Annotated in this window: 46 protein-coding genes, 3 tRNA genes and 1 other RNA gene (2 of these 50 only partly in view); 6 read left to right on the top strand and 44 right to left on the bottom strand. The window is 58.6% G+C overall.

Annotated elements, in window-relative coordinates; all coding sequences use genetic code 11:
* Positions 1-561, bottom strand: the 5' end (the start) of a protein-coding gene (locus HMPREF7545_RS05590) for a ShlB/FhaC/HecB family hemolysin secretion/activation protein (protein ID WP_006694717.1). 1,101 nt of this gene lie to the left of the window's left edge; only the first 561 of its 1,662 coding nucleotides appear in the window; the start codon lies at positions 559-561; its stop codon lies beyond the left edge, outside the window.
* 199 nt (positions 562-760) lie between these two features.
* On the opposite strand from HMPREF7545_RS05590, the gene HMPREF7545_RS05595 reads away from it, so the two are divergent.
* Together HMPREF7545_RS05595 and HMPREF7545_RS05600 are read left to right on the top strand one after the other, a co-directional pair.
* On the top strand, positions 761-1,219 hold the full coding sequence (locus tag HMPREF7545_RS05595) for a low molecular weight protein-tyrosine-phosphatase (RefSeq protein WP_006694718.1): 459 nt from the start codon (positions 761-763) through the stop codon (positions 1,217-1,219).
* Positions 1,220-1,244: 25 nt separating this feature from the next.
* Positions 1,245-1,742, top strand: a complete 498-nt coding sequence (locus HMPREF7545_RS05600) for a pyridoxamine 5'-phosphate oxidase family protein (protein WP_006694719.1) — start codon at positions 1,245-1,247, stop codon at positions 1,740-1,742.
* A gap of 80 nt (positions 1,743-1,822) precedes the next feature.
* Here HMPREF7545_RS05600 and HMPREF7545_RS05605 read toward each other — a convergent pair whose 3' ends face one another.
* The 13 genes from HMPREF7545_RS05605 to HMPREF7545_RS05665 form a co-directional block, all read right to left on the bottom strand.
* Positions 1,823-10,039 carry a YDG domain-containing protein gene (locus HMPREF7545_RS05605; RefSeq protein WP_040571230.1) on the bottom strand — a complete coding sequence of 2,739 codons (8,217 nt, stop codon included), beginning with the start codon at positions 10,037-10,039 and terminating at the stop codon, positions 1,823-1,825.
* A 132-nt stretch (positions 10,040-10,171) separates the two neighbouring features.
* Positions 10,172-11,557: a flagellin N-terminal helical domain-containing protein gene (locus tag HMPREF7545_RS05610; RefSeq protein WP_006694721.1), complete on the bottom strand. Its 1,386-nt coding sequence runs from the start codon at positions 11,555-11,557 to the stop codon at positions 10,172-10,174.
* A gap of 227 nt (positions 11,558-11,784) precedes the next feature.
* The gene (locus HMPREF7545_RS05615; protein ID WP_006694723.1) at positions 11,785-15,561 is read right to left on the bottom strand and encodes a PolC-type DNA polymerase III; all 3,777 of its coding nucleotides are present in this window, start codon (positions 15,559-15,561) and stop codon (positions 11,785-11,787) included.
* Positions 15,558-16,133, bottom strand: a complete 576-nt coding sequence (locus tag HMPREF7545_RS05620; protein WP_006695846.1) for a lytic transglycosylase domain-containing protein — start codon at positions 16,131-16,133, stop codon at positions 15,558-15,560. Before HMPREF7545_RS05620 ends, HMPREF7545_RS05615 begins: the two co-directional genes overlap by 4 nt.
* Positions 16,120-16,725 carry a dephospho-CoA kinase gene (gene coaE, locus HMPREF7545_RS05625; RefSeq protein ID WP_006694725.1) on the bottom strand — a complete coding sequence of 202 codons (606 nt, stop codon included), beginning with the start codon at positions 16,723-16,725 and terminating at the stop codon, positions 16,120-16,122. Before coaE ends, HMPREF7545_RS05620 begins: the two co-directional genes overlap by 14 nt.
* Positions 16,726-16,728: 3 nt before the next feature.
* A complete protein-coding gene (gene polA / locus HMPREF7545_RS05630) occupies positions 16,729-19,359 on the bottom strand; it encodes a DNA polymerase I (protein ID WP_006694726.1) in 2,631 nt (876 codons plus the stop codon).
* Positions 19,356-19,865, bottom strand: coding sequence for a cob(I)yrinic acid a,c-diamide adenosyltransferase (locus tag HMPREF7545_RS05635; RefSeq protein ID WP_006694727.1), 510 nt, complete (start codon positions 19,863-19,865; stop codon positions 19,356-19,358). The genes polA and HMPREF7545_RS05635 overlap by 4 nt, the downstream gene beginning before the upstream one ends.
* 76 nt (positions 19,866-19,941) lie before the next feature.
* On the bottom strand, positions 19,942-20,355 hold the full coding sequence (ndk, locus tag HMPREF7545_RS05640) for a nucleoside-diphosphate kinase (protein ID WP_006694728.1): 414 nt from the start codon (positions 20,353-20,355) through the stop codon (positions 19,942-19,944).
* Positions 20,355-20,885 (bottom strand): gamma carbonic anhydrase family protein, encoded by a 531-nt coding sequence (locus tag HMPREF7545_RS05645; RefSeq protein WP_006694729.1) that lies wholly within the window; start codon positions 20,883-20,885, stop codon positions 20,355-20,357. Before HMPREF7545_RS05645 ends, ndk begins: the two co-directional genes overlap by 1 nt.
* A gap of 56 nt (positions 20,886-20,941) precedes the next feature.
* On the bottom strand, positions 20,942-22,174 hold the full coding sequence (locus tag HMPREF7545_RS05650; protein ID WP_006694730.1) for a tRNA nucleotidyltransferase/poly(A) polymerase-related protein: 1,233 nt from the start codon (positions 22,172-22,174) through the stop codon (positions 20,942-20,944).
* A gap of 61 nt (positions 22,175-22,235) precedes the next feature.
* Positions 22,236-22,312 (bottom strand) — tRNA-Ile (locus HMPREF7545_RS05655).
* Positions 22,313-22,385: 73 nt separating this feature from the next.
* Positions 22,386-22,460 (bottom strand) — tRNA-Gly (locus HMPREF7545_RS05660).
* A gap of 4 nt (positions 22,461-22,464) precedes the next feature.
* Positions 22,465-22,539, bottom strand: a tRNA-Gly gene (locus HMPREF7545_RS05665).
* A gap of 265 nt (positions 22,540-22,804) precedes the next feature.
* Between HMPREF7545_RS05665 and HMPREF7545_RS05670 the strand changes: the two genes are divergently transcribed.
* On the top strand, positions 22,805-23,134 hold the full coding sequence (locus HMPREF7545_RS05670; RefSeq protein ID WP_006695849.1) for a hypothetical protein: 330 nt from the start codon (positions 22,805-22,807) through the stop codon (positions 23,132-23,134).
* Positions 23,135-23,467: 333 nt separating this feature from the next.
* Here HMPREF7545_RS05670 and lptB read toward each other — a convergent pair whose 3' ends face one another.
* The 15 genes from lptB to lpxC all read right to left on the bottom strand — a co-directional run bounded on the left by lptB (position 23,468) and on the right by lpxC (position 38,094).
* Complete coding sequence (gene lptB, locus HMPREF7545_RS05675) at positions 23,468-24,187, bottom strand: LPS export ABC transporter ATP-binding protein (protein ID WP_006694733.1); 720 nt, start codon at positions 24,185-24,187, stop codon at positions 23,468-23,470.
* Between the two features lie 12 nt (positions 24,188-24,199).
* Entirely contained in the window at positions 24,200-24,895 is a 696-nt protein-coding gene (locus HMPREF7545_RS05680; protein ID WP_006694734.1) for an LptA/OstA family protein, read from the bottom strand.
* Entirely contained in the window at positions 24,892-25,434 is a 543-nt protein-coding gene (gene lptC / locus HMPREF7545_RS05685; protein WP_006694735.1) for an LPS export ABC transporter periplasmic protein LptC, read from the bottom strand. The genes HMPREF7545_RS05680 and lptC overlap by 4 nt, the downstream gene beginning before the upstream one ends.
* Positions 25,434-26,348 carry a lysophospholipid acyltransferase family protein gene (locus HMPREF7545_RS05690; protein WP_006695850.1) on the bottom strand — a complete coding sequence of 305 codons (915 nt, stop codon included), beginning with the start codon at positions 26,346-26,348 and terminating at the stop codon, positions 25,434-25,436. The genes lptC and HMPREF7545_RS05690 overlap by 1 nt, the downstream gene beginning before the upstream one ends.
* Before the next feature lie 36 nt (positions 26,349-26,384).
* Positions 26,385-26,942, bottom strand: a complete 558-nt coding sequence (locus HMPREF7545_RS05695; protein WP_006694737.1) for a KdsC family phosphatase — start codon at positions 26,940-26,942, stop codon at positions 26,385-26,387.
* Positions 26,942-27,922: a KpsF/GutQ family sugar-phosphate isomerase gene (locus HMPREF7545_RS05700; protein ID WP_006694738.1), complete on the bottom strand. Its 981-nt coding sequence runs from the start codon at positions 27,920-27,922 to the stop codon at positions 26,942-26,944. The genes HMPREF7545_RS05695 and HMPREF7545_RS05700 overlap by 1 nt, the downstream gene beginning before the upstream one ends.
* Before the next feature lie 9 nt (positions 27,923-27,931).
* Positions 27,932-28,759, bottom strand: coding sequence for a 3-deoxy-8-phosphooctulonate synthase (kdsA, locus tag HMPREF7545_RS05705; RefSeq protein WP_006695851.1), 828 nt, complete (start codon positions 28,757-28,759; stop codon positions 27,932-27,934).
* Positions 28,760-28,842: 83 nt separating this feature from the next.
* On the bottom strand, positions 28,843-29,577 hold the full coding sequence (kdsB, locus tag HMPREF7545_RS05710) for a 3-deoxy-manno-octulosonate cytidylyltransferase (protein ID WP_006695852.1): 735 nt from the start codon (positions 29,575-29,577) through the stop codon (positions 28,843-28,845).
* Between the two features lie 15 nt (positions 29,578-29,592).
* Positions 29,593-32,133: a tetraacyldisaccharide 4'-kinase gene (gene lpxK / locus HMPREF7545_RS05715; protein ID WP_006694741.1), complete on the bottom strand. Its 2,541-nt coding sequence runs from the start codon at positions 32,131-32,133 to the stop codon at positions 29,593-29,595.
* A gap of 3 nt (positions 32,134-32,136) precedes the next feature.
* The gene (gene msbA, locus HMPREF7545_RS05720; RefSeq protein WP_006694742.1) at positions 32,137-33,861 is read right to left on the bottom strand and encodes a lipid A export permease/ATP-binding protein MsbA; all 1,725 of its coding nucleotides are present in this window, start codon (positions 33,859-33,861) and stop codon (positions 32,137-32,139) included.
* Positions 33,862-33,885: 24 nt separating this feature from the next.
* Complete coding sequence (lpxB, locus tag HMPREF7545_RS05725; protein WP_040571231.1) at positions 33,886-35,019, bottom strand: lipid-A-disaccharide synthase; 1,134 nt, start codon at positions 35,017-35,019, stop codon at positions 33,886-33,888.
* Positions 35,020-35,031: 12 nt separating this feature from the next.
* The gene (locus HMPREF7545_RS05730; protein ID WP_006694744.1) at positions 35,032-35,835 is read right to left on the bottom strand and encodes an LpxI family protein; all 804 of its coding nucleotides are present in this window, start codon (positions 35,833-35,835) and stop codon (positions 35,032-35,034) included.
* 11 nt (positions 35,836-35,846) lie between these two features.
* Entirely contained in the window at positions 35,847-36,659 is an 813-nt protein-coding gene (gene lpxA, locus HMPREF7545_RS05735; protein WP_040571232.1) for an acyl-ACP--UDP-N-acetylglucosamine O-acyltransferase, read from the bottom strand.
* A 167-nt stretch (positions 36,660-36,826) separates the two neighbouring features.
* Positions 36,827-37,267 (bottom strand): 3-hydroxyacyl-ACP dehydratase FabZ, encoded by a 441-nt coding sequence (gene fabZ / locus HMPREF7545_RS05740; protein ID WP_006694746.1) that lies wholly within the window; start codon positions 37,265-37,267, stop codon positions 36,827-36,829.
* A gap of 2 nt (positions 37,268-37,269) precedes the next feature.
* Positions 37,270-38,094 carry a UDP-3-O-acyl-N-acetylglucosamine deacetylase gene (gene lpxC, locus HMPREF7545_RS05745; protein ID WP_040571233.1) on the bottom strand — a complete coding sequence of 275 codons (825 nt, stop codon included), beginning with the start codon at positions 38,092-38,094 and terminating at the stop codon, positions 37,270-37,272.
* A 155-nt stretch (positions 38,095-38,249) separates the two neighbouring features.
* On the opposite strand from lpxC, the gene ssrA reads away from it, so the two are divergent.
* Positions 38,250-38,601: a transfer-messenger RNA gene (ssrA, locus tag HMPREF7545_RS10035) on the top strand.
* A 78-nt stretch (positions 38,602-38,679) separates the two neighbouring features.
* On the opposite strand, the gene HMPREF7545_RS05750 is transcribed toward ssrA, so the two are convergent.
* Entirely contained in the window at positions 38,680-39,339 is a 660-nt protein-coding gene (locus HMPREF7545_RS05750; RefSeq protein WP_006694749.1) for a 3'-5' exonuclease, read from the bottom strand.
* A gap of 245 nt (positions 39,340-39,584) precedes the next feature.
* On the opposite strand from HMPREF7545_RS05750, the gene HMPREF7545_RS05755 reads away from it, so the two are divergent.
* Positions 39,585-40,781, top strand: coding sequence for an MFS transporter (locus HMPREF7545_RS05755; RefSeq protein ID WP_040571234.1), 1,197 nt, complete (start codon positions 39,585-39,587; stop codon positions 40,779-40,781).
* Positions 40,782-41,015: 234 nt separating this feature from the next.
* Here the strand turns inward: HMPREF7545_RS05755 and leuB are convergent, their stop codons facing one another.
* From leuB to HMPREF7545_RS05805, 10 genes are all read right to left on the bottom strand, one after another.
* Entirely contained in the window at positions 41,016-42,089 is a 1,074-nt protein-coding gene (gene leuB / locus HMPREF7545_RS05760) for a 3-isopropylmalate dehydrogenase (protein ID WP_006694753.1), read from the bottom strand.
* Positions 42,079-42,582 (bottom strand): 3-isopropylmalate dehydratase small subunit, encoded by a 504-nt coding sequence (locus HMPREF7545_RS05765; RefSeq protein ID WP_006694754.1) that lies wholly within the window; start codon positions 42,580-42,582, stop codon positions 42,079-42,081. Before HMPREF7545_RS05765 ends, leuB begins: the two co-directional genes overlap by 11 nt.
* Positions 42,582-43,844, bottom strand: a complete 1,263-nt coding sequence (gene leuC, locus HMPREF7545_RS05770; protein ID WP_006694755.1) for a 3-isopropylmalate dehydratase large subunit — start codon at positions 43,842-43,844, stop codon at positions 42,582-42,584. Before leuC ends, HMPREF7545_RS05765 begins: the two co-directional genes overlap by 1 nt.
* Before the next feature lie 84 nt (positions 43,845-43,928).
* Positions 43,929-44,945: a ketol-acid reductoisomerase gene (gene ilvC, locus HMPREF7545_RS05775; RefSeq protein WP_006694756.1), complete on the bottom strand. Its 1,017-nt coding sequence runs from the start codon at positions 44,943-44,945 to the stop codon at positions 43,929-43,931.
* Positions 44,926-45,456 (bottom strand): acetolactate synthase small subunit, encoded by a 531-nt coding sequence (gene ilvN, locus HMPREF7545_RS05780; protein ID WP_006694757.1) that lies wholly within the window; start codon positions 45,454-45,456, stop codon positions 44,926-44,928. Before ilvN ends, ilvC begins: the two co-directional genes overlap by 20 nt.
* A 118-nt stretch (positions 45,457-45,574) precedes the next feature.
* A complete protein-coding gene (locus HMPREF7545_RS05785; protein WP_006694758.1) occupies positions 45,575-46,474 on the bottom strand; it encodes a hypothetical protein in 900 nt (299 codons plus the stop codon).
* A 121-nt stretch (positions 46,475-46,595) separates the two neighbouring features.
* On the bottom strand, positions 46,596-47,222 hold the full coding sequence (locus HMPREF7545_RS05790) for a class I SAM-dependent methyltransferase (protein WP_006694759.1): 627 nt from the start codon (positions 47,220-47,222) through the stop codon (positions 46,596-46,598).
* Positions 47,223-47,312: 90 nt separating this feature from the next.
* Positions 47,313-48,293 (bottom strand): diaminopimelate dehydrogenase, encoded by a 981-nt coding sequence (locus HMPREF7545_RS05795; protein ID WP_040571235.1) that lies wholly within the window; start codon positions 48,291-48,293, stop codon positions 47,313-47,315.
* 69 nt (positions 48,294-48,362) lie between these two features.
* Positions 48,363-48,677 carry a hypothetical protein gene (locus HMPREF7545_RS05800; protein WP_006694761.1) on the bottom strand — a complete coding sequence of 105 codons (315 nt, stop codon included), beginning with the start codon at positions 48,675-48,677 and terminating at the stop codon, positions 48,363-48,365.
* A gap of 146 nt (positions 48,678-48,823) precedes the next feature.
* Positions 48,824-53,917: an autotransporter outer membrane beta-barrel domain-containing protein gene (locus HMPREF7545_RS05805; protein WP_006694762.1), complete on the bottom strand. Its 5,094-nt coding sequence runs from the start codon at positions 53,915-53,917 to the stop codon at positions 48,824-48,826.
* 315 nt (positions 53,918-54,232) lie between these two features.
* On the opposite strand from HMPREF7545_RS05805, the gene HMPREF7545_RS05810 reads away from it, so the two are divergent.
* Entirely contained in the window at positions 54,233-54,631 is a 399-nt protein-coding gene (locus HMPREF7545_RS05810; protein WP_006694764.1) for a thioesterase family protein, read from the top strand.
* 89 nt (positions 54,632-54,720) lie between these two features.
* On the opposite strand, the gene HMPREF7545_RS05815 is transcribed toward HMPREF7545_RS05810, so the two are convergent.
* The 4 genes in view from HMPREF7545_RS05815 to HMPREF7545_RS05830 are tightly spaced (at most 28 nt apart) and all read right to left on the bottom strand, a layout consistent with a single transcriptional unit that may run on beyond the window.
* Positions 54,721-55,467 carry a tRNA1(Val) (adenine(37)-N6)-methyltransferase gene (locus HMPREF7545_RS05815; RefSeq protein WP_006694765.1) on the bottom strand — a complete coding sequence of 249 codons (747 nt, stop codon included), beginning with the start codon at positions 55,465-55,467 and terminating at the stop codon, positions 54,721-54,723.
* Positions 55,460-56,503 (bottom strand): PSP1 domain-containing protein, encoded by a 1,044-nt coding sequence (locus HMPREF7545_RS05820; protein WP_040571236.1) that lies wholly within the window; start codon positions 56,501-56,503, stop codon positions 55,460-55,462. Before HMPREF7545_RS05820 ends, HMPREF7545_RS05815 begins: the two co-directional genes overlap by 8 nt.
* Before the next feature lie 28 nt (positions 56,504-56,531).
* The gene (gene holB / locus HMPREF7545_RS05825) at positions 56,532-57,584 is read right to left on the bottom strand and encodes a DNA polymerase III subunit delta' (protein WP_006694767.1); all 1,053 of its coding nucleotides are present in this window, start codon (positions 57,582-57,584) and stop codon (positions 56,532-56,534) included.
* Positions 57,584-57,671, bottom strand: the end of a protein-coding gene (locus tag HMPREF7545_RS05830) for a YaaR family protein (protein WP_006694768.1). Its footprint extends 368 nt past the window's final position; 88 of the gene's 456 nt are visible here — the last part of the coding sequence; its start codon lies beyond the right edge, outside the window; the stop codon is at positions 57,584-57,586. The genes holB and HMPREF7545_RS05830 overlap by 1 nt, the downstream gene beginning before the upstream one ends.

A 57,671-nucleotide genomic window follows, 5' to 3' on the forward strand; every position in this document is an offset into this window, starting at 1 on the left:
CACCGAGTAGAGTGCCGTCTCCAGCTTTGACGTCGTGATGATGTCGCCCTCTTTTAGGCCTGCAATAATACGCTTTGCCACAGGTGTCTTCAGTCGGCTGTTATTCTCGATCGCGATTTCCCCGTAATGCCCCGGCAGAATGCGCAGCACAACAACACCGTCCGCGCTCTCCTGCGGCGGCAGATAGGCAGCGGCCGCAGGATAGCCGTGCGTACGGCAATAGGTCGTCAGTGCATCCACCGTGCGCCGCAGATCACCAATCGTCTTTCCGTCGCCCATCCCCGCCTCGAGAATCGCGGAGAGTGCTTCCTTATCGAGGGTCAAATCAGGCGCCTCGAGAATAAAATTGGTCACAGAGAACTGCGCATCGTATCCGTCCTGCTGATACGACGGCGTTCGATCCTCGATGCCAATCTCCGACGCCGGCGTCTGCCCGGCAATATCCGCGCCGGGACGTGCGAGCGACGGCGCAGCAAAGGCAGCAGCTCCCGTACACGCAAGGGCTGCACACACAGCCGCCGCCAGCCCCCTGCGCGCAGCAATATGCCTCATATAATACATTTCTTTACGCACGATCGAACCAACTCCCACTAATCCGTTTAGGGCGCCCCTGCTGAGCAGCGCCCGTTCTCTCCATCACGCATAAGAACCCAGTTGTATTCTAACATCTTCATCGGAACATTTCAACTTCCACGCGCGCAGAGTTGCGGCCGCACGATTTTTCCTGTAAACTTGGAGCAAATAGGGAGGATCTTAATCCATGAAGAAAATTTTATTCGTCTGTCACGGGAACATCTGCCGCTCCCCCATGGCGGAGTTCGTCATGAAAGAGCTGGTGCGCGAGGCGGGACGCTCCGACGAGATCCGCGTCGCCTCCAAGGCGCTGCATACCGATGCCCTCGGCGGCGATATGCACTGCGGCACGCGCGCGGTGCTGCGTGCACACGGCATTCCCTTTGCGCGCCGGAGTGCCGCGCTCATGACCCGTGCGGACTACGCCGCCTACGACTGCATCGTCGGCATGGATCGTGAGAACATGCGCGACCTCGGCCGCCTTACCGACGGCGATCCGCGCGGCAAAGCATGCAAGCTCCTGTCATTCACAGGAACAAACCGCGACGTCGCCGACCCGTGGTACACAGGTGACTTCGATACTGCCTACCGCGATGTGGATGCAGGATGCCGCGCCCTTCTCCGTCATCTGACCGAAACAGAATAAGATTTCAAAGAAAAGGAGATTTTCCATGGACTACAACCGCGCCGCCTCATTTTGGACGGAACATGACAAAAGCGCCGCCCGCATGCCTGAACACGAACTCCGCGCCGCAATCGAGGACTTCATTCATGCACATTCGACCTGTGCCCTCGCCGCTGCAAGCGGCGACTTTGTCCGCTGCACCCCCCTCACCTACAAATACCGTGCTGGGAAATTCGCCGTCTTCTCCGAGGGCGGGCTGAAATTCCGCGCACTCAGGGAAAACAAACACGTGGCGCTCGCTGTCTGTGACGAATACAGGGGACCGGGCACGGCAAAGGGGCTGCAGGTCACCGGCACGGCTGCAGTATTCGGCACCGACGACGCAGACTATGCAGTGCAGCTTGAGGCGCTCGGCATCAACGCAGTGCACATGCAGAAGCTGGGGCTCATCCTCATCCTGATCACTCCGCAGGAATTCGACTACCTCGACGGCACTTTGAAGGACAAAGGATACAGTCCGCGCCAGCACCTCGACCTCTCCTAAATGCGATCAAAGAAAATACGCCCCGTCAGCCGCTCAATCCGGTGACGGGGCGTTTCCTTTTACAATTTATTTTTCAATACTCAGCCGAATACCTCGCTGACGATGGCGAATACCGCACGATCCGTCACAAGGATATCCGACTTGCTGAGATCCATGCCGTCCATCGTCATATTGACGGAGGGCGTCCGATAGGCGACCTCTGCCTCGGCGTCGCGGCCGAAGTGTCCGCTTTGATCCATCGAAGCATTCTCGTAGGCGTACTCATTCGGGATCATCCTGCTGGTCTGCGTGAGTTCCTTATAGTACTCCGCATCAGGCGTATAGTAGGCGGGACGCGGCGAACGAATCTCTCCGAGTCCCTTTGCCGCAGATGCAAGGGTATAGTTTCCGGCATCTGCGCCATTGAGCGTGAGATTCGAATAATTGATCCAGTTCTTCTGCGGGGTGCCGTTAATAACAGCCGTTGTCCCGTCGCCGTCGATCTCCGGACTCTGGAACGACTCTGTGTGGGTTGCAAGCGTGAGGTCATCGCCTGCAGCGACAGCCCCAAACTCAAATCCGACTGCGGCAGGATCAACATCCGTCGTGCCGTCGTAGACCTTCGTAATCTTCCGGAACGAACCCGAAAGATCCTTCGGCGTGATCTTGCCCGCCGCCGAAAGTGTGAGTCCATCCTCCGCATTCACGGTCACAGCTCCGTTCTTAAGGGAATAGTTGCGCGCATTGCCGCCCATGATGCCGATCTCATAGCGAATAGCCTTGTCGATCACGTTGTTGAAAGGATCGCGCCGAACATTTTTATCTGCCCTCGCATTCCCATCGTCGAGGTAGTTCGACTTGATATCGAAACGCGTCCCATCCGTGGTGACGAGCTTCTTGTCTGCTGTCGAGCCGTCCGCGTACTTAACGTTGCCGTTTGCGTCAATATCCGTCAGTGCATTCCAGTTCTTTGCACCGTCTTTGAGCGCAGCCCCACCATCATAGACCTTGTCAATGCCGGAGCTCTGCACGAGGTCCAGTTCCAGTGTGCGGCGCTTAATCTTCCCCAGCCCTGTTGCCGATCCTCCGTCTTCGAGATTCATCCCATTCAGCGTATAGTTTCGGAGCAAATTCCTATGCCCCGCATCCGTCGTTGCCGTAAGATCATATGCGACGCGCTCGGCCTCAAAGGCATTGGCCGTCTCCGTCTTCCCGTCTGCCTTTGTGAACCTTGCTCCCTTCCCCGGACGTGTATCCAGGGCAAAATGAATATGAGGCGCATCTGCACCGACAAGTTCTCCGGCACCTGGGGAAATTGCCCCAAAGGGGATATTGTCATACTTGCTCGTTCCGTCGTAAATCTTCTCTGCGATGCCGCCGCTGATGTTGAACGTCCCTGGATTGATCGCCTTGCGGCCGATCGTCCCATTGCCGTAACTGTCCTCATCAAACTCGTAGTTCGAGGCATCCGTGCCAAGGGTATTATTCATTGCCGTGCGAAGTCCCTCATAGCGAACGGTCTTCGTTCCGGCATTCGGATCAGACCTAAATACGCCGTTCTCCATTTTGCCGTAGTTGCTCGTCAGTCCGCCGAGATTGGTAAGCTTGTTGGAGCTGTCAGCAATATTCGTATGATCTCTGTTCAGCACAGCCGCATCGGCAGCCGAAACAAACGGGTTGATCGTTGCATTCGCTGCTGACCCGTCATACTCCTTCGACACATCGGCAAAGTTCACCTTGACTGTACGCTTCTCGATCGTGTTGTTAGCGGTCGAGAATGTGCCGTTGTTGTCTGTGCCGCCGTATTTCAGATTGTAGTTGCCGGCATTCGCAGGATCGATATGCAGCGTGTAGTTCACGCTCTCGCCCGTGCGTACATTCTTACGCGCATATGCCGCAGTTGTCGTGTAGAATGCACCATCATTTCCGGTGAGTCCTGTGAGCTGGATCAGCTCATTCGCATTCGTGACAACATTCCCTGCGGAGTCCTTTGCAACGCCGACCACATCCCGCAATGCGTCGTAGGTCTTCGTGAGGGGACTCTTGACCGTCGCGGTGACGTCCTTTTTCGTGATGATCCCATTGCCGTGCGTCTCGAATGAGTCTGCTCCCTGCGCGAGCGAGAAGTTCCCCGTCCCCGAGGTGTCCGTATAGCTCAGCTTATACGTGACGCGGTTCGCAGCTCTGCCGCCGTCAACGTCCTTCGTATCGTATTTTGCCTCGACGAGATTCAGATTGCCAAGGATGTTCACCGGCGGAGCACTGCCGACCGTCACCGTCGCCCCGGTGATATAGTTGGTCTTCAGGACACCGAGATCGGTCGAATCACCATGCTTGACCGCCATTGTCCCATCATAGACCTTTTCCGCCTGATTCGTCGTAAAGTGAACCGACGAGCCGTTCAGCCGGAACGGGGTGATTTCACCCTGTCCTTTTGCAGTTGCGTTGAGGTGATAGTTCCCCGCGTCTGTGCCCGTGAGGCTGAGATTTGTATAGTTGACCCAGTTCTTCTGCACGCTGCCGTCAATCATCAGGGTTGTGCCGTCACCGTTGACGTTTGCGCTCTGGAACACTTCGTTATGCGTGGCAAGGCTGACGGTATCGCCCGCAATGACCGCACCCGTCTTAAAGCGGACCCGCAAAGAGGGAACATTCGTCGTCCCGTCGTATTCTTTTGTTACCTTGTCAAACGCACCCGAAAGATCCTTCGGCGTGATCTTGCCCGTCGCCGAAAGCTTTAGACCGCTCGCTGCACTTGTAGTGCCATCGAAGGAGTAGTTGTTCACATCCCCGCCTGTAATGGCAATGTTGTACTGAATTTTCTTATCGTCAACGACAGTACCGTTGTACTTGACGTCCTTATCATCTAACGTATTGGCATCGTTGCGGTAGCTCGACGTGATGGCAAAGCTCGTTCCGTCGGTCGTGACAAGTTTATCCTTCGCCGTCGAACCGTCCACATACTTCACATTGCCCAAGCTGTCGTTATCGGTCAGCTTGTTCCAATGCTTCGTATCCGTATCACGCAATGTTGTTTCGCGGTCATATTCCTTATTGATGCCGGTCTTCTGCACGAGATCAAGGCTCAGCACACGGCGCGTGATCTCGCCGTCGCCCGATGCCGTCAGATCACCCGCCTCGAGATTTTTCCCATTCAGCGTATAGTTCCGCAGTGTCTCGGCATTGCCCGCTGCAGTGACATGATAGGCAACCTTCCTCGCATCGGCGACGTTTTTCGTCTCCGTCACGCCGTCGTTTTGGGTAAATTTTGCCCCCTTCGTATGGTCAATGGCAAAGGTGATCACGTCGCCGGCGATAATCTCGCCCGTATCCGCCTCAAGGGTACGTCCCGGCGCGACGGTGTATTTGCTGGTGCCGTCGTAGACCTTCGTCGCCTTGCCGCCGCTGACCTTGAACGTCGCGCCGTTAATCTCCTTACGGGTGATTGTCCCCTTGCCGTAAACGGTCTCATCGACCTCGTAGTTGTCCTTCACCGCGCTGAACTTATTGTCAAACGCAGTCTTCATCTTCTTGTACCGAACATCGTGCTTGGTGCCGTTGCTCGCGTTCACATTCTCGGCAAAGGCAGCACCCGTACCGCGCCCGTAGCTGCTGAGGGTCGGATCACCGGTCAGCTGAGTCCGATACTCCGCCTGCAAATCAGCGGCAGTGACACCGTCCGCACCAAGGATTGTATTGTTGACGGCAATATCTGCCTGCGCCCCCGTGATCTGTGCAACCGAAGCAGAATTATTCGCCGCACTCCGATCATATCTCTTAGAGGTCTCGCCCATTGTGATATTCAGCTTGCGCGGGGTGATTGTTCCCGCATCGGCAACGGACCCAAGTGCTGCCGTAACGGTCTTGTTATCCCCCGAGCCGCTCGCTGTACTGATGACATGGTTGCCGGCATCCACAATCTGATAATCATCCGCATATTTCCCTGTGAGTTGTGCTGTATAGTTGACGGACTTCTTGATGATATTGCCGCTCATATCACGCGCGACATTCTTGTCCGCATAGGAGGCGGTAGAAGTGTTCACCGGCTGACCGCTTGCATCATTGATCAGCGCGAGGTCAACGATGCCGCTCCCGCGTTGAATGTTTCGATTGCCGTCGGTGTGCTCTGCCATTCCGTCGTAAACCTTCGTGATTTCCTTCGTCACCGCCTGAATCTGTGCAGGAGTAATACGCCCTGCTGCTGTCACATGTGCAGGGTTGTTCGTATCAACTCTTTCGAGGTCACGCTCATGACCGGCTGCGCCGAACGTATAGTTCGAGAGCGGGTTGTGCTCCTCATCGGTCGTCTGCGCCACGATATCATAGGCGACGTAATGTCCTGCCGCAACATGGGAGGTCCTGTTCACACCTGCAGCATCCTCGGTAAAGTGTGCTGTCGTATTCGGCACGAGCGCAAAGGTCACCTTGTTCTGATCACGTGCAACGATGCCGGTGTCGCCCAGCGCCGGTGCATTCGCCGAGAGGTAGATCTCATTGCCCGGGGTATATGCCGATGTGCCATCGTAGACCTTCTCCGCCGCGGCGAGCGTGTTGTCGCTCTTCTTGTAAACATTAATCCCACTGGGATCAATGCGGCGGCGCATGATCTTGCCGTTGCCGTATTGTTTATTCGCAAGTGTATAGTTTGTGCCAAGCGAGTTGGAAAGGCCTGCATACTCCACAGAGCGGTCGCCTGCATTCCAATTTTCTGCAAAATTTCCCACTTTGGTATCGCCATAGCGGCTGGTGACACTCGCCGTATTGAGATTTGCAATGCCGAGGTGATCAGCATTCAAAACCTCTTTATTGAGCCCGTCGTCCAGATCATTTGCTGTGATCTCGAGATTCGAAGACGTGCCGTCATAAATCTTCGCAACATCGGCAAATTTCACCGTGACTGCGCGCGGCGTGATAATGCCTGTGTATGTGCCCGTCAGGGTGCTCGATGACTGTGCGGGAAGAGCCCCCTCTGTCCCAAGGGTATAATTGTCTGAGTTCGCACCCGTGCCGGGGTCAAAGGATGCCGTATAGGTTACGGCCTGCGTTGTTGGGCTATTCCCATTCAACACAACATTCTTCGTCGCGTACTTCGCCGTCGAGGTATTTGTGCGCGTATCGGAGCCGACAAAGCCGGAAAGCGCAACAAGTGCATCGCCCTTGATGATATTGCGCCTGCCGTCGGTCTGTGCCTCCATTGCGTCGTAGGCCTTCGTGATCTGGTTGTTCACAACCGTCGCCGTGAGTGCCTTCGGCATGATTTTTCCTACGCCCGAAGCGCTGAATGTATTCTCCAGATTTTTCTTGGTTACGCCGTCCGTGTCGAGCACATAGTAATCAGAGAGCAGATGACCTCCATACGTATCCGTGTGATCGTCCGCTTGTCCCTTCGCCGTATAGGCGACCTTCGCCGACGGCCGCACATCACTCGTACGGTTGCCGCTGCTGTCAGTGAAGTGAGCCCCCCCTGCAAGCTGGAAAGTAATATGCCCTTGATCGCGCGTAACAATGCCCGTATCCGGATCAGTCGAAGCCCCCTCGTTCGAGGACAGGTAGAGCCCCGCGCCCGGCGTATAGGTATCGGTCCCGTCATAGACTTTAGTCGCCGATGCCTCCGTATTGTCGCTCTTATAGACAGTAAAGCTGTCACGCGCAATCTGACGTCGGGTGATATCTCCGTTGAGATAGATTTTCTCATCTGCAACAGCAGTCTTTGTCCCTCCGTCGGGAGTGTAATAGAGGTCGTAGTTCACGCTGTCGGGACGTGCTGCCCTGTCCAGTCCCACATTCGTATACCGGAGCTTGTGGCTGCCGACATGAACCTGCGCTGTCCCTGATGTATCTGTATAGGTCGGATCAGCAATATTTTTAAGTGTGACCGTATCAAGAGCGCCATTGTCATCCGTCATGAGCGTGCCGTCGGATGTACCGTCGGTGATCGTATCATTCAGCTGAATGTTCTTCGTGCCCGTCGACTGCTTCATATCGTCATCTGCGACGACATCTGTCCCATCGTAGATCTTATCCGCCGCCTTCGACTTGGCGATTGTGAGATAGAGCGGTGCCGGCGTGATCATCGCCTTGCCCGTAAGAGTATTGATGGAGGAAGTGTCAAAATGGTAATTTCCCGCATCGGCTCCGCTGAACGTAATCGTTCCGCCAAAGGTAACATCCTTTTTCCCATAGGTGGTGCCGTCGGCGTTGCGGACAACATTCTTATCCGCCATCTCCGCGGTAAAATTCGTTGTATCGAGCATGACGGAGTGCGCGTTAATATCATCTTCCATAAATCCGGATGACGATACACCGCCGTGCTTAAGCGCATGCACGAATGCATCCTTTACGGATTTCTTCCCGTTGTACATCCGTTGGACATCGAGATTGCCGCCCGTCAGCTGTACTTCACGCTGACCGATAGTGACGTTGACTCCGCGCAGATTCGGACCATCTTGATCGGACCAGAGGATCGCCTTTGTCCCTGCGTTTCGGACACCGTTCGCCCTGTCGAAGTCTTTGGTCATTCCTACGTAGTCGTGGACTTTATTCTCATCGACAATCCCGCTGTAGACAACATTCGATTTATCGCCCGCAGATGTATTGGGCGTGCCAACGATCTTGACATAATGGCTGTTGTAGGTCAGTCCCGCGACATCCGCGCCATGGTTCGACTGGATGGCGGCAGCCGATGTATCTGCCGCAGATTGATCCGATTTAAAGTAGCGGTAGTTGTACGTTGCAGTCGCCGTCCCGCTCATAAACGCCGTCAGCATCGGAAGTGTCCGCCCCTCATAGATACGCCACTTTGCGCCGAACTCACCCGTGTTGTTGATATCATTTCCCCATGCGGAATAGGCACCGACTGTCGCAGCGGAATGAGCCGTTGCAGCCGGGTTTTTTACCTCTTTTGCCTGATCTCCCGTAATGAGATAGGTGCCGTATATCGTTGTCCCCGGCGCTCCCGGTGCACCATAAGTTAACGCAGTATCATTGGATACAAAATCAGTGGTCTTCGCATAGGAGTTTGTTATCGTGGTTCCCTGCGCAGGTTGAATTATATGGATAAAGTATGTTCGGGTTCCATTGATAGGTGAAGCCTCTGTATATGTATCACGAATGACGGTTCCCGATTCGGTTCTTCCCGCAATCCCTGCACCGTCAATTTTTACTTTGCTGTAAGAGCCCTCAATCTGCGTATCTCGTGTAATTCCAATAAGTCCGCCATGGCGCTGAGCTCTCCCGGTTACAGTGGAATCCGATACATATACATTTTTTAATGTTGTTCCGCCTTTTGATTCTACCGCAAGGCCTCCGGCCAAAGCACTGGGAGTCCCTTGTATATTTGCCTTGGCTATGCCGAAATTATATATGCTTGCTCCCTCAAGTGTATCAAAGAAACCCGCGCGAGCAGCACTTGTAACTGTAAAATTGCGTACCTGAAAGAAATTGCCTTCCACTTTCCCTTTAAAAGGATCTGTATTGCTTCCTATCGGAGTACGTACCTCGCCCCCAAGATCAATGTCCTGCTCGAGCATGTAGTTGCCCGCAAGGCTGGCTGTATCTGTATTGATTGCATCCAGCTCCGTCTTATCCTTGACAAGCTGATAGTAGTTGTCCGCCGCGACAGCAGCCAAGCCGTTCACCTGGTATGCTGCTGCGGCAGGTATCGTGCCGTTCTTGTATCCGATATGCGCATAGCCGCCGTTGGCAGCCGTTTCCGTATGGAGAACGACGGGATTTGTCGCTGTTACGTCTGCCGCATTGAGGAATCGAATATGCGAGCCGTGTACCTCAACACTCGTCGCATTGATCTTGCCCATATTAACGACATCGGCTTTCAATGCGGCGGTTGTGTCCAGCGGTGACGTTCCGCTCGCTTCGAAGGCCGCTCGATTCAGCGTTCCCGTATCCTGTGTGGAGACATAGAGATTCCCGACGTTGATCTCAGCACTCTTGCCAAAGATCACGCCATTCGGGTTGACAATATAGACATTGTTGCCACCCTCGATTTTCCCGTTGATGTTCGAGGTATTCGCGCCTGTGATGATATTCAGATAGTTGTTGGTTTTTGCGCCGCCGTCATACTGAACAAGTTCTCCCTGCTTGACGGAGTAATCCTGCCAATTGATGACATTGTTCAGTGCGGTTGACGTAATCGTGGTCGTCACGGCGTCCGGACGCTGAATATTGATGTTGCTCGCAACACCATGCTCGCCTGTCGGTCCGGCAAATGCAGCTTGCGGAATCAAAAAAGTGCCCGCCATTCCTGCGAGCAGTGCATAGCGCACACGCTGCGATAATTTTCGTGTCCGATGGTTTTTCATTTCCCGCTCTCCCATGTCCGATTGATTCTTATGTAATATATCGGATATTATACCTAGTTTAATAATAGCATATACAAAGTCTAAAAACAAGAAATTCCTCCAATAGTCCTAGGACCATTGGAGGAATCTTAATTACTGAAGGAGACTGAGGACTGCGCTGGAATTCTGGTTGGCCTGTGCAAGCATTGCCTGTGCCGACTGTGTGAGCACGTTATGCTTCGTATATGCAGTCATTTCCTTTGCCATGTCCGCATCGCGAATCGTGGACTCGGATGCCTGCACGTTCTCCGAAGCAGTGGTAAGGTTGCTGCTGGTATAGCCGAGACGGTTCTGCAGTGCCCCGATCTCAATCGCCTGATCGGTCGCCTTGATAAGGGCATTCTGGAACACATTGATCGCCGCATTTGCAGCTTCCCTCGTGGTCACTTGGACCTTTGGTCCTGCTCCGACCACATCGATCCGGTGGCCGGAGGGATGGATAATGGCGGTGCGGTCCCACCCCTGTCCATTGGGGGCCTGCAGTCCGAGTGCCGCTGAGCGCATATCGGTAAACCCTGCTCTAATCGCCTGGTTCGCTCTTGTCCCCGTCTGAAGTACAAGTGAATTGTCGGGGGATGGGTTCTGTGCCCGCACCGTCTCGCGAAAATCATCGAGAACGGCATTGACTTCGTTCCGCATGTTCCCTCTACTATCCGTCACACGGAAGGTGATCCCGGCGATCTGATGATCCGCCCCTTCATGCGAAGCACGAATCGTAATGCCCGGCTTATTGTCCGGTGTATATACTCTCTTGCCGTATGCGTCTATCCCGACCCAAGCATCGTTGCCAAAGTAGCCGGCATGTGAATTTGTAATAATATCTATGGCATCAGACAGCGTCGTTGTATCCCCGATCGGAGAAATCGATCCCGTATACGTAACACCGTTCATTACCCACGACGCCGTGATCGTGTCCGATGGATGAATACCCACATCGTTGCCGTCGCGGCGTTTCAGCTCCGTCAGGAAGTCGCTGGGATCCGTAGTCGTTGCGAGGCTCATGTTGGTAAAGCTCGTTGCTGTCCCCAACCCGTTGTTCCCGGCCACGAGAGAGTTCTTCGATCCGTCCACGAGATATTTTCCATTATAGGTCGTCAGCGCATTGTCATCGATCTGGTCGATGAGACGATCGACTTCCTTCTGGATGAGCCTGCGGTCTTCGTCGGTGTTCGTATCGTTCGCCGCGTTGATCGCCTTCTCCTTGAGGGTCTTTAAGATCTCGATTGTGGACTGCACAGCACCCTCTGCCGTCCGCAGAAGCGCAGAGCCGTTCATCGTATTGTCGTTGTCCTGATCGAGGGCACGCACCTGCACGCGCATCCGCTCGGAGATCGCCATTCCGGAGGCATCGTCGCCGGCGCTGTTGATCTTCATGCCCGAGGAGACCTTCTGCAGGCTCTTCGACAGTTCGCTCTGATTCTTGTTAAGCGTGTTGAGCGTATTCACCGCCTGCATATTGTTCTTGACCACCATCGCCATAAAGACTGCCTCCCTGACTGTTGTCTATGGTTTTGTTCTATGATTGCACAAATAGACGGAGATCTGCCGTCTTGCAAAATATATCGGAGAAATACGCGTACAGCTTAAGTTTATTCGGAGAGATTTTCCTGCGCTGCAAAGCAAAAAGAGCGATGTCTTCCAAAAGCATCGCCCCCGCAGCAATAAAATCCTTTGATGCAAAAGTCCCCGCCCCAAGAAGACGGCGTCTACGCGAACAGCTCCACTTGATTGCTCTCGGTCATGCCGTCGAGGCAGCCGTGCGCCCGAAGGACGTCAATCGCAGGCGCGGGCACATGTGCGCGCGCGGCGAGATCCTCAATGGAGATGAAATGCCCGTACTTGCGCGCCTCGACGATGGCCTGCGCAGCCTTTTGCCCCATGCCGGGGAGTGCCGTAAACGGCGGGAGGAGCGACTTTTCGCGGAGAATGAATTTCTCCGCATCGGACTCGTACAGATCGACCGGCTCGCAGGAGTAGCCGCGCAGGTACATCTCCCATGCCAGCTGGAGCACAATGAGGATGTCCTGCTTCTTGTTGTCCAGTTTGCCGCGGTGCTCGCGCGCCTCGGCATTCAGCGCATCGATCGCCTGCTTGACCGCCGTCTGTCCCTTCGCGATGATGTTCGCATCGAACTCATCGGCGCGGATGGAAAAGTATGCGGCGTAGTACGCGAGCGGATAGTGCACCTTGCAGAAGGCGATGCGGTAGCCCATCATGACGTAGGCCGTCGCATGGGCACGCGGGAAGAGATATTTGATCTTCTGGCAGGACTCGATGTACCACTCGGGGATGCCGCCTGCACGCAGCTTCTCGACGACATCGGGCGCGATGCCCTTGCCCTTGCGCACGTTCTCCATGGTCTTGAACGAGAGCAGCGGATCGATGCGGTTCTGCATGAGGTAGTTCATGATGTCGTCGCGCGCGGAGATGGCATCCTTCAGCGTGCTGGTGCCTGCCTTGATGAGATCCTGCGCGTTGCCGAGCCAGACATTCGTGCCATGGGAAAATCCTGAGATGCGCACGAGATCGGCAAAGCAGTCCGGGTTCGAATCGTCGATCATCTTCTGTGTGAACGAGGTGCGAAACTCCGGGATGCCGTACGTGCCCATATTTGCGCCGAGTTCCTCGGGACGGATGCCGAGAGCCTCAGTCGAGGTGAAGATGGACATGGTGGCGGGATCGTCGAACGGAATGGTCTCAGGGTCGCGGTGCGTGAGTTCTTCGAGCATCTTAATGACGGTCGGATCATCGTGCCCGAGAATGTCGAGCTTAACAAGGCGCTCGCTGATGGAGTGGTAATCGAAATGCGTCGTCAGCGTGTCCGATTCCATATTGTTCGCGGGGCGCTGGATGGGCGTGAAGTAGTGCACGTCCATATTGCGCGGCACAACCATGATGCCCCCCGCATGCTGTCCCGTGGTCGCCTTGACGCCCATACAGCCGCGCATCATGTGCTCGATGTAGGGGCGCCCCTTTGTCTCGCCCTGTTCCTCATAGTAGTGCATGGCATAGCCGTAGGCGTTCTTGTCCTGCAGGCCCGAGATGGTGCCCGCACGGAAGACGTTCATCTTGCCGAAGAGAACCTCGGTATATTTGTGTGCTACAGGCTGATAGTCGCCCGAGAAGTTGAGGTCGATATCCGGAACCTTGTCCCCGTCAAAGCCAAGGAAGACCGCAAATGGGATGTTGTGTCCGTCCTTGGTGAGCGGCGTGCCGCAGACAGGACAGTCCATGGGCGGCAGATCAAAGCCGCTCCCAACCGAGCCGTCGTCAATGAATTTATTGTACTGGCAGTGCCGGCAGCGGTAGTGCGGCGGCAGCGGGTTGACCTCGGTGACGCCGATCATGGTGGCGACAAAGGAGGAGCCGACAGACCCGCGGGAGCCGACGAGATAACCGTCGTCGTTGGACTTCTTGACGAGGCGCTGAGCGATGATGTAGAGCGCAGAGAAACCATGCCGGAGGATCGGCTTCAGCTCGAGTTCGAGGCGGTCGGCGACAATCTGCGGCAGGTTCTCGCCGTAGAGTTTGCGCGCGCGCGCATAGGACATCTCCTGGATCTCGCGGTCGGCGCCGGGCACAGTCGGCGCATAGAGTTCGTCGGGGATGGGCAGGAAGTGCTCGACCTCGTCGGCGATGCGGCGCGGGTTCGCAACGACGCACTCATAGGCGCGCTCCGCGCCGAGATAGTCGAACTCGGCGAGCATCTCGTCCGTCGTACGCAGATAGAGCGGCGGCTGCCGCTCTGCGTCACGGTAGCCGTTCGCCTTCTGCAGCATCGCGCGGTAAACGGCATCTTCGGGATTGAGAAAGTGCACATCGCAGGTTGCAATGAGGGGTTTGTTCAGTTTCTTTGCGAGTGCGTCCACTTTGCGGTTGATGTCTCTGAGGTCTTCGTCCGTGTGAATCGGGAAACGGTCGTCGATCTTCAGGAAGTCGTTGTTATGGATGGGCTGGATCTCGAGGAAGTCGTAGAATTTTGCAATCTCCTCAAGTTCCTCATCCGGGCGTCCCGCAACGATGCCGCGGATAAGCTCGCCTGCCTCGCACGCAGAGCCCACGATGATTCCCTCACGGTACTGCTCGAGCACAGCGCGCGGCACACGCGGCCGGCCGCGCTTCTTCGTCCCGCGGAAGTAGCGGATATGCGACAGCGAAACGAGTTTGTAGAGATTGTAGAGCCCCGTCTTATTCTTCGCAAGGAAAATGATGTGATAGGCACGCGCGTCGTCGCTGCTGTCGACGAGGTAGCCCTCCATCCCGTAGATGACCTTGATATCGACGCCTTTCTTCTTGAGTGCACGCGCCGTATTCATAGCCTCCGGGAATGCCTGCACGACGCCGTGATCGGTGATGGCAACGGCGGGCCAGCCCCAGCGTGCCGCCGTCTCGACGAGCATCTTCGGCGGAACGACGGCATCGAGCGCGCTCATCTTCGTATGGGCGTGGAGCTCGACGCGCTTTTCCTCCGCGGTATCCTCGCGCTGCGGCACTATGCGCCGCTCCATGCTGTCGATGAAGAGCACGTAGTCGCTGATGAATTTGTCGTATTCGATTTTGCCCTGAATCCGGACGGAACATCCCTTGCCGATCGCCTTCAAGATGCGCTCGACCTCCGCATCAACCTCCTCCTGGGTGGTCTTGCCGCGTGCCCCGATGAATTTCTTGCATGCGATGCCGTTTGTGGCATCGGCAAATTTGAGCAGGAGGATATAGGCGCCGGACTTGAGCTTATTCGCCTGCGGAGCGAAGATCTCGCCCGCGAGCACGACATTCTTGACCTCATCTTCAATCGTGCCGAGTGTCCGTGCCTCGCCCGAAACGCCCCGTCCCACGATGACGCCGGCGGGCAGTTCTTTCTTTTTGCCCGTCTTTGCCCCGCGTGCAGGAGCAGCGGAAGGTTCCGTGCCCTCCTTTTTCACGGGAGCAGGCATGACGGGCGGCGTCCAGTCCGCCCCCGGAAGGTCGCCGTCTACCGCGCACTCCATGCAGACCACGCGGCACGCGCAGCCGATGTTCCCGCGGACGGCATCCTCGATGCGCTTGGCCGCTGCACTCTGCATGAAGAGTTCCGTTCCAAAGTTTCCGGGTACGGAGAGGCGGATGACATTGCCGTCCACTGCATACTCCGATTGGCGCAGCGTATGGAAAAGGGCCGTATCTCCAGCCGCCGCCTCATTGATCACGCGCTCCCAAAGAGGTGCAACGGCGCTTTCGAGAGCAACGACATTCTGCTGAACAAGCGCCTGCGAGAGCTGGTAATTCTCCGCAACCTGCTCAGCGATGCGCTCCAGCAGCTCGTCATCGAGGACGGAGGGGGTGCCGACGACGAGTTCCCACGTATTTTCCTCTGCCGAGACCTCGACATGACGCAGCGTGCACGCACGCAAAAGAGCCCGCTCCGCATCGGAGAGGGCGAGTCCGCGCACAAGGCGGAGGAGCATGTCCTCCGCGCTGGGGAGAATCCGATAGGTCTTGTTCATTCTTCGTAGAGCCTCTTATACTGCTCCCTGTCCTCGAGCACGCGGCGCACATAGAGCCGCGTCTCCGGATAGGGAATCGCCTCGATTTCGTTGAACGTATTGTTCCAGTGCCAGCGCTCCATCCAGTCGCGCACATTGCCGCGTCCCGCATTGTATGCCGCGAGCGCCAGGATATCGTTGCCGCCGAATTCGCGCTCGAGCTCCGCGAGATACCACACACCGTAGCGAATGTTGAACGCGGGATCATAAAGATCGTCCTTGGTGAAGGATTCGCCGAGCTGGCGGGCAATCCACGCTGCCGTCTGCGGCATGAGCTGCATGAGTCCGATCGCGCCGCCGTCGGACTGCGCCTCCGCCTGAAACTTGCTCTCGTGCTTGATGAGCGCTGCGACAAGATAGGGATCCGTATGGTGGCGGGCCGCACTCATCTCAATATAGCTGCGGTAATCGTAGGGATAAATATAGCTGCGCTCCAGCCATGCCCAGCCGCCGAGAAGAGCGAATACGACAGAGGTAACAACCATAAGGCGCAGAAGCAGCCAAAATCCTCTCCGAATATTACGCACGCTCAATGATACGCTCCCTCCAAAGTTCCTTAACGCGCTGCTGCGTCTCTTCCTTCGTCCCGCTGTTGTCGATAATGACATCCGCGCGTGCGCATTTCTCTGCGAGCGGCATCTGCGCGGCAATGCGTGCCCGCGCTTCGCGCTGGCTCATCAGAGGATTCCGCGCACACAGACGCGCAAGCTGCTCCTCCTCCGGGAGCATGACGACCCACGTCTCATCGGGGATCGCATCCCACCCCGCCTCAAAGAGGAGCGGCACATCGAGCACTGCGGCCTTTGCTCCTGCGGCGCGCGCCGCCCCCAACCGGCGCTCTGCCTCAGCACGGATGAGCGGATGTGCAATGGCGTCAACCTCTGCCCGCAGTGCCGGATCGGCAAAGATGAGCCGTGCGATCGCCGCACGGTCGAGCGTGCCGCCGGGGCCCACGATATCTGCGCCAAAGCGCTCCACATAGGCATTAAAGAGCGGCTGCTTCGGCTGGGAGAGCGCATGCGCCGCTGCATCGGCATCGACGATGTATGCACCGAGCGCGCGCAGGGCCTTACTGACGGTGGATTTTCCGCAGGCGATCCCGCCGGTAAGTCCGATGATCTTCACCCGTCACTTCGCCTCCGCCCAGTTCTTTCCGATATGCACATCCACGGCGAGCGGAACGGCGAGCTCCGCCGCACCGCTCATCGCTGTGCGCAGGAGGCCGCTCACCTGCGCGATCTCCGCCTCCGCAGCCTCCAGCACGAGTTCGTCGTGCACCTGCAGGAGAATGCGGCTCTTTACGCCTGCTGCATGCAGGGCATCATGGGCGCGGATCATCGCGATCTTGATGAGATCCGCCGCCGTGCCCTGAATCGGCGTATTCATCGCCATACGCTCGGCAAAGGAACGCTGCATATAATTTCGGCTGTTGATCGCCGAGAGCTCGCGCCGCCGTCCGTAGAGCGTCGTCACATAGCCGTTCGCATGTGCGTCGGCAACCGTCTTGTCGAGGAATTCGCGCACGCCGTGATAGCGTTCAAAGTAGCGCTCAATATACCCCGCCGCCTCCTTGCGCGGGATGCGCAGGTCGCGTGAAAGGCCGTAGTCGCTGAGTCCGTAGACAATGCCGAAGTTGACCGCCTTAGCTCGGCGGCGCTGCTCGCCCGTCACCGCATCGATCGGCACGCCGAACACTTCCGCCGCCGTACGTGCATGAATGTCCTGCCCGTGGCGGAACGCGTCGATGAGCGTCGCATCCCCCGACATGTGTGCGAGGATGCGGAGTTCGATCTGCGAGTAGTCTGCCGAGAGCAGCACATCGTATCCCTCGCCCGGCTCAAAGAGCGCACGTACGGCGCGCCCCTCCTCCGTCCGTACGGGGATGTTCTGCAGATTCGGATCAGAGCTCGAGAGCCGTCCTGTCGCCGTCACCGTCTGGTTAAAGTTCGTGTATACGCGCCCCGTCTCGGGACGGATGAGCGCACCAATACCGTCGAGATAGGTTGAGCGCAGTTTGGTCCACATGCGGTAGGTCAGCACCTTGTCCACGATGGGATGCCGATCGCGCAGCTCCTCCAGCGTCTCGGCATTCGTCGAGTAGCCCGTCTTGGTCTTTTTGATCTTCGTACCCGCCGCCAGTTCAAGGCGCTCAAAGAGAACTTCTCCGAGCTGTTTGGGGGAGCTGATGTTGAACTCCATGCCTGCAAGCGCATGGATCTCCTCCGCGAGCGCATCGATGCGCGCATTCGCCGCTGCGCGCTCCCGTTCGAGCGCCGTACGGTTCACATAGATGCCCGTCTGCTCCATCGCCGCGAGTACGGGGACGAGCGGCAGCTCCACATCCTGATAGAGCGGCAGGAGGCCCGCCTCCGCGAGCGCGGCCTGCAGGGGAGAGTGCAGACGCGCGGCAAGCTGCGCCTCGCGCTCGGCTCTCTGCTCATCCGAAAGATCCGCGGGTGCCTCCGCGGCATCCCCGCACAGCGCAAATGCTGTGCGCTCGATATCACGCCGACTCTCCTCAGGATGAAGGAGATAGTCGCCCAGCTCGAGGTCAAAGGCATCTGCACCGATCGAAAGTCCTGCATGCACGTAGCGCTTTGCGTTCCAAAGGACAACGGGGCGCTCCGCAAGCAGCGCAGTCACCGCATCGAAATGCGCCGTCCCCGCGCGTACAATTCGGCATGCATCCTCATAGACAAGGGCAAGCGCTTCAAGGCGCACAAAAGGAGCTGTTCCGCCGAATACGGCACCGACGGCGATCTCCTCCGCCGCACGGAGTGCCTCCATGTCCGCGGCATCCAAGTCCGCCGCCATAAGATCGGGCACGGCTGCTGCCGTGTTCTCTGCAAAGAGGGACTGCTCCACCGCAGCAGAAGCAGCCGCAGTCGGTTTCAAGTAGTCCGACAGCGTGCGCCAGACCGTGCGCAGTTCGTATTCCCGGCAGAACGCCTCAAGCGCACCAAGATCAGGCCGCATGCGAAAATCCTCCGCCTGATAACGGAGTTTAGGCACATTGCATTCAATTGTCGCAAGCGCTTTCGAGAGAAGTGCCTGATCGCGGTATTCGATCAGCGAGGTGCTGAGCTTTTTCCCGCTGACTTCCGCTGCATGATCGAGAACATTCTCGATGCTCCCGTATGCGATCAGCAGTTTCGTGGCGGTCTTTGGCCCGATGCCCGGCACGCCCGGGATATTATCCGAACTGTCGCCCATCAGCCCCTTCATATCGATGAGGCGTCCCGGCACAAATCCGTACTCCTCCTCAAACACCGCAGCATCATACGACTTCATCTCACTGATGCCCTTTTTCGTCAGCATGACCGTGAGATGCGGACGAATGAGCTGCAGCGCATCGCGGTCGCCCGTCACAACGGCAGTCTCTGTCCCCTCATCTACCGCCTGCGTGCCGAGCGTGCCAATGATATCGTCTGCCTCGTAATGATCGCGCTCCAGGAAAGGGATCCCGAGGGCCTCTGCCAGCTCTTTCAGCAGCGGGATCTGCGCGGTCAGCTCCTCCGGCGTCTTATCCCGCGTTCCCTTGTAGTCCGGGTAGATTTCTGTGCGGAATGTTGTACGGCTCTTGTCAAAGGCAATGACAATCTGCTCCGGCGCAAGCTCCTTCAGCAGCTTCACCAGCATCATGGCAAAGCCGTGCACCGCATTCGTATGGACGCCGCGCGCATTCGGCGGCAGCTGCAGAGCATAGAACGCACGGAAAAAGAGACTGCTCCCGTCCAGGATCGCAAACTGTGTCTTCACCGGCGCGGAATATCCTCGTTCTCAAGGCGCATCAGGATAAAGAGATAGTCCGAGATGCGGTTGAGGTAACGCAGGTCGATGTCCTCCACCGTGCCGCGGCGGGAGAGCGACCATGCACGCCGCTCCGCCATCCGCGCCGTTGTGCGCGCAAAGTCGAGGAACGCCTCCGCCTTCGTCTCGCCCGGCACGAGGAATTTTGTCAGCGGCGGGAGACTGCCCTCGATATTCGTGATCTCAGCCTCGATGGACTGCAGCATCTCCTCCGTAATCATCGGTTCCTGCCCGCGGCTCGCGAAGTCCGCCATGAGTATGCCGAGCTGCTTCTGCAGCTGAAAGAGCAGCTCCTTCACGCGCGCATTCTGAGCGAAGGCGCGTGCCATGCCGATCGTTGCAGTCAGCTGATCGATCGTCCCGTATGTCTCGACACGCAGATCGTCCTTTGCGATCGACTGCCCTGTAAAGAGGCGCGTCTGCCCCTTATCGCCTGTCTTCGTTGTGACGCTCATCCTATTTCCTCCTCTTGCGGATGAATTTGCCCAGCCGCACAGGATGCGTGCAGCCGGGCAGTTAAACTCACTTTTTTTAGAAAATCTCTGTCTCACTGAAGAAGATATGAATCTCGCGCGCAGCGCTCTCCGGACTGTCCGAAGCGTGTACAGCGTTCTCGCTTCCGTCCTTTGCAAAGCGCTTGCGGATGGTTCCCTCCGCCGCATTCGCCGGATTCGTCGCACCATGAAGCTCGCGCACGCGCGCAATCGCATTCTCGCCCGCGAGCACCATGGCAACGAGAGGCGCTCCCGTCATGAACGCGGAGAGCTCGCCGTAGAACGGCTTTGCGAGATGTTCCTCATAGTGGATGCGCGCGATGCGGTCTGTCATCTGCATCATCTTCATCGCGCGGATCTGAAGCCCCGCCTCCTCGTATGCCTTCGTAATATCTCCGATGTGACGCGCCCGTACGGCGTCCGGTTTAATGAGAACCAGTGTCTGTTCCATTACTTCAACTCCTCAACGATACGTTTGTACTCCACGCCAAGATTGGCATAGTTCTCTGCTGCCTCCTGCAGCGCTTCGATTTCATCGTCACGCAGTGCGCGCACGATCTGAGCGGGATTGCCGAACACAAGCGAGTTCGACGGAATCTTCTTATGCTGCGGAAGGAATGTGCCTGCCCCGATCACAACATTTTCGCCGATCTCGGAATAGCCCATCACAATCGAGCCCATGCCGATCAGCGTATTGTCGCCGACGCGGCTGCAGTGCACGACCGCATTGTGTCCGATCAGCACGTTGTTCCCAATGTGGACGGGTACATCGCGCATCACGTGAATGGTCGCATTGTCCTGGATATTCGTATTCTGCCCGATTGTAATCGGCTGAAAGTCACCGCGTACGACGGCGCCGAACCAGACGCTCGAGCCCGCACCGATCGTCACGTCCCCGATGACCGCAGCCATCGGAGCAAGGAATACCGTCGGATCAATCACTGGGGCTTTGCCGCGATAGGGCAGGATCATCTTGTCCATCAATACGCGCCTCCTACTCAGCTTTTACTCTGCTCCGTTTTATTATACCACGCCGATTACTTCTCCAACAAGAATTTTTTCAGCGTGCGGATACGCTCATCGCGCAGCCATCTTCCGATCTCAGCATTATGCAGCGCCGGCGGCGCATTGCTCCCGTCGACGCTGCGCATGACGGCAAGGTATTCCTCCCCGTCTCGGAGGTAATCCGGCAGGCTCCCATGATCCGCACGGATAATGACGTTAAACTCCCGCATCGAAAGCCCCGATGCTGCGACACCGAAAAGAAGATCGACAATTTTGCCGAGATGCGTGAGGCGCGGCGCACGCATATGCTGACGAATGACAAAGGCAGCCGCTTTCTTCCACATGCGCGGGAGCGTCATGCGGCGGTCCCATGCTGCAAGCGCATCGAGGCCCGTCTTCTCATGTCCGTAATGATGCGGCAGCAGTTCCCTCGGCGTCAGGCCCTTGCCGAGATCATGAACAAGCGCAGCAAACCGCGTGCGCACATCCGCCGTCTCCTTGGCAGCGGCATCGACCATCGCCATCGTGTGAGCGAAGGCGTCGCCCTCCGGGTGAAAATCGGTCGGCTGCGTCTGCCCCTCCAGCGCCGCGATCTCCGGAAAGGTCACCGAGAGGAGATCCGCCGCCTGCAGCACGCGAAAAAAGGAGGAAGGACGCTGCGCGGCAAGCGCGCGGTGCAGCTCACCCATAAGGCGCTCTGCCGGTTCATCCTGCAGCTCATCAGCGCAGCTGCGCATATACGCGATGGTCCGTTCCTCTACCATGAATCCGAACTCTGCCGCCTGCCGCGCAGCACGCAGCGCGCGCACCGGGTCCTCTGTAAAGTGTTCGGAGACGGCGCGTATGACGCCCGCCGCAATATCCGCACGGCCGCCGTAGGGATCGAGCAGCACCTCCCCGGGCAGTTCCAGCGCCATCGCGTTCATCGTCGTATCGCGCCGATAGAGATCCTCTTCGATCGTCACAGACGGATCAAATGCAACGGCAAAGCCGCGGTACCCCGTCCCCGCCTTGACCTCTCTGCGCGCAAAAGAGACCTCGCGGCGGCTGCCGTCAATGCGAACATGATAGACCGGAAATGACTTGCCGATCTTCTCCGCGCGCGGGAAAATCGCGCAGAAGTTCTCCTCTGCCATGCCCGTCAGAACATAGTCGACATCCTTTGCCTCCGCATTGCGGAAGCGATCGCGCACGCAGCCGCCCACGCGAAAGACGCGCGCGCCCGCATCCCGCACGGCGCGCACAAAATCTGTTTCCCGCAGCATTGCATGCACCTCCCCGCGAGAAATAAAAAAAGCATCACCTGCGCGATGCTCTCATTTCGATTGGTGGGCCCACTTGGACTTGAACCAAGGACCGACCGGTTATGAGCCGGTTGCTCTAACCAACTGAGCTATAGGCCCCAAACAAATTGGAGAACGCCGAAGAGCTCTCTTCTTCAAAAAAACCTGCGCAGTGCGCAGGTATGGAAAGCGATGGAGCGGAAAACGAGGCTCGAACTCGCGACCCCCACCTTGGCAAGGTGGTGCTCTACCACTGAGCTACTTCCGCAAAATGGAGCGGAAAACGAGGCTCGAACTCGCGACCCCCACCTTGGCAAGGTGGTGCTCTACCACTGAGCTACTTCCGCATCCTACGACAGTTGTGTCAATGAACAGATGTTATTCTAACAAGGGAACGATTTTCTGTCAAGATTATTTTTCGCCGGCCGCACGCCGCTTCGGATGCCAAAGGCGCACAAATTTTCACGCCCTCAGCCGATCGCCTCCGCTTTCCGAACCGATCCTTAGATTTTGATGATTGCTTCGCCGCTCTCAAAAACCATATGGCGGCAAAGTTTTATCTGTGCTATACTGACAACATTATACAATAAATCATCAAAAGGACGGACAGATATGGCACGAATGTTAAGGAAACTGCAGCACAAGGTCGCCCCCCAGGAAAAGAACCCCGCGGAGCGCCCTCCCAGCAAAGACTATATCCTCATCTTCCTCATTATGCTCTCGATTCTGGTCATCGGAGCATCGTGGGAAATATTTGACACCGTCATGCTCTCGATGTATATTCTGCTGACGATCTCGCTCATCCTCACCTATACGCGCCGTCACGCAGCGCATCGTCTCTCCGAGGTGCAGATGATGCTCGTCACGCGCGGCAGCTTCGTCACCATCGGCATGGCCGCCGCCCTCTTTCTCCTCGACGCCTACCGTCGCTACATCGCGTAGGAAAATCAAAATCATCCGTTGAATCGGCGGTTCGAACATCCCCTATAAGGGCCAACTGCTTGTGCAGCACCTTAAAAGGTGCATCGAAGCACACTATTATCGCGGGCTTTACGTCTCCATTTACTGTGTGATAAAATTTTTGCATCATGCATTGACAAGCGCCTCCTATGCTGTCCTTCATTCGTGGTTGTCGGGCCACTCTGGTTCAGCATAGGAGGCGCTCCCTTTTTCTATAAGATTTTTCTCCCCCAGTTAGTTGAACTGGGGGATTTATCATGCCTATTCGGCCTCCATCAAAAAACCGACCTGCGCACGCAGATCGGCTGGATTTTTTCAAAGGCTGAAATTTTCTCCGAGGTAGAATTTCCGCGCGATGGGACTCTCGGCGATGGTCTTGCTGTCGCCCTCGATGAGGAGTTTGCCCTCGCTGAGAAGGTAGACGCGGTCGACGATGTGAAGGGTCTCGCGCACATTGTGGTCGGTGATGAGGATTCCCATGCCGCGCTGGCGCAGGTACTCAATGATCTCCTGGATATCTGCGACGGCAAGCGGGTCAACACCCGCGAACGGCTCATCCAGGAGGATGAATTGCGGCTCAAGCGCAAGGCAGCGTGCGATCTCGACGCGGCGGCGTTCGCCTCCTGAGAGCTCTGTGCCGCGCCGGTCGCGAACATGGCCGATGTGGAACTCCTCGAGGAGACCGTCGAGGCGGTGTTTCTGCTCTGCCTTCGAGAGCTTTGTCGTCTCGAGAATTGCAGCAATGTTCTCCGTCACAGTAAGCTTGCGAAAGATGGACGGCTCCTGCGTTAGGTAGCTGATGCCGAGCTCGGCGCGCCGATACATGGGATAGTCCGTGATGCAGATGTCCGAGAGATAGACATCGCCGTGCGTCGGCTTCTCCAAACCGACGATCATGTAAAACGTCGTCGTCTTGCCCGCGCCGTTGGGGCCGAGGAGGCCGACGATCTCGCCCTTGTCGATGCGGACAGAGATGCGGTCAACGACGGTGCGGCTGCCAAATTTTTTGATGAGATTACGGGATTCGAGATGCAAGACAGCGCCCCCTCACTCGGTCACGGCTTTGCCGTCATCCGCGAGGTAGACGGTCATGTGATTGCTGCGCGCCATGTTGTTGCCCTGAAACACCCACGCATTGCCGTCGAGCACGACGTACGGCCTCTCCGCATTGCCGAAGTAGTTCATGCGGTCGCCGCCGCCCTCCAAATCGCGCGGCGGACTCACAAGGTGCGCATTGCCGACACCGGTAAAGCGGTTCTCCTTGAGCCAGCCCTCGAGACGATCTGCCGAAAGCGTGCCGTCAGCGCTCGTGATTGTGCCGCCCGATGCGGCGAGGAGATAGTCGTTCTGGGCAGGATAATAGTCGGCCTGCGGTCCCGTGAAGGTGCGGTCCGCCTTCACCATGCGGACGCTGCCCGTTGCCTGCCAATGATTCTGTCCCTGCGCAAAGAGCCGGTCGCAGGAAAGCTGCATATCCTCGCGCATCGCACGGACGCCGCCTTCGACGGTGCCCTCCTCGGTCCGTGTGTTGTAGGTGGCACGCGCTCCCTCAACCCAGCCTGTGCCCTGCTCCATGCGGACATTCGCCTCCGCCGTAACAACGCCCGTGCGCGTATCGTAGGTGAGGCTGTCCGCCGTGAGGTTCGTCGGCTCTCTGCCCGGCTGCGCTGCCGATGCCGCCGTGCCGACAGCAGCTGCCGCAAGCAGCAGAAGGACGCCGCGGTACAGTTTCTTCGTCATCATTTTGCCCCACCCTTTTCTACACGTGCGTTTCCTGTAATCGTAAACCTCTCGAATTCATCGGTGCTCGCGATGCGGTCGCCCGTTGCGCGAATGTCGTCGCGCGTAATCTCGGCATCCCCCTCGGCAGTGAGCACGCCCTCTGCCGATGTCCACTTGAGTTCCTGGGCGCGCAGGCTGGCTCCGTCGCTCGTGGTCGCCTCGATGCTGCCCGTGAGCACAATATTGCGCGTCGCGCTGTCCATATGCCCCTCATCCGCCTGCAGTGCGAGCGTACGCCCATCCGCGCTGTAAAAGGTGCCCTCGATCCCCTGCATCGTCGTATCGTTCGTGTCGATGTCGACATTCACGCGCTTTGCCGTGAGCGTCCAGACGGTGCGTCCGTCGCGCTCTTCATGAATCGTATTATTTTCGTAGGACATGATGCGCGGTCCGGACGGGGCATCGGGAGACGGCGTCTCCGGCACGGTCACGATCGCCCAGATGATGAGGCCGAGCAGGAATACGGCGGCGCCGCCGTAGATCATCTTTTTGTGCGTCATCAATCCCCCTCCTCCTGTGCGGCCGATACATGGTGCTTTCCGATCTTCTGCTCCGCAGGAGGAGTGTTCCAACGCTTTTGGAACCAGATCCACTGCGTCGGATTCTCGCGAATGATGCGCTCGACAATCGCCGTCATCTGCACGGTGAATTCATGCAGATCGCGGTCGCTGTCCCCCGTGTTCGGGCAGCGCATGATCTCGCCGACAACGACCCTGTGCTTTCCGTTCGGCTGGCGCAGGATAAATGCCGGAACGACGGGTGACTTGAACTTGCGCGAGAAAACTGCCGGGCCGAGCGGCGTGGACGCCGTACGCCCGAGGAAGTCGATGAACGCGCCGCCGGGGCCTCCGTCCTGATCGGCGAGAAAGCCGAGGAGGCGCCCCCTCTTGAGCGCGCGTGCCGCAGCGATCAGCTCACTCGTCCCGCGCGAGAAGATCTCGACGTGAATGGTCGCACGCAGATCATCGAGCGCGCGTGTATACTGGATGTTCGGCTGCGGCTTTGCGATCGCGCTGACGGGCATCCCGTTCAGTGTAAACGCCGCCGAGAGCCACTCCCAGCAGCCGACATGCCCCGTGAGCACAACGACGCCGCGCCCCTCGGCGAGAGCCTCCTGCATGCGCTCGAGATGGTCGATCTCGATGTAGTCGCTGAGGTTTTTCTCGTTCAGCATCGGCATGGCGAGAATATCAAGAACATTGCGCGCCATATTGATAAAGGAGGCACGCACGAGTTTCTTTGCCTCCGTCTCGTCGATGCCGAGTGCGGGCATCATGTGCTCGACTGCGCGGCGGCGCATCTTTGCAATAAAGAAATAGTAGAGATTGCCGAGCACCCAGCCTGCACCGAGCAGGATCGGCCGCGGCGTGCGGCAGGCAAGCCAGCTCAGGAACATCAGTGTACGATACAGCACGTCTGCCGCACCTCCTTTCTTTGGGAGATTCCATGGTTATTGCGCGATGCCGTCGGCATCGTTCTGAAATGCTGTGAGAATACGCTCCCACAGCCCCTGCGTCTTGAGTATGATCTCGTAAATCTCGCGCACGGCGCCGCGGCCGCCGGGTGCCGCGGCAATGATCTGCGCGGTCTCGCGTACCTCGGGTACGGCATCCCCCACGGCGCAGGGCAGTCCGACCTCGCGCAGGATGGGCAGATCGACGATATCGTCGCCGATGTAGGCGATCTCCGCATCGCCGAGCCCCGTGCGCCCCTTAATGTCCGCATACGCCGCGCGCTTGTCGAGGCTGCCCTGGTAGACGAGGTCGATGTGCAGCTCGCGCATGCGGTTCTCCACGATGCTCGATGCGCGCCCCGTAATCACAGCGGTTGTGACGCCGACCTTGCGTGCAAGCGAGATAATGAGTCCGTCGCGCGCAAAAAACGGCTTATAGAGCTCGCTCCCGTCGGGCGCAACGTAGATGCCCCCGTCCGTAAGCACGCCGTCTACATCAAGGATGATGCATTTGATCTTCTTCGCGCGTTCAATGGCCTGTTCGCGGATCGGCATCAGACGACTCCCTGCCGCAGAAGGTCCGTGAGATGGACAATACCGACGGGGATGCCCGTCTCATCCACGACGGGCAGAACCGTGACGGGGCGCGGCTGATGCTTCTCCATGACGGAAAGCGCCGCCGCCGCCATCTTGTCCGGTGTGATCGTGAGCGGCGTGGCGAACATGATGCTCTCGACATCCTTGTCGAGAAAGTTGTAATCCTTTGCCAGAGCGCGGCGGATGATGCCGTCGGTGACAAGCCCGATAAATTTCCCGTTCGCATCCACAACGGAAGCGGCACCGAGTCCCTTGTCCGTCATGACGAAGAGTGCGTCCTTTGCCGTGGTGTTGTAGGAAACGACCGGGTTCTCCTCGCCCGTATGCATGACGTTGGCCACTGTGAGGAGGAGTTTGCGTCCGAGTGCGCCGCCCGGATGAAAGAGGGCATAATCCTCCTTCTTGAAATCGCGCGCCTCCATGAGCGCCATTGCAATCGCATCGCCCATCGCAAGCGTTGCAGTCGTGGAACTGGTCGGTGCCAGTCCCAGCGGACATGCCTCTCGCTCTACGCCGATGTCGATGTAAAAATCCGCACTGCGGCCGAGCTGCGATTTTCGCCGTCCGCACATGGCGATGATGCGCGCGCCGATGCGGTGGATGATCGAGAGGATATTAACGACCTCATTCGACTCGCCGCTGTTCGAGATGGCAATGACGATGTCGTTTTCCGTCACCATGCCGAGATCGCCGTGGAATGCCTCCGCCGGATGCATGAAGAAGGCGGGGGTCCCGGTGCTCGCAAGCGTCGCGGCGATCTTGCGGCCGACATGGCCGGATTTGCCCATACCCGTGACGACAATACGCGCCTTGCAGTCCAGGATCGCCCGCACCGCCGCCTCGAAGTCATCGTCGATGCGCTCTGTGAGCTGCGCGACTGCCTTTGCCTCAAGCTCCAGCGTCTCGATTGCTTTTTCTCGGATTGTGCTCTTTGCCATGTGATTCTCCTAGTTCAGCTTCCTGCGCACAACTTCATAGATGGCGAGGGCTTCCTTCAGCAGCTCCTCAAGCTTATCCAGATAGACCATATTCGGGCCGTCCGAGAGCGCCTCGGGCGGATTGTCATGCACTTCGAGGAAGAGGCCGTCAACGCCCGCGCCGACAGCAGCGCGCACGAGATACTCGACGTATTCGCGCTGCCCCGAGGAACTCGTTCCGGCGCCTCCCGGCAGCTGCACACTGTGGGTGCCGTCAAAGATAACCGGATAGCCGAAGCTGCGCATGATCGGAAATGCCCGCATGTCCACGACGAGATTGTTGTAGCCGAAACTTGCGCCGCGCTCCGTGAGGAGGATGCGCTCGCTACCGCTCTCGTGGATCTTGTCGACGACGTTGCGCATATCATTCGGTGAGAGGAACTGTCCCTTCTTTACGTTGACAATCGCGCCGGTCTGTGCCGCCGCGTGCAGGAGATCGGTCTGGCGCGAAAGAAATGCGGGGATCTGCAGGATATCCACGGCCTTCGCCGCAGGCTCTGCCTGGCAGGTCTCATGGATATCGGTCACAACGGGGACGTTCAGCTCCCTGCGGATTTTCTTGAGCATCTTGAGACCATCCTCCATGCCGGGGCCGCGGAAGCTGTGATAGGCAGAACGGTTTGCCTTGTCAAAGGATGCCTTGAATACATAGGGGATGCCGAGACGATTCGTAATCTCCTTGATGCCGCGCCCGATCATGAGGGAGCGCTCCAACCCCTCGAGGACGCAGGGTCCCGCGATGAGAACGAGCGGCTCACCGCCGCCGATTTCAAAATTCGCCAGCTTCACTTTGTTCATCTTCATGGCTCCTTTCAGCGATCATGCAGTTCTTTTGTATGGGGAATTTATATTCATTATTATAAGGATTTCGCGCGCAATGGTCAATCCGGGGTCAAATCCCGATACGCCGCATTGGCAGCCGCAAGATCTTCCTCTGTGTCGACGCCGATGAACACGGCGTCTGTCTCAATGACGCGGATGCGGTGCCCGTTCTCGAGCGCACGCAGCTGTTCGAGCGACTCGGAGAGCTCGAGCGGCGTCTGTGCCATGCGCGCATAGGCCAGCAGGAAGTCGCGGCGGTAGGCGTAGATGCCGATGTGCTTATAGACCTTCGCGCCGGGATTCCGCGCATAGGGAATGCGGGCACGGGAGAAATAGAGCGCATTCCCTGCACGGTCGACAATGACCTTGACGTTGTTCGGGTTCTCCATCTCCGCCTCGTCTGTGAGAAGTGTCTTTGCCGTCGCCATTGGAAGTTTTTCATCTGCAAGGAACGGCTCGACAAGCGCATCGATCACGCCGGGATCGATGAGCGGCTCATCGCCCTGCACGTTGATGATGAGATCATAGTCCCGCATCTTCTCCGCAACCTCAGCAAGACGATCCGTCCCCGTCGCATGATCGGCGCGCGTCATAACGGCGCGCCCTCCATGCTCCTCAACAGCGGCGCAGATGCGCGCATCGTCCGTTGCTACAACAACATCCTGCACAAGCTTCGCCCGGGCCGCCCGCTCGCAGACGCGCACAACCATGGGTTTCCCGGCAATATCGCGCAGAGGCTTGCCGGGCAGACGCGTCGATGCATAACGCGCCGGGATAATGCAAAGAACTTTCACGTTATTCACCTGTTTTCATACGACATCAGCCTCCTGCGGCATATGGCGTCCGTTGCCCAGTTTCGCCGCAAGTTGCTCCTTGAGTGTGCGGAAGAACGCCTCCCGCCCTTTCTGAAATGTGACCTCGACGGAGATCACATAGATGGGTACGCGCCACTTCGCGCGCACGACATCGCCCGGCACCTTCACCGCGTCCTTCTCCGTAATGACGATCGCCTCGACGCCGAGCGTCTCCGCACGGTAGAGCACCTCTGCCATGTCGCGCTCGCCGTAGTCGTGGTGATCCGGATAGCGCATGCTCTCCACCATCTCGACGCCGAGATCGGTCAGCGTCTGCTCAAACGAAGCGGGGTTGCCGATCGCCGAGACGGCGAGCACCTTTTTCCCCTCCATCTCAGTGGCGGGAATGCCGCCTGCGCCGATGTCCTCATACCAGTGGGAAAGGCGGACGAACTGGCGCGGCTGGTGGATGCTCTCAATGATGAGCCCGTCCTGATTGTAGCTGCGGAACGTCTCCCAGATATACGGAATCGCGCCGGGCGCCGCCTGATCGACCTTCGTCATCAGGCAGACGTCGGCGCGGTCAATATGCGAGAGCGGTTCGCGCAGGGTCCCGCGCGGCAGGAGATAGCCGTTGCCGAAGACGTTCACGGCGTCCACAAGCAGGATGTCCATGTCGCGTTCAAGCTGCCAGTGCTGGTAGCCGTCATCGAGGATGGCCACCTCCGCGCCGAAATGCTCAATTGCATAGCGCCCCGTGACCGCACGCTTCGGTCCGATGAGGACAGGAACGTTCGGCAGATGCTTTGCCAGCATAAATGCCTCGTCGCCCGCCGTCTCGGCATCCATCTTCAGCGCACGTCCGTCCGAGACAATGCCGACATCGCCGCGCCACTTCGCACGGTAGCCGCGGTTGAGGATCGCAACGCGGTAGCCCATCTCGTGAATCGCACGCGCGAGGTGCTGTGCCGTCGGCGTCTTGCCCGTACCGCCGACCGTAACATTGCCGAGACTGATGACGAAGCAGTCCAGCTGCTCTTTTTTAACCCAGCCCCAGCGATACATGGTCAGCTTGAGATTAACGAGCTGTTCATAGATGAGTGAGAACCCGTAGAAGATCGCCATGATGAGCCTGCGCGAGACGCCGCGCACCTCTTTGTCATGAACGAGATCGATGAAGTAGGTCTGGAAGTTCGCGACTTTCTGCGTCGCCTGCACGCGATGGTTGCTGATGCCCTGCTGTGCGCGGAGAGCACGGCGTGCCTCGTATGCCGCGAGCATATCGACAAGGATCTGCGCGGACTTCTTCGAGGCGCCCTTATTCTCGTTGATGATGGCAAGTGTCTCGCGCTCGAGCCGCTGCCGCTCAGCATCGTCGCCGAAGAGGCGCAGGGTCTCGCGTGTCAGTTCCGCACCGCTCGTGACCGTTACAACGGCGTTGCGGTTGCGGAAGAGTGCGTGGATATCCTTGAAATTAAACATCTGACTGCCGACGATGATCGCCTTGCCGTGCGCCGCGGGCTCCAGAATATTATGTCCGCCGTGCGGGATCAGGCTGCCGCCGATGTAGATGACATCTCCGAGCCCATAAACGCGCCCGAGCTCGCCGACCGTATCGAGGACGACGATATCCTCGCCGCCCGCAGCACCCTTCTGCAGGTTCTTTCGCGTATTGACGGTAAAGCCCGCCTTGCGGCAGAGATGCTCCACCTCCATCGTGCGCAGCACCTCACGCGGCGCGATGATGAGCCGCACGTTCGGATCTTTTGCACGCACGGCGGCAAAGGCAGCGAGCACCAGCTCCTCTTCGCCGCGATGCGTCGAGCCTGCGATCATGATGCGGCTCGCGCCCTCCAGGCCGAGCTCCTTGATGAGCGCGGCCCGTTCCTCAGGGCTGACACTCGTATACGCCTGATCGAACTTCGTATTGCCCGTGACTGTGACGAGCTCACGCGGCGCGCCGAGGCGCATGATGTAGTCCGCGTCGATGCTCGACTGCATGGCGAAGCATTTCACCGTTCCGATCATCTCGCGCAGCATGCCGAACAGATACTTATACTGCTTGACGCTGCGGTCGCTGATGCGCCCGTTGACCATCATGACGGGAACATCCAGCTGTTTTGCCTTCTTGAGAAAGTTCGGCCAAAGCTCCGTCTCCACGGGCAGGAATACGCGCGGACGGATGCGCCCCACAACGCGTGAAGCGAGGAAGGGCAGATCGAGCGGGAAGTAGATGATTGCGTCCGCATCCTTAATGATGCGGTGCGCCATCTCATAGCCGCCCGTCGTAACAACGGAGACGAGAATGGGGCTGTCCGGGAACGCCTTGCGGAATTCGCGCACGAGCGGGCTCGTCGCCACGATCTCGCCGACGGACGCCGCATGCACCCAGATGGCGTTCTTGCCCGCCACCTTGTCGATGGTTTCCTGCGGATAGAAGCCGAAGCTCTGTTTGATGCGCTCAACAAAGCCGCGCTCGCGTGTCGCGCGCAGCATAAAGATCGGTATGATGATGGTGACGATGAGGATTGCTGCTAAATTATAGAGAAATCGCATGCGTCACTCTCCCCGAAACTGAATGTCATAAAGATGCTGATAGAGCCCGCCCTTTGCAAGAAGCTCCTCGTGCGTCCCCTGCTCCACGATGCGCCCGCCGTCGATGACATAGATACGGTCGGCGTTGAAGACCGTGGAGAGACGGTGCGCAATAACGAAACTCGTGCGGCCGACCATGAGGTTGTCCAGCGCTGCCTGCACAATCTTCTCGCTCTCCGTATCGAGCGCCGAAGTCGCCTCGTCCAGGATGAGGATGCGCGGATCCTTAAGGATCGCGCGCGCGATGGCGATGCGCTGGCGCTGTCCGCCGGAGATGCTCACGCCGCGCTCGCCGATCTCGGTATCGTAGCCGCGCTCGAGCTCCATGATGAAGTTATGCGCGTTCGCTGCGCGTGCCGCCTCCTCGATCTCCGCGTCCGTCGCGTCGAGGCGCCCGTAGCGGATATTCTCGCGGATCGTCGTGGAGAACAGCATCGTCTCCTGCGGCACGAGTCCGATCTGCCCGCGCAGCGATGCGAGCGTCACGTCGCGGATATCGTGTCCGTCGACCGTAATCACGCCGCTGTCCGCTTCGTAAAAACGCGGAATGAGATTTGCAATCGTCGACTTCCCCGCACCCGACGGGCCGACAAAGGCAATCATCTCGCCCGGCTGTGCCTCAAGGGTGATGCCGTCAAGCGCAGGGCGTCCTTCCTTATACGAGAACGTGACATGATCAAAGCGCACATGCCCCTTTACCGGAGGGAGCGGCTGCGCACCGGGCCGGTCTGTGATGCTCTCCTCGAGATCAACGACCGTAAATACGCGGTCCACTGCAGCCATCGCCTTCTGCAGGTTTCCGTAGATGCGCGAAAGCCGCTTGACGGGATTTGCGAGGTTGACTGCGTAGGTCAGGAACGCGACGAACGCACCCGCCGTAATCTCACCGTTGACAACCTCGTAGCCGCCGAACCAGACGATGAGTGTGACGGCAATCGCCGCGAGAAACTCCACCGTCGGCGTGAGCATACTCGTCTGCTGGACGTTCTTCATCACCGCCTCGAAGTTGCGCTGATTGCTGCGTACGAAGCGGTCGATCTCATAGTCCTCGCGCACGAAGGACTTCACCACGCGCGTCGCGGAGAAGCTCTCCTGCAGGAGCGCCGTGATCTCGGCGAGGCGTTGCTGAATGACGTTGCTGGACTTCTTGATCTTGCGTCCGAAGATCTTCATCGCCTGCCCGACCATCGGGATAACGACAAGCGTCAGGAGCGAGAGCTTCCAGTCGAGGTAGAACATGAGGACAAGCGATCCGATGAGGATGCAGCCCTCCGTCACGAGGTCGATCAGATTGTCCACGAGCGCCGACTGGATCGCCGCTACGTCGTTCGTGACAAAGCTCATGATCTCGCCCGTCTGGTGCCGGTCATAGTACGCGAGCGGCATCCGCTGGAATTTGCGGAACATGACCTCGCGCACGTCAATGATAACCTTCTGCCCGATGTAGGAGACGAGATAGGACTGCCCAAAATAAAAAATCCCGCGCAGGAAAAAGATGACGACAATGCCGATGCAGATGGCATTCAAAAGTGCCATGTTCTTATCTGCGAGGACATCGTCGATCATGTCCTTGATGATCCACGGGACGTATAGATTCGCCGCTGAGGCGAGGATAATGAACACAATCGCCAGCCCGAGCTTATTGACATAGGGCCGCATGTAGGTCAGCAGTCTCTTATAATTCTTCATAGCTCTCCCATTGGAAAGGATATATTATACACGTCTGCCCAGCGCGATAATCTTTTCCGCAACACGGCGTGCCGCATGGGGTTCGCCCAGCATCTCCACCGCGCGTGCAAGACGCTCCGTTACATAGGAGCGTGCTTCGCCGTCCGCGATGATCGGTTCCATCGCCGCGGCGATGCGCTCCGGCTGTACTGCTCCCTGCAAAAGCTCGGTCTCGAACGTCTCGCCGAGCAGAATATTCGGCAGGGAAAAGCGCGGCACATCAACGAGCAGACGCCCGACGAAATAGGAGAGCGCAGACATCCGGTAAAGGACAACGGCGGGCAGTCCCATAACGGCGGCCTCCATGACAACCGTCCCCGAGGCCGCAATTGCTGCGCGTGCAGCCTTCATGAGGGCATAGCGCGCGTCATGTGTCAGCGTAACCTCCACCGGAGACGCTGCCAGATGTTCCTCGATACGCTGCTCATCGACCCCGCCCGCCACAGGCAGGAAAAAGCGCCGCGCGGGATCCCGCGTCTGCAGGATCTCTGCCGCACCGAGCATGGGAGGAAGGAGGCGCTCAATCTCCTCGCGCCGACTGCCCGGCATGAGGAGAATCGGCACATCGTTCTCTTCGATGCCAAAGTGCCGGCGCGCCTCCTCCGGCTCCATCTCTGCACGCACCGTATCGATGAGCGGATTGCCGACAAAGGAGATGTTCGCCCCGGCCGCCTCATAGGGCGGAAGCTCATGCGGGAAGATCGCGACAATTTCATCGGCGAGCGCCGCGCAGGACTTTGCACGCCCCTTGCGCCACGCCCATGCAGAAGGCGGAATATAAGAAAAAACGGGGATCCCCCGCTCTTTCGCCCGCGCCGCGAGCCGCCAATTAAAGTCCGGATAGTCGATGATGACGAGAACGTCCGGACGCTCCTCCTCCATCAGATGTGTGAGATCGTCCAAAAGAGCGAAGATGCGGCGCAGATTCAGGAGCACCGCTGAGATGCCCATGACGTTGTAGTCCGTATAGTTCTGACGGAGCGTTACCCCCGCCGCTGCCATCTCCGCCCCGCCGAAGCCGATCAGAGCAATGGAGGGATCCAGCGCACGCAGTTCGCGTGCGAGTGCCGCTCCGTGGAGATCGCCCGAGGTTTCCCCCGCCGAAAGCATGATTTTCAAAAGGGGACTCCCTTACATCGCCGCAATTGTAATTCCGTTTGCCTCGGCGAGCGCCACTGCGCGCTCCTTGTCGATGAAGAGGGTCTTATCCGCCTCGAGCACGAGCGCCGATGCCTTTGCCGCGACCAGCGACTCGATCGTATCAAGTCCGACTGTGGGCACGTCAAAGCGGCTGTCCTGCTGGGGCTTTGCCGCCTTCGCGACAACGGCGCCGCCGCCTGCGAGCGCCCCGCCGCGGCGGATGCACGCATCCGTCCCCTCGATCGCTTCGAGCGCCATGACGGCACGATTTTTTACAACGGCGGTCTGCCCGATATCGAGGCGCCCGATCTCGCGCGCCATCTGAAGACCATACTCCATATCCGCGCGCTCGGCATCCGTCGGCAGGCGGCTCGTGAGTATCCCTGCCGCCGGCATGAGCGGACGGATGAGCGCCGTCTGATCGAGCGGCGTCACGCCGATCTTCATCAGCGCACCGACAAACATCATCATGATGGTATCGTCATTTTGGTTCGGCAGCTGCATGAGCATTCCGCGCAGCATCTCATCCGGCTGGATCGCCCCCGTGAAGAGAAGCTCCTTCGTCACCTTGCCGATCATGGTGACCTTCTTGATCTCCTCCTGTCGGAGATAGGCCAAAATCTCAGCGATCGAGCCAATGCTGATCGCACGGTAGACCGACGCCGCCTCCTGCAGCTCCGGATCGACATCCGGCAGGAGCGCGATCGCGTGTACCTCATAGCCCTGCGCACGCGCCGCACGCGCGCACGCAGCGGGCAGATGCCCGACGCCCGCGAGCAGACCCAGTTTTTCCATAGATTTCTCCCTTACTCGTCCTCATGACGCTCGCGGCAGATTCCGCGCTCCGCATTGCGGAGGAAACGCAGGAGATGATCGATCTCCTCGCAGGAATCCACCTCCTGCTCAATCACGGCAATCGCCTGCGTGAGGTTCAGCCCCGAGCGGTAGAGGATCTTATATGCATGCTTAATGCGCCGCCGCACGTCGAGCGGTATGCCCGCACGCGAGATGCCGACGCTGTTGAGTCCTACCGCACGCGCCGGATGCCCGTCCACCATTGTGAACGGCACAACATCCTGCACGAGCTTCGACGTGCCGCCGATCATCGCATTGCGGCCGATCTTCACAAACTGGTGTACGCCCGCCATGCCGCCGATCACGACGCCATCCTCGACGGTCGCGTGTCCTGCGAGCATCGCAGCGTTGCTCATGATGATGCGGTTGCCGAGCACACAGTTATGCGCAATGTGTGTATATGCCATGAGCAGGCAGTCGTCGCCGATGCGTGTCTCCTCGCTCTCGCCCGTCGCGCGGTGCACGGTTGCACACTCGCGGATGGTGGTCCGGTCACCGATGAATGTATAGCTTTTTTCGCCCTTGAACTTCAGATCCTGCGGCACCTCGCCGATGGACGCACCCTGGAATATGTGGCAGTCACGACCGATCTGGGTCCACTCCTTGATCACAACGTGCGGGCCGATCTTCGTTCCCTCACCGATCTGAACATGGTCAGAGATGACCGCATAAGGACCGATCTCCACGTTTCGCGCAATGCGCGCTGTCGGTGCAATGACAGCGGTTTCATGGATATAGGCAAGAACCTTGCTGCTGCTTGTCATCTGTCTCAACTCCTTCAGCCCCACACGATTCGGGGCAGACATTTTCCACTCTCTGTTAGAATCCGGCAGAAGCGATTTTCTTTCACTTCGGAAAATCAGCCGTAAATTCCGAATAATTCTCTTCTGTGGCGGAATATGTCCATTTTTTCAGTATTTATCACTATTTCTTAGATTTCATCCCCGTTTTTCAGTGCGAACTTGAAATCCGCCGCGGCCACGAGCTCATCCTCCACATAGGCATCCGCATGCAGCACGCCGAAGACACCGCGCACGCGTACGAGCTCCGCCTTTGTCACGACAACATCGCCGGGTACAACGGGGCGCTTGAACTTCACATTCTCCATGCCGCCGAAGAGCGCAATCTTGCCGCGGTGTTCGGCCGGATAGAGCATGGCCACGCCGCCCACCTGCGCCATTCCCTCGAGGAGAAGGACGCCGGGCATAATCGGATGCCCCGGAAAATGTCCGAGGAAGAACGGCTCATTCATCGTCACGCATTTGATCCCCGTTGCCGACTTGAACGGCACCAGATCCGTAATGCGGTCTACGAGAAGCATCGGCGGGCGATGCGGCAGAATCTGCTGAATCTCATTGATGTCCAAAGTCATGCTTATTCCCTCTTCCCTGCAATCTGTTTCGCCAGCGCCGTATTGAGCGCGTGTCCCGACGCCACGGCGATGATGTGTCCGCGAATCATGCCGGCCAGCCGGATGTCCCCGATCACGTCGAGGATCTTGTGCCGCACGAGCTCGTTCGGGAAGTTCAGCGCGTTCATCCATCCCTCGTCGTTGTAGACGATCACCGTCTCGAGCGAGCCGCCGAGGCCGAGACCGTTTGCACGCAGCGCCTCGATTTCCTTTTCATAGGCGATCGTCCGCGCGGGCGCGATCTCTTTTTCGTATGCCTCCGGCGTAACCTCGATATCGTAGTACTGAACGCCGACCAGCGGATGATCGTTGAGCGATGTAAACGAGACACGCAGCCCGTCATAGGGCACAGCCATAACGAAATGGCCGCCGTCGTCCGCACGGTAGACGCGGTCAATCACCGTCACATGGCGGTCCGTATCCTGTTCGACCGTCCCTGCCTCAGCAATGAGGCGGAAGAACGTACGCGCGCTGCCGTCCACAACGGGAGGCTCCTCAGCATCAAGCGTCACGCGGCAGTTATCGACGCCATGTACATGCAGTGCACTCATCAGATGCTCAATCGTAAAGAATTTCAATGCGCCCGCGCTGATCGTCGTCGCGCGGAGCGTCGCCGTCACGTTGGCCGCCGTCGCCGCAACGGGCGGCTCCTCCGGCATATCCGAACGCGCAAACAGGATCCCCGTCCCCGGCGGTGCCGGAGCAAGTTCCATGTGTACCGGCCGTCCCGAATGCAGTCCGATGCCGTCATAGACCACACGCGACGCCAGCGTTCTCTCTTTTTGCAAGCAATATCCTCCCGGAAATCTGTCACATACGAATTCATGCTATATGATACTAAAAATTTTTCGAACTTGCAAGAGAATCGCTGATAAAATGAACCGATTTGACAGGCTTCGTTCGTTCTGTTATGATATATGCAGGCACATGTGCTTCCATTATCGGGGATGTAATGGTCTCGACGGGGATGGGCAGCATGTGGACAGCGAGCCGGGGGGTCATCATCCCGTCAGTAAGGTGAACACTTTTATTAAACATAAAAGCAAACGAAGACTACGCTCTGGCGGCTTAAGCCAGCCCCTTTCCGTCTGTCTCCCGCACGGATGGATACAGGGGTCAAACGCGGGATACCTGAGAGCCACTGCACGATAACTCTCACGGGAACACAATCGTGATCGGAACTGCGCACCCTGTCTGCGGGGGACGCGGCGCTTAAAGCAAAACACAGACTGCGCTCGGAGAAATCCATGTGACGTTATCTTCGGACAGGAGTTCGATTCTCCTCATCTCCACCAATTCGACTATACGAGCCGCCCGTGGGGCGGCTTTTTATTGTGCATACAAAAAGAGCATCTTTGAAGATGCCCTTTTTCTTACAAGTTCTTTTTCAATTTCTCGAGATCCGGAAAGAGGTCGCCTATGGAGTTCGAGAGGCCTTCGCTGGGCGCGAGGATCTCGAGTACGGGGCGCATGGTCTCGCGGAACTTCGCATCGTCCTGCATGAGAGCGAGGACGGCGCTCGTGTTGACTGCATCGGCGAGCGCCGAGTGCTGACTGCCCTCGAACCGGCGTCCCATCGCGCCGAGTGCATGCTTCAGTGCGAGGCTGTTGTGGAGGCCGAGGCGGTCGTCGAATTCCTGCTGCAGATCGACCCACCGCGTATCGAGCCAGTTTACATCAAAGTCAGGGAGCTTCAGCCGGCACTCTTTTCGCAGCTGCTTAATGTCGGACATACTCCAGGAGTATATCTTCGTCTCCGCCGCGCCGATCCACGCGACAAACGAATGGAAGCTGTCCGAGAACGCCGGATGTCCCTCGACCTTCTCCTGTGTGATGCCCGTGAGCTCGGTAATATGTTTCTTTACCATCCCGTATTCGGGACAGACATAGCACTGGAATTCGTCTTCCTGCTCATAATTCTCATTCAAACGCACGGCGCCGATCTCAATGATCTCCCCGTTCAGCTTTCTTCGTACCTCTCTGTATTCCTTCGAGACGGGGTTCATCTCCAGATCTACGACGATGTGTTTCATGAGCAAACCTTACTTTCAAAAAAATCTGCCGTAAGTGACGCGCGGCAGACAGTGTTGCGGTGTTTTGTGGCGCTGCCGTATCGGCGCGCTTTTTCAAATATCGAGTTCTTTCGTGTCTTTGCTATCATAACACAACGAGCCTTGAAAATCAACGTTTAGGAAATAGGTCCCCTTCCCCTTATTCCTTTTTCCGAAAAACGTGGTAGAATACAGAAGACATATTTTTTGAGAAAGGAATGCCGCGCATGAATTGGAAGGTCGTACTCGCTCTGCTCACCTGCAATGTGCTCTTCATGTCCGCAAGCTATACGATGATCATACCGTTTCTGCCGATGTATCTGACGAACGAGCTGGGTGTGGATGACACCTCTGTAAGTCTCTGGGCAGGACTTTCGTTCTCGGTGACTTTTTTCGTCTCCGCTGTTATGGCTCCGATCTGGGGACGTATTGCCGACCGCAAAGGGAAGCGCCTCATGGCGATGCGCGCGAGCCTTCTCATTGCCATCAGCTATCTGCTCGGCGGTATTGTCACCTCGCCCGAGCAGCTCATCATCGTGCGCGTCTTTCAGGGCTTTGCCTCGGGGCTATGGCCGATGGATCTCGCCATCATGACGCTCTATGCGCCCCAGGAACGCCTTGGTTTCTCCCTCGGCATTATGCAGGGCACGCTGACTGCCGGCGGTGTCGTCGGACCTCTGCTCGGCGGCGTTCTCGCAGAGCTGTTCGGGATGCGCACGAGTTTCTACATCGGCGGTCTGGCGCTCTTCATCAACTTTCTTGCCTTTACATTTATCATCAAAGAACCGCCGATGCCGAAAAGTACCGTGCCGCTTACGGCAGAGGAAAAAAATCCGATGCACCTCTGGCACATCCCCATCCTGCGCACGATGATGATCGTGAGTACGCTCGCACAAATGGTGCTCTATATCCTCATGCCCGTCATCACGACCTACATCAAGGCACTTGCGGGCTCAATGGACAACATCGTCTTTGTCGCGGGTGCGGTATTCTCTCTCAGCGGGATCGCGGGGGCAATTGCCGCACCGCTCTGGGGCATCTACGGCACGCGGCGCACCTACTTCAACTCCATGTTCCTCGCCATGCTGTTCGGAGGAATCATGTTCACCCTGCAGGGCATTCCCGATACGCTCATGCCGTTCGCCGTCATGCAGTTCGGCGTGGGGCTCTTTATCGCAGGGATTCAGCCCTCGCTGAACGCAATCATTGCCCAGCATACACCCCCGCAGCTCAAAGGCAGCGTCTTTGGGCTTCTCTTTTCCGCCCAGCAAATCGGCGGCGCAGCGGGACCGCTCCTCGGCGGCGTTGTCGCAACCTACCTCGGCATGCACTATCTCTTCCCGACGGCAGGCGCGATCCTCCTCCTGCTCGCGCTGTTTGTCCGGTGGAGATATATCATGAACAGGCACGCGGCGGCGGAGTGATTTTATGGACGCAAAAAAGGGAATGCCCGCACGGGCATTCCCTTTTTGTTGCGGATGAGATGAGTAAAGCTCCTAAGCGAATCCTAGTGGAGCAAGTGAGTAAAGTGTGCGTTCTGCCCCAGCGAATTTCTTTCGTTCGAGCGTAGCGCGTTTAAGAAGTCCGCAGGTATTTCGGCAGATAAGTACACGATCACTTGCGCAACGAGGTGTTCGCGTGGAGCTTGCTCGTAATTTCTATAAATGTGCAAGCACAGCGTCGGTCATCTCTGTCGTGCCGACCTTCGTGCAGCCGCTTCCCTCGATGTAGATGTCTGCCGTGCGCCTGCCCTCGGCGAGCGCCGCGTCCACCGCTGCCTCAACGGCATCCGCCGCTTCCTCCTCGCGGAGTGCGTAGCGCAGCAGCATCGCCGCCGAGAGGATCGTCCCGAGTGGGTTTGCGATGCCCTGCCCCGCGATGTCGGGCGCGCTGCCGTGAATCGGCTCAAAGAGACTCGTCCCCGTACCGATGGACGCCGACGGCATGAGACCGATCGAGCCTCCGATCACCGCCGCCTCATCGGAGAGGATGTCCCCGAAGAGATTGCCCGTCACAATCACATCGAACTGTGTCGGACGCACGGCAAGCTGCATGGCACAGTTGTCCACATAGAGATGATCAAGCGCCACATCCGCATACTCCGGCGCGAGCGCCGTCACCGTGCGCCGCCAGAGGCGCGAGGTCGCAAGCACGTTCGCCTTGTCCACAGAGGTAACTTTTCCGCGGCGCAGGCGCGCCGTCTCGAACGCGAGACGTGCGATGCGCTCCACCTCGGGCACAGAGTAGTTCTCCATGTCCCATGCGCGCTCCGCGCCGTCTACCTGCTCGGACTCGCATTTCTCTCCGAAGTAGATGCCGCCGATCAGCTCACGCACGATGACAAGGTCGACGCCGCGCACGAGTTCCGGCTTTAAGGGGGAATGCTCGATCAGTGCGTCCGCGACCTTCACTGGACGCAGATTCGCATACAGTCCAAGCCCTTTGCGGAGGCCCAAAATCGCGCGCTCGGGACGAAGCGCAGGCTCTGCACTGTCCCACTTCGTTCCGCCGACCGCGCCGAAGAGCACGCCGTCCGATTCCCTGCAGACCGCGAGCGTGTCCTCAGGAAGCGGTGTGCCGTACTTATCGTATGCCGTGCCGCCCGCGTCGCGCGTCTCGTACGTCAGCCCGAGCGCGAATTTCGCGTCGACGGCGCGCAAAACGCGCACGGCTTCCTGCGTGATCTCCTGTCCGATGCCGTCGCCGGGAACGACTGCAATCTTATACGCCATGACGGAAGCCCCCATTCTCGCGGATGTAGTTCAAAAGGCCGCCCGCCTGCGCAATCTCCTGCACGAAGCCCGGCAGCGGATGCGCGCGAAACGTATCGCCCGTCGTGAGGTTCTCGATTGCCCCCGTCGCCGTGTCGACGCGCAGGCGGTCACCCGCGCTGATCTTCTCCACATCGTCGCCGATCTCAAGGAGCGGCAGGCCGATGTTGATGCCGTTGCGGTAGAAGATGCGCGCAAAGCTCGCCGCGATGACGACAGGGATCCCCGATGCCGCAATCGCAATCGGCGCGTGCTCGCGCGAGGAGCCGCAGCCGAAGTTGCGCCCGCCGACCATGATGTCGCCCGCAGCGACCTCCTTGGCAAACGTCGTGTCGATGTCCTCCATACAGTGCTCCGCAAGGGCCTTCGGCTCAAATGTATTGAGATAGCGCGCAGGAATAATCACGTCCGTATCGATGTTGTCGCCGTAGCGCCAGACCTTCCCCTCGAACATCACACCACCTCCTCGGGAGCCGCAATCCGCCCCAGTATCGCGCTCGCGGCCGCCACGTGCGGACCTGCAAGATAGACCTCGCTGTCGACGTGCCCCATGCGTCCGCGGAAATTGCGGTTCGTCGTTGAGACGCAGCGCTCGCCTGCCGCGAGAATGCCCATGTAGCCGCCGAGACACGGCCCGCAGGTCGGTGTCGAGATCGCCGCGCCCGCCTCCATGAAGATGTCGAGGTAGCCGCGCCGCATCGATTCCTGATAGACCCACGGCGAGCCCGGGATGACGATGCAGCGTACGCGCTCGTGCACCGTATGTCCCTTCAGAATCTCCGCTGCGATCTCCATGTCCTCAAGACGCCCGTTCGTGCATGAGCCGATGACCACCTGATCGATCTCGATCGGCTCCGCAATGTCCATCACACGCTTCGTATTCTCCGGCAGATGCGGGAAGGACACAACGGGACGCAGTTCGCTGAGGTTGATCTCCACCGTACGCGCATAATGCGCGTCGGGATCGGCATGTACCGGCTCAAAGGGCGCCTTCATGCGTTCCTCGACGTACGCTCTGCACACATCGTCATACGGGAAGATGCCGTTCTTTCCGCCCGCCTCGATCGCCATGTTGGCAATCGTCAGACGATCGGTCATCGTGAGATCCGCAACGCCCTCGCCCGTGAACTCGAGGCTCTGGTAGAGCGCGCCGTCCACGCCGATCATGCCGATCAGCGTCAGGATGACATCCTTGCCGCTGATGTCAGCAGGCTTCTTCCCCGTCAGGCGGACATTGATCGCCTCGGGCACCTTGAACCATGCCTCGCCTGTCGCCATGCCGACCGCGAGATCAGTTGTGCCGACGCCCGTCGAGAAACCGTTCACGGCGCCGTAGGTGCACGTGTGCGAGTCCGCGCCGATCGTCAGCATGCCGGGACCGACGATGCCCTTCTCCGGCAGGATGACGTGCTCGATGCCGACGCGGCCCTGCTCATAGTAGTGCAGAATATCGTGCTTGCGTGCAAAGTCGCGCATGATCTTCGCCAGCTCCGAAGACTTAATGTCCTTTGCCGGCTGAAAATGATCGGGAATCAGCGCGATCTTCGTCCGATCAAAAACGGGACGGCCCGTCTTTTCAAACTCCTTGATCGACGGCGGTCCCGTCACATCGTTTGCGAGCACCATGTCGAGGCGGCACGTCACGAGCTGCCCTGGCTCGATGTGATCCAGACCTGCATGGCGTGCGAGAATCTTCTCGCTCATATTCATGCCCATATGCCCTCCAAATGTTCAAAATACGCAAAGAGGGACGCTGCACAGACAACGCCCCTCTGATATTTGCCCCTATTTCTGTGCAATTTAGTCCTTACGCAGGTCAGCGCCGTCCTTGAGCCACGACATCATGCCGCGCAGCTCCGCACCGACCTCTTCGATCGGGTGCTCCGCATGGATGCGGCGCTCCGCAAGGAAGTGCGCACGCCCTGCCGCATTGTTCTCCGTAAGCCACTGACGTGCAAACGTGCCGTCCTGGATCTCGCCGAGGATCTTCTTCATCTCCGCTTTCGTCTCCTCGGTGATGATGCGCGGGCCGCGCGTGTAGTCACCGTACTCCGCCGTGTCGGAGATGGATTTGCGCATCTTCGCCATGCCGCCCTCATACATGAGGTCGACAATGAGCTTCATCTCATGGAAGCACTCGAAATACGCGATCTCCGGCTGATAGCCCGCCTCGATCAGCGTCTCGAATCCGCTCTGGATGAGGTGTGTCACGCCGCCGCAGAGGACGACCTGCTCGCCGAAGAGATCGGTCTCCGTCTCCTCCTGGAATGTCGTCTGGATGACGCCCGCGCGCGTGCCGCCGATGCCGCGTGCATACGCAAGCGCGAGGTCAAAACATTTGCCCGTCGCGTCCTGTCCGACCGCGAACACATCCGGCACGCCGCCGCCCTCGCGGAACGTACGGCGTACGAGATGGCCGGGCCCCTTCGGCGCAACCATGAACACGTCGATATTCTCTGCGGGAACGATTTGGTTAAAGTGGATGTTGAACCCGTGCGCAAATGCGAGCGCGCTGTTTGGTTTCAGGTTCGGTGCGATCTCGCTCTTGTAGAGCGCCGCCTGCTTCTCATCCGGAATGAGGACCATCGTAACGTCCGCAGCCTTGACCGCATCCGCTACGGGGAGAACCTTGAGCCCGTCTTCAGCGGCGAGCTTCGCCGACTTCGAGCCCGCATAAAGCCCGATGACAACGTTTACCCCGCTGTCCTTCAGGTTCAGTGCATGCGCGTGGCCCTGGCTGCCGTAGCCGATGACCGCAACCGTCTTGCCCTCGAGCACGCTCCAGTTGACATCCTGATCATAGTAAGTTTTTGCCATAGTACTCCCGCTCCTCACAATGTTCATAAATGGTGTGTTCCCCCCGCTCGAGCGCAATGAGACCCGTGCGGATGACTTCGACGATGCCGTAGGGCTTGATCACCTTCAGGAACGCCGTCACCTTGTCATCGCTGCCCGTGATCTCAAAGATGATCGAGGAGGACTCCACATCGACAACGTGTGCGCGGAACAGCTCGCCCATCTTCAGCACGTCGAGGCGATTGTCGTCATCTGCCCGCACCTTGATCAGCGTCATGCCGCGGCATGCCGCGTTCTTTTCGTCCAGCCGCTGAACCGCCCGCACGACGGGAATCTTCTCCAGCTGCTTGATCATCTGCTCAACGAGATTCCCGTCCCCCTGCATCACAACGGTGATGCGCGAGAAATCCGGCGACTCCGTCACGCCGACCGACAGACTGTCGATGTTGAACTCCCGCCGGGAAAACATGCTCACGACGCGCACCAGAACTCCCGTCTGGTTCTCAACAAAGACGGACAGCACATGTTTCATTGCAAACAAACTCCTCTCCGCCGCGCCGCAAAGTGTCTCTGCATGGGGAAAACTCCTTCATTATCGCCCGCACATGAACATTTGTCAATGTTTTTTTGACGGTTGCATACATCGGACGCTATACGCGCACTTCAAAACGCGGCATCTCCTCCGCATCCTCCTGCGTCGGCGATGTTTTCGCCGTGGTCGGCGCAGATTTTTGTACTGCTGCAGGCTTTGGGTGAGCAGCATGCCGCACATCTGCAGGCGCATCCTGTCCGCGCATCTGCGCGCGCGGCACTTGCTCCTCCTCCATCAGACGTTCGAGCGCCTCCCCTGCGGTCAGCCCGGTGTACTCCGGAAGGATTTCACCGCGCGTATCGCGTGCGCGCCGCGTACGCTCTGCCGCCGCAAGGAGATCGTCATACGCCCCCATCGTCTGCGTTGATGCGGGAGCATTGCGCGCCGCGGCGTTTTTCTCGCGCGCGAGAATGCGTTCCCCGAGCGACGGCCCCTCCGCGCGCGCCTGTGCCGATTTTTTTTGTAAAAAGCGGCGGAAAAAGAAGAGACCAAGCACAAGGGCAAGCGCAATCATCCCCGCCCAATAGAGCGCGCTTGTCGCCGTATAGGACGCGGGGACCTGCGGCTGTTTCTGCTCCGTTCCCGCGAGCTGCTGCCTGAGGGCAGCATTCTCCTGCGCCATATCAAGTCCGTTTGCAACATCCGCGCCCGTCCGCCCCTCTGTCTGTGTCCCGCGGTCCACCTTTGACGCCGAGGTGTTCACCGCGTCGCCCTTCGCCGCATCCGTACGCGCGGCAGCATTCGGGCGCTCCTCCTGCCCCGTACGGTCACGCGGTGTCCCTGTCGTTGTCTTCGAGAGCGCGCCGTTTCCCCGTGCCACCGAGTCGCGCGCCTGCTGCTCCGCCTGCGCGTCGCCCGTCGTATGCGTCGTATTCGCCTGCGCCTCATGTGCCGCCTCCCCAATCGAAATCTTTGGCGGAGTCGGAGGCGTCGGCAGGGTCGGCGGTGTAATCGCCATGACAGGTCTCCTTTCTCAATCGAATCTTTCCCTCTACTATAACAGAAAAATCTTCCTGGTGAAATAGCAAAAGCGTCCCTCGATCATGGGACGCCTTCTTCATTTGCAAAGGAACAGGATCTCATGCTCGATACGCCCGCACACTGAGGCGATCCGCCTTCCTGTCCTCGTCGATCTCCACCTGCGCAAAGCCTGCGTCTATGAGCAGCGCCTCCAGCTCTTCGCCGGTGTAGACGGTCATGCCGTCGACGATCTTCAGCCACTTCTCGTGACTCTTCGTCCTGCCGGTGGCCTCATTGGTAATCATGAATACGCCGCCGGGCTTCAGCACGCGATGAATCTCGGCGAAGCAGCGCACGAGCTCCGGCCAAAAGTACACCGTTTCAAATGCCGTAACGGCGTCAAAGCTGCTGCTTTCAAACGGCAGCTCCAGCACATTGCCCTGCACTACTGTACAGCGTCCCGCGTCGATTGCCGCGCGGTTGACTTCGCGTGCCTTCTCCACGGAGATGGGAGAGTAGTCCAGCCCCGTGACCCGGCCTTTGGGGAGCAGCCGCAAAAGCTGTGCGAGATTGGCGCCGCCGCCGCAGCCGCAGTCGAGTACATCCTCATCCCCGCGAAAGCGCAGATGCGTAAAGCCCCATGCCGCGATTCCCGCGTGGCCGCGGTTCATCATCGCGACGACAATTCTCCCCATGACGCCCTCGGGTTTCCCCGTATTGCTGAAAAATTTCCGAAGCAGTCCCATAACTGCGCCTCCTTTCTTCGAACGCCGCAGCGCCGATACAAAAGTGCCTCGTGCAAAGCTGCACGAGACACCCGTGATTACAATATGATTTTACAACAGAGCCGCACGCAGCTCCGCACCGCTCTTCGCCGAGAGATAGGCAGGAGCGATGTCAAGCACCGTCTTGCAGCCTGTCACACCCTCGGCAGCGAGACGATGCGCTGCACGCGCATAGGCGGCGAGCACGCACGCCGTGAACTCGGGGTTCGAGTCAAGCTTCAGACTGAACTCGATCACATGCTTGTGCTCGCCGTTCCTGCCCGTTGCCCCGGAGCGGATGACGAATCCACCATGCGCGAGTCCTGCATGATCGCGCTGCAGCTCTTCTTCGGTGATGAAATGCACCGTCGTATCATAGTCTGCGAAGTAGTTCGGCATCGTCACGATCGCCTTCTCGACTGCGGCCTTATCCGCGCCCGCCTCGAGCACGACATAGCACTCGCGCGTATGCTTTTCGCGCGTCGAGAGCGCCGGATTCGCGCCGCTGCGCACCGCCGCAAGCGCGGCCGGGACAGGAACGGTGTACTGCTTGGCATCCTTGACGCCCGGAATGCGGCGAATCGCATCCGAATGCCCCTGGCTGACGCCGCGTCCCCAGAACGTGTAGTCCGCGCCGTTCGTGAGAACCGCGTTCGCATAGACGCGCGCGAGCGAGAACATGCCGGGATCCCAGCCGACCGAGATCACGCCGACATGACCCGTTTCCTTTGCCGCCGCATCCACCGCAGCGAAATGCGCAGGAATCTTTGCATGCGTGTCGAAGCTGTCCACCACATTGAACAGCTTTGCGAATGCCGGCGTCTGCTCCGGCAGATCTGTCGCCGAGCCGCCGCAGAGAATCAGAACATCGATCTTGTTCTTCCACATCTCCGCGTCATCGACAGAAACCACAGGCACATTCATGCGGGGCTTTACCGACGCGGGAGCGCGCCGCGTGAACACGGCGACGAGCTCCATATCCTCATTTGCCTCCACGGCGTACTCCACGCCGCGGCCGAGATTGCCATAGCCAAGAATACCAATACGAATCATAAAAACTCCTCCCGCCATCCCCCCGGACGGCGTAAAACCTTTGAGAAATTCCGCACGATGCAGCGTCTCTCAGTAATGCGGGTGCGCCTTCACATAGTCGACCGGCCGCGACCAGTCCACCTGGACGCCCGTCTCATTCCACAGGCGTGTCAGAGCCAGTTCAAAGCTCTCCCGATCCGCGAGCGGAGTGACGTTCTCCTTCGTAAAATCCATCAGCGTCTCGTGCGGCACCTCGACCTCATGATCCTGCGCAAGGAAATGATCCACTGCCGCGCGCCCCTTCTCATCCGCGAGATTCACCGTCGCCGAACGGGAAGCCGCATCGTAGTCAATCCAGCCAAGAACGTCGCCGTAACTGATGGCGACGCTGTACGTATCACTCACTCGTATCACCTCTTTTATATCCTGCCCTTATAGGCGTTCCTTATTATAAAACGATTCGCCCGCAGGCGCAACTGCACGATGAAAATAATTCTGTATACAAAAGAGGCAGCCCGGAGGCCGCCTCTTTGCATACAGTTGATATTTCCTCAGAACGCCCAGTTGATCTGAACGCTGCCGGCAAGACCTCTGCGCTTGCCGGTCATGCCCATAAGGTTCACGCCGTAGCGCACGCGTCCGTCCTGCGGAGCGAATTGATAGCCGAGCTCAAGGAGCCCCGTGCCGCCCTTGAGGCTCGGGCTCGGTGTGCTGTACCCCAGATACGTCGCCCCGGCATCGCTGCCGAACTCGTACTCGTAGGCAAGCCCCGTATAGAACTCGCTGCGGTTGCTGAACTTCTTCGTGTAACGGCTGCCGACTTTGATGCGGTGCGAGTTCACTGCATCAAAGTCGTAGGTCTCGCCCGTGTGCAGCTTCGTTGTATTGCCTCCCTGATGCGAGTAGAAGTACTTCGCATAGGTCTCAATCTTATTTCCGCCCTTCAGTTCCTTCTCCTGCCCGACGCCGATATGCGCGGCATAGTATGTGCTGCTGTTGTCGTAGCCGGTACGAATGCCGGAAACGGTGCCTGCATAGTCGCTCTTTACCCGGCCGACGCGCACGCTGCCCTCGACATAGGCACCGCTGACATTTTTCGACTTCGCCATGACGCCCGCGCCGAAGTAGCTCATCTTTCCGTCGCCGTGCGTCCCGTCATCCAGATAGGAATCGTACGTACTTCTGCCGTACTCCAGGAGCGGACCGTAGGTGACGGTGTTGCGGCCGGCGGTCTTTTGCTTGGCAAATCCGAGGTTGAGATTCCACCCCTTCGTATCCACATGAGATCCGGAGTTCAGGCGAATCGAGGAGCCGCCCTGCGCCGCCCACATCTGGAAGCTGCTGCCGCCGGACACGGAGGCCTGCGCCCCTGCCAGCCCTGCAGAGATCGCCTCCTCCGCCGCACGGAACCCGTTGTCGGCAAGGAAATCGATGCTGCTGTTGATCATCGCCGTGGCAGCGGCTCTCGTCTCAACGAGCGACTTCGTCTGCTCGTTGAGCTCGATATTTGTCACCTGAGCAATGAGCTCATTACTCAGATGGCTCGGATTCGTGGTATTGGCGTTCGCCTCGTTCTGCGCCTCGCGCGTAAGGAGATCGAAGTTGTAGCGGAGGCTGACACCCTGCATGCCCGTCGTGTTGTTGACGAGCGGTGTATTCGATGTAATTTCGACCGCCCTGCTGTCGCCGGCATCCACCTTATATGCCTTCATCAGGCTGACCGTGTCGCCGACGCTGAGTGTCGGACGACCGCCTGCAAGCTGAACGCCGACATTGACATTGGTCAGATCTTTTTTGCCGTCCGTCAGATACGCGGCATCCGTCAGACGAAGCATCGTCGCCGCGGCTGGATCTGCCGTCGTGCCTTCCGGGATGTAAAAATGGAGATTCTGTACGCCCGTGAAGTCCGCCGCCCTCGTTCCGCGGTCACGAACGGCAAGGGTGTTGCCTACGCCGTTTGCGACCTTTTCGTTTGCGTTGTTCTTTGCCGCGCCGCCGTAGATCGTTCCGCTGATGTGCGTCCCGTAGAGATTGATCGTGTTGCCGTTCGTCACACGAGCATCGGCCGCCGGCACTGTATCGCTGTACCCGCCGATGACATCGCCGCCGACATCTGCGCCGCGGAGTGTGACCGTATTACGTGCAGCATCGCCGGTACCCTTCGTATAGCCGCCGTAAACAGTTCCGCCGACGCTTCCGCCCTCAACCAGAACACTGTTGCCTTCGACAGCGGCATCGCTTCGCGTGCTGTCAATGTAGCCGCCCATCAGATCATGAACGGTCTCGCCGCGCAAGAACCGCAGCGTATTGCCGCGCACGACGCCGGCGCCCTTGGTGTAGCCGCCGTAGGCAGAATCAAGGTGACCCGGGGTTGCATTCGTGACATTCACATGAACCATGTTGCCCACAGCGCCGCCCTGCGCACCGCCGGTATAGCCGCCGTACGCCTTTAGGCTGTTTGTGCCGGTCGCAACGCCCGTGATGCTGAGCGTATTGTTTTCGGTCGTATGGCCGATGTGCCGACCGTTGACTTGCTTCGTATCGTCATACGCAGAATATCCGCCGTAGACCTCAGCGGGCGATGTTGATCCGTCATGCGTTACTGTGCCGTCCTTGTAGCGGTTCAGCTCAAGCAGCACAGCGTTCGCATCAACATCCGCACCATTCTTTACGGCAGATGAATTCACATGCAGCTTCTTCTCGTAGACACGGTCAACATCCGCATAGACCGTCTCCGTATAGCCGCTGAAGCGAAGATTGTTCGGGCGCTGCGGCGGCGGTCCCGGGACCAGCGTCTGCAGCAGCGTAAACGTGTTCCTGCCCTGGATGCCGGCGTCGATCTGCGCGGAGAGCCCCGCTGTATCGGCGGTGAGGTTCTCCCACTTCATACGGACTTGATCGCCAGAATCTGTGACCGTGCCGAAGCCGCCCTCATCGGAGAGGGTCAGCATGGTGCGGCCGTCTTTAAAGCTGTCCGCCAACGTAAAGTTCAGCTTCTCGAAGTTGCGAATGCTGCTGGCCCTGATATCGGTCGCCGCAACATGCAGCGTATTGCCGGCAATCCTGTCGCTGTCATTGGCAAGGATCAGCTCACGGCTGTTCGCGGTATCATAATAACTCGTTCCATAGACCGCAGCCCCGGCGATATTCGGCCCCGCAGAACTGTTCCCCGCGCCGAGCGTGACGACATTGCCGCGCGAGTTCTGCGCCGCATCATAGGAGCGTCCGCCGGCAATCTGTCCGCTGACCGTTCCTCCGGCAACCGTGACATGATTCTCCGATGCCGTCCCCTGCGTCGCTGCAGCGGCAGATCCGCCGTAGACATTCACGACTGTACCGCCATAGACGAGGGCGCTGTTGCCATTCGCCGCACCGCCCGCCATTCCTCCATAGACCGTGCCGACCTGTCCGTTGTAGACATGGACCTCATTGCCATTCGCCGCACCGCTTGCCGCTGCGGTATAGCCACCGTAGACGTTCGTAATCTGCCCCTGCTGGACAGGGCTGGAGGGATTGACGTTTGTGCTGTAAATAAGGACGTGGTTATTTTTCGAATGCGCCGCGCCATTGGTCTTTCCGCCGTAAACGGCATTGAGGTTCGCTGCCGGGACCCCCGTCACCGCGAGTGTATTCTCCTCAGTGTCGCTGCCGTCCATGTAAGAAATGCCGCCGGAGACTTCGTTCGTGTCTGCAGGATTCGTTCCGTTATACGCCCATGTGTTGTTCTTGAACTTCGCATAGATCAGGAGCACCTCCTGCGCCTCGCGCGCCGCCGTGTCCGTCTCCAATACATATTCTGTATCGCTTGTGCTGTTGTTGCGCCGCACAGAAGCCGTCTTAAACTTCAGCGCGCCCGCCGCGTCGCCGCGGACGAGCGTAATCCTGCCGCCGGGGTTTCTTCCTTGGAGATCCGGCAGATTCTCAACCGTCAGCTTATTCCAGTCGATCTCCCTGCCGAATCCGCCGCGCCCTATCGTCAGCATGGTCGACTGATCGGTAATCAAAGGGTTCAGCTGGAATGTGTAGTTGTCAAAATTTTGAACGCTTTTGACCGCAATATTCTTCGCCCGAACGTTCAGCGTGTTGCCGTTCTCTGCATTGGCGGCAGCGTTGTCGCCGTAGATGTTCGCATGGACGAGATCCGCGGCATATGTACCGTCGGCACCGCCAAGCGTGACTGTATTCGCTCTCGCTGTGCCGTTCGCCGCATAACCGCCGTAAACACTGCCGTCGGTTACCGAATTGCCGATTGTTCCGCCCGTAATGGTGACGGCATTGCCCTCTACGGCGCCGCTTCCTGCGCTGTATCCGCCGTAGACATTATTGACCGTGCCGCCTGCAATCGTGATGACATTGCCCATGCCGTCCGCCGCACCGCCGACGGTTCCGGCATTCGCCGCGTTCATGATCGCACCGCCGTATGCCGATGCGATGGCGTGCACGGTATTCGGCGGAGCCGGCTCGTCAGTGCCTGTGATTGTCAGATGATTTTTCGTGACATCGCCGCCCGCCCCCTCATTCTTTCCGCCGAATGCAGCGGCAAGATCAGTGGCGAGGCCCGTCACCGTCAGCGCATTGTCCGTCGTCGTATGACCGGTACGGGAAAGTCCGCCGTAAAGTTCACTGACTGCCGCTGCTCTTCCGTCGTGAGTCACGCGGCTCCCGTTGAAGCGGTTGTAGTTCAGCAGCAGCGCATTTACTGTATTCATACCGCTGTCTGTGCGCAGTTCCAGCTCATGCGTCAGCGTTGCGGCAAGCTCACGCACGGATGCGTCGAACTTCAGCTGTGTCGCCGCCTGCCCCTGAAGAAGAGTAACGCTCCCTCTCCCATGCTGATCAATCGAGCCGATTTTGATATTCTCCAGCGAAACGCCGTTTCCTGCCGGATCGAACGCTCCTGCATTGACAACCTGGAGCATGGTATCACCGGCGCCGATCGCATCGCCGAGGTTAAAGCGATACGTGTCGAACCGATCGACGGATTTCACCGCGGCCCCCTTGGCATTGACCGCAAGAATATTGCCTGATGCACTGCCGCCGGTCTCAGCGCCGCGAAGATCGGCGTCGGTGAGCGCCGCAGCCGAAAGGTCGCGGTGACTCTCATCCCCCAGATGAATGGTATTGCCGCTGACGGCGCCCATGCCGGCCGATGCACCCGCCGTAATGTGTCCGTGCACAGTGCCGCCCGTAACAGTAACGGCATTGTTCTGAACCCTGCCCGCACCGGCCGTATATCCGCCGTAGACATTCGTCATGTGCCCGCCGACAATGCGGACAGCATTGCCCGTCACCGAGCCGGTGTCGCTCCTGCCGCCGTAAACGGCTTTTCCGGGATCAAGGGCAATCATGCTCCGGATCGTAACGGTATTGTTCGCCGTATCCCCCGCAGCTGCATATCCGCCGACAACATCCCCGTTGATGGCAGGACCCGCAGCGCCGGTTTCGCCGATCGTTACGTTATTGCCGTCCTTTCTTCCCGTTTCTGCAGTGCCGTTAATCCCCGCTCCATGCGCCGTGTCCGTTGACGGAATCGTCACATCGCTTGCATAGGCTGCCGAGGCATCCATGAACACGCCGCTCCCGGCGGACAAGCCCAAGGCCACATAGAGTGCCAGCCGACGCCGGCCCTTCAATCCGTTGAACATATCTCCTATCCCCTCTCATACAAGAACCCCTTCACAGCAGCGGAATGATACACACCTTTCGGCTATGTATAAAAGAAGCATTGTATATCTATTTATCATGATACATGAGCGTTTTCATCGTGTCAACACGATTTCTAATTGTATTCTTTTCACAATATTTATTTATCACAGCAAATCAACATTTCTCCTAATCTGTATACAGTTTTCATTTTATATGCTTAACTATATTTTATGGGCGCGTGCATTTTCGATTCCTCTGGACATCCATGCGCACGGCGCTTATAATGATGACAGATCAAAAAAGGAGCGGATCACATGGACTTTACAAGCAGTATCGCCGTCGGCATGACGCACGAGGCGCACGGGAAAGTAACCGAAGAGAATACCGCAGCGACGGTTGGAAGCGGGTCTCTCGCGGTGTATGCGACACCTGCCATGGCGGCCCTGATGGAACGCGCGGCCGCAGAGCTCTGCCAGCGCGAATGCCCCGACGGCTGGACGACGGTCGGTACGGAACTCCACATCAAGCACCGCGCAGCGACGCCGGTTGGTCTCGCCGTGCGCGCTGTCGCCGAGGTAACGGCAGTTGACGGACGCGCCGTCGCGCTGAGCGTAACGGCGTACGACGAGCGCGAGGAGATTGGTTCCGGCACGCACACACGCTTCGCTGTCACATCCGATACGTTTATGGCAAAGGCAGAGGGGAAACGATAACACCGTTCATAGACACAAAACGGGACCGATGTACAGAGGTCGATTTTGACTTTGTACATCGGTCCCGTTTTCTCGTTGCTTCCGGTTCTTTAGATACTGCCGCCGTAAATCTCACGGATCTCAGCGGTGTAGTTCCCCTCTGCGTCGCGCACGATGAGCGCGGGCTCGTGACGCATTCCTGCAAGAGCTGCGCCCTTCACTGCCTCGAGGAGGAGAAGATTCGGCGCCTTGTCCGCGCGCGGCTGTACCATACGCAGTCGTTTGACGGCGAGTTCCTCGGCCGTGAGCGCGAGCACAAGCTCTCCGAGCCGCTCGGGGAGATGAACCATCGCGAGCCTTCCCCCATGCCGCAGGGCATATGCCGCCGCACGCACGGTATCGGCAAGCGTCGCCGTGATCTCGTGCCGCGCTGTCGCACGTCCGTCTCCTATGCTGACAGCACCGCTTGCAACAGGGCGATAGGGCGGGTTCGCAAAGACGAGGTCGAATACCGCACATGCAAAAAGTGCGGAAGGGTCGCGATAATCGCCCTCCCGCACCGTAATTTTCTCCGAAAGGCCGTTCAGCTGTACGTTCCGTGCAGCGAGCGCCGCCTGCACGGGATTCAGCTCAACCGCTGTGATCTGCGCAGCTCCGTCCGCAGCGAGAAGGGGAATGACCCCCGTGCCCGTGCCGAGATCAAGGATATGCTCCCGTCCTGTGAGCCGCGGGAAATGCGCAAGCAGTACGGCGTCCATCGAAAAACAGAATTCGTCGGTCCGCTGGATGATCCGGCGCCCGCCTGTACACAGATCATCGATCCGTTCATTTGGCCGCAGAGCCTCCGCGTCACTCATAGACTTCGTCGCTGTGCTGCGGGCGCGGCGTGCGCCGCGGCTTCCGCTTCGGATTCTGCGCGCGGCGATTGCCGTCCGATGCCCGCTCGCTCCGGTCACGCCGATGTTTGGCGCCGGAACGGCGCTCGCGCGGTTCTCTCTGTTCTTTCGGGAGCGTATGCTGCGCGCTCGCCTGCAGCCGATGCGGGCATGCGCAGCCGCCCGCTCCCTCCGCGGCATCCGCCTTGGCAATGTCGTCCCACGAGGCAACCACCGTTTTCCCGTCATCCATGAGGATGGTCGCCATATGACGCTGCTCGTTCAGCGCGACAATGCGCCCCTCGCCGCTCTCTGCGACGACGCGGTCATTCTGCACGGGGGTGTATTCTTCTTTCTTCTCCTTCATGCAGCCGCCGCATCCGTAGCCGTCGTTCTCATATTTCAGGCAGCACATGAGGCGCCCGCAGATGCCCGAAATCTTTGTCGGGTTGAGCGAGAGGTTCTGCTCCTTTGCCATGCGGATGGAGACGGGAACAAAGTCGCCGAGGAAGGTCGCACAGCAGAGCGGCCGCCCGCAGCATCCCATGCCGCCCATCATCTTCGCCTCGTCGCGCACGCCGATCTGACGCAGCTCGATGCGCGTGCGGAATACGCCCGCAAGCTCGCGAACGAGTTGACGAAAGTCTACGCGCCCATCCGCGGTGAAGTAAAACGTCATCTTCGAGAGATCGAACGTCAGCTCAACGTCAACGAGTTTCATCTTGAGCCCGAGCTCTTTGATCTTCTCCTCGCAGACCGTACGCGCTTCGCGCTCACGCGTCCGATTCTCATCGATGCGCGCAAGATCGGATGCGTCGGCAATACGGTGCACGATGCGCAGATTCGGCGGCACGGATTCATCCGGCACCTCGCGCGGGCCCGTCACCACCTTGCCGCACTCCATGCCGCGCGCCGTCTCCACGATGACATGGTCGCCCTCGGCGACAGCCAGCGATCCCTGGCCGAATGAGTATATCTTGCCCGCCGATTTAAAGCGGACACCAACAATCGTTTGCAAAACTTCCTCCTCGATATATATAAACAATTCATATGAATTGCTGTCGTGCTCGTATCAAAAATGCCTCTGCCTGCAGCGCCGGATTCACGTTCGCATCGAAGCGCCGCAGGAGCTTCCTGCTTTCATCCAAGAGCGCAAAGATCTGCGGCCGCAGCATATGCGCAAGGAGTACGCCAAGATCAGCGCGGCGATCGGGATGAAAGAGCTGCGATGCCGTCCCGTCTTCGAGAAGAAGCAGCAAGTCGCGCATGGCCGTCTGAAAATAACCCAGCCAAGCCCTTCGCTCCTCATGGGTATACGCGCCGATCTTCTCTGCGTACCGCCAAATATCCTCCATGCTGAGCGCAGGCAGCTCCGCCAAGACGCGCAGCGCATCATCGCGCAGAGAAAGCCCCTCTGCCGCAAGCGCATAGGCGCGCCCCAGGCTGCCGTCCGCGAGGGCAGCAATCGTCTCCCCGTTGTCTGTTCCCCGCTCCGCGAGCGCAGTCTCGAGCTCCGTGCGCGGCAGCGCACCGAACGCAATGCGCACGGCACGTGAACGAATGGTCGGCAGGATCGCCTCGCAGGCGCTTGTCACAAGGATGAAAATCACCTCGCCCGACGGCTCTTCGAGCGTCTTGAGCAGACGATTTGCCGCCGTCTCATTCATGCGGTCGGCATCGTCGATGAGAATGATGCGCCGACGCGCACTGATCGGCGCGCCGGATGCCGCGACGAGAATCTCGCGCACAGCATCGGTACGGATCGCAGCTGCGCCCTTGCCGCGCGCCTCCGGCACCGCCTCAAAATAGTCAGGATGCACCCCCGCCTCCATCGTACGACAGGAATCGCAGTGTCCGCAGGGAGCATCGCCCCCCTTCGCGCAGAGCAGGGTTCGCGCAAGCACGTGCGCCGTACGCCGTTTGCCGACGCCCTCCGCGCCCGTAAACAGCAGCGCATGCGGCAGACGCTCTGCCGCGGCGAGGAAGCGCAGGCGGCGAATGATCTCCGCATGTCCGCGGATATCCGACCAGTCCTTCGGGAATTCCTCGCGTACGCTCCCTTCCTCCGCCGGCAACGGTGATTTTTTGATGCGCGCCATCACATATAGAGATCGACGAGCAGTCCGCGGATGGCGTCATGGCTCGCAATGATATCGAGCTGACTCGCCTGTCCGAGCCGGATCTTC

The organism is Centipeda noxia ATCC 43541, from assembly GCF_000160555.1.
Lineage (GTDB): Bacteria > Bacillota > Negativicutes > Selenomonadales > Selenomonadaceae > Centipeda > Centipeda noxia.

Bases quoted from the DNA above. Each gene is read 5' to 3' on its own strand.
- HMPREF7545_RS05595 (WP_006694718.1), top strand. From the start codon at position 761: ATGAAGAAAATTTTATTCGTCTGTCACGGGAACATCTGCCGCTCCCCC.
- HMPREF7545_RS05600 (WP_006694719.1), top strand. From the start codon at position 1,245: ATGGACTACAACCGCGCCGCCTCATTTTGGACGGAACATGACAAAAGC.
- HMPREF7545_RS05605 (WP_040571230.1), bottom strand. From the start codon at position 10,039: ATGAAAAACCATCGGACACGAAAATTATCGCAGCGTGTGCGCTATGCA.
- HMPREF7545_RS05610 (WP_006694721.1), bottom strand. From the start codon at position 11,557: ATGGCGATGGTGGTCAAGAACAATATGCAGGCGGTGAATACGCTCAAC.
- HMPREF7545_RS05615 (WP_006694723.1), bottom strand. From the start codon at position 15,561: ATGAACAAGACCTATCGGATTCTCCCCAGCGCGGAGGACATGCTCCTC.
- HMPREF7545_RS05635 (WP_006694727.1), bottom strand. From the start codon at position 19,865: ATGAGCGTCACAACGAAGACAGGCGATAAGGGGCAGACGCGCCTCTTT.
- ndk (WP_006694728.1), bottom strand. From the start codon at position 20,355: ATGGAACAGACACTGGTTCTCATTAAACCGGACGCCGTACGGGCGCGT.
- HMPREF7545_RS05645 (WP_006694729.1), bottom strand. From the start codon at position 20,885: ATGGACAAGATGATCCTGCCCTATCGCGGCAAAGCCCCAGTGATTGAT.
- HMPREF7545_RS05650 (WP_006694730.1), bottom strand. From the start codon at position 22,174: ATGCTGCGGGAAACAGATTTTGTGCGCGCCGTGCGGGATGCGGGCGCG.
- HMPREF7545_RS05670 (WP_006695849.1), top strand. From the start codon at position 22,805: ATGGCACGAATGTTAAGGAAACTGCAGCACAAGGTCGCCCCCCAGGAA.
- HMPREF7545_RS05680 (WP_006694734.1), bottom strand. From the start codon at position 24,895: ATGATGACGAAGAAACTGTACCGCGGCGTCCTTCTGCTGCTTGCGGCA.
- lptC (WP_006694735.1), bottom strand. From the start codon at position 25,434: ATGACGCACAAAAAGATGATCTACGGCGGCGCCGCCGTATTCCTGCTC.
- HMPREF7545_RS05695 (WP_006694737.1), bottom strand. From the start codon at position 26,942: ATGCCGATCCGCGAACAGGCCATTGAACGCGCGAAGAAGATCAAATGC.
- HMPREF7545_RS05700 (WP_006694738.1), bottom strand. From the start codon at position 27,922: ATGGCAAAGAGCACAATCCGAGAAAAAGCAATCGAGACGCTGGAGCTT.
- kdsA (WP_006695851.1), bottom strand. From the start codon at position 28,759: ATGAACAAAGTGAAGCTGGCGAATTTTGAAATCGGCGGCGGTGAGCCG.
- lpxK (WP_006694741.1), bottom strand. From the start codon at position 32,133: ATGCGATTTCTCTATAATTTAGCAGCAATCCTCATCGTCACCATCATC.
- msbA (WP_006694742.1), bottom strand. From the start codon at position 33,861: ATGAAGAATTATAAGAGACTGCTGACCTACATGCGGCCCTATGTCAAT.
- HMPREF7545_RS05730 (WP_006694744.1), bottom strand. From the start codon at position 35,835: ATGGAAAAACTGGGTCTGCTCGCGGGCGTCGGGCATCTGCCCGCTGCG.
- lpxA (WP_040571232.1), bottom strand. From the start codon at position 36,659: ATGACAAGCAGCAGCAAGGTTCTTGCCTATATCCATGAAACCGCTGTC.
- fabZ (WP_006694746.1), bottom strand. From the start codon at position 37,267: ATGACTTTGGACATCAATGAGATTCAGCAGATTCTGCCGCATCGCCCG.
- HMPREF7545_RS05750 (WP_006694749.1), bottom strand. From the start codon at position 39,339: ATGAAACACATCGTCGTAGATCTGGAGATGAACCCCGTCTCGAAGGAA.
- HMPREF7545_RS05755 (WP_040571234.1), top strand. From the start codon at position 39,585: ATGAATTGGAAGGTCGTACTCGCTCTGCTCACCTGCAATGTGCTCTTC.
- leuB (WP_006694753.1), bottom strand. From the start codon at position 42,089: ATGGCGTATAAGATTGCAGTCGTTCCCGGCGACGGCATCGGACAGGAG.
- HMPREF7545_RS05765 (WP_006694754.1), bottom strand. From the start codon at position 42,582: ATGTTCGAGGGGAAGGTCTGGCGCTACGGCGACAACATCGATACGGAC.
- leuC (WP_006694755.1), bottom strand. From the start codon at position 43,844: ATGGGCATGAATATGAGCGAGAAGATTCTCGCACGCCATGCAGGTCTG.
- ilvC (WP_006694756.1), bottom strand. From the start codon at position 44,945: ATGGCAAAAACTTACTATGATCAGGATGTCAACTGGAGCGTGCTCGAG.
- ilvN (WP_006694757.1), bottom strand. From the start codon at position 45,456: ATGAAACATGTGCTGTCCGTCTTTGTTGAGAACCAGACGGGAGTTCTG.
- HMPREF7545_RS05785 (WP_006694758.1), bottom strand. From the start codon at position 46,474: ATGGCGATTACACCGCCGACCCTGCCGACGCCTCCGACTCCGCCAAAG.
- HMPREF7545_RS05790 (WP_006694759.1), bottom strand. From the start codon at position 47,222: ATGGGACTGCTTCGGAAATTTTTCAGCAATACGGGGAAACCCGAGGGC.
- HMPREF7545_RS05795 (WP_040571235.1), bottom strand. From the start codon at position 48,293: ATGATTCGTATTGGTATTCTTGGCTATGGCAATCTCGGCCGCGGCGTG.
- HMPREF7545_RS05805 (WP_006694762.1), bottom strand. From the start codon at position 53,917: ATGTTCAACGGATTGAAGGGCCGGCGTCGGCTGGCACTCTATGTGGCC.
- HMPREF7545_RS05810 (WP_006694764.1), top strand. From the start codon at position 54,233: ATGGACTTTACAAGCAGTATCGCCGTCGGCATGACGCACGAGGCGCAC.
- HMPREF7545_RS05815 (WP_006694765.1), bottom strand. From the start codon at position 55,467: ATGAGTGACGCGGAGGCTCTGCGGCCAAATGAACGGATCGATGATCTG.
- holB (WP_006694767.1), bottom strand. From the start codon at position 57,584: ATGGCGCGCATCAAAAAATCACCGTTGCCGGCGGAGGAAGGGAGCGTA.